The sequence below is a fragment of the Pauljensenia sp. OF14-1SRA genome, from assembly GCF_027694595.1.
Classification (GTDB): Bacteria; Actinomycetota; Actinomycetes; order Actinomycetales; family Actinomycetaceae; genus Pauljensenia; species Pauljensenia turicensis_B.
The window spans coordinates 1-57,671 of sequence record NZ_JAQEVQ010000005.1 but is presented as its reverse complement, the minus strand read 5'-3'; the positions used below and the strand labels follow the sequence as shown (position 1 = coordinate 57,671).

The following is a 57,671-nucleotide window of genomic DNA, read 5'->3' as shown; positions in this document are numbered from 1 at the left end:
AGAATATATCAGCGCGCATACGATCAAGGACGTCCTGCCAGAGGGTCAGAATCGCGTGGTCTTCACCTTCGGGGCTGATGCCCATTCGGTCGAAGGTTGCAAGAACGAGATCCAAATACACCTGAAGCAATTCAGGTCCCGTGTATGCGCGTCCACCAGCCGTGTTCATCTTGTAATCAAGATTCGGGTGGTGGCTAAGGTTCCATGTTTCCTGCACGGCGTCATCGAGCGCGAGGGCTTCCCACTCCAGCCCAATCCCCTGCTCGATTGCCCACAAGACCAGCGATGTTGCGCCAAGCTTCAAAAGGATTGAGACATCGAACATATTGCCGTCGCCACCGATGACGTGCAGACGCCGGTAGTGTGCCGGATTCGCGTGCGGTTCGTCGCGCGTATTAATGATCGGGCGATTAAAGGTGGTTTCCAAGCCCACTTCGTTTTCGACGAAGTCAGCTCGCTGAGAGATCTGGAACCCTGGAACTTGAGACTTCTGTCCAAGACCCACGCGTCCAGCACCGCACATGACCGGTCGAGCAACAAAAAACGGAGTCAGTCCACGAACCACATCGTCGAAGTCAACACTGCGGGTGATCTGGTAGTTCTCGTGAGTTCCGTAGGCGGCGCCCTTACCGTCCGTATTGTTCTTCACCAGGACGATAGGACCCTCTTCGCCCTTGAGCGATTCTTCAATAATCCGGCGGGCGATCACCTCGCCGGCGCGGTCATAGAGGGTGGCTTCAAGGGCACCCAACGCTTCTGGAGCGGAATACTCCGGATGAGCGTGGTCGACATACAGGCGTGCACCGTTCGTCAAAACCGCGGTGGTCTGTGCAGGCAAAGCCATTTCTTCTGGAGTTGGGCGTTCAATCTGCTCACTACCACCCGACGGCGCCAAGTGATATGGATCGTCCGTCAGCAACGAGGGGTCGGCGGCCGCACGTGACAAGCGGATACCGCGCATATCGTTGAGCGGATCCTCAGCCCGATAGTCCCAGCGAACGGGTGCAGCCCCCTGTGCCGGCGTCCCATTGCGAGAAATCTCAGCGTAGAGACGAACCGCCTGCGACGAAAGTGCAATGGGGTTCGCCCATGCATCACCCGGGCGATAGACGCCGTACTCGGTTTCGGTTCCAATCACGTGGGTCATCTCAGGCCTCCAAGGCAACGATCGATGCGATTTCTTCACGCAGACCAATGGTGCGCGCCCAGTCGTCGGGAGACGAAGAGACTGCGAGTTCAATAGACTCGCCCATTTCTTCTTTAACACCGGCAAGCAGGTGCTTCGCCGACAGGCCATATCCCCCGCCTGTTAGCGAGTCTTTGATCGCATGTTTCTTTGCGCGTTCAACGATTCCGGCGATCATGGCACCAGAGACGATATCCCCAAGGTGAATGCGTTTCGTGCGTCCAGATGCCAGCACGACGTCAAAGAGCGCAGTCGTTTCATCTTCGCGGAATAAGACGTCAAGTGCCTGGTCGACCATGTTTCCGAGTGCCTGGCCGAGCGTCATGCCGACGCCGATTTCATCATCACGAAGTGGCACGTCAGTGTTCAAGTGCTTCAAAAAGATGTCGCGGGCCCCCGCGCGATCGGGCCGATCCACGCGAATGCGCACGTCCAGTCGGCCGGGGCGAAGGACGGCAGGATCGATCATGTCAGCACGGTTCGAGGCGCCGATGATGATGACGTTATCCAGGGCCTCGACACCGTCCATTTCCGCAAGAAGCTGGGGAACGATCATCGTTTCTACGTCCGATGAGATACCGGTACCACGCGTCCTGAATAGGGCTTCCATTTCGTCAAAGAAAATGACGACCGGGATATTGCCAGCAGCAAGTGAACGGGCTCGCGCGAAGATCGCGCGAATGTGTCGCTCAGTTTCACCAACAAACTTGTTCAGAAGCTCTGGACCTTTGATTGACAAGAAGTAGGTTTTCACGCCACTTGTCCGACCCGACAGGGAATTTGCGACTGCCTTTGCAATAAGCGTCTTACCCGATCCGGGCGGACCGTAGAGCAGGATGCCCTTGGGCGGACGCAAACCGTACTCGCGGTAGAGCTCGGGATGACTAAAGGGAAGCTCAATTGCGTCGCGGACCTGACGAATCTGCGCATCCAAACCACCGATATCGTCGTACGTCGTATCGGGAGTTTCTGGGGTGAGAAGCTGCTCGACATCGGATCGCACAATCTTTTCCAACGCGATTCCGCTACGTAGATCCACCATCAATGCGTCGCCGAGACGCAGATTACCGTGACGTAGAGGGCCTGCCAACATCAGCAGATGCTCCTGGCCAGCTTCGCCTGCAACCAGCACGCGGTCATCACCCACCAGCTCAAGAATCGAGGCAATTGAACCAGACCTCGAGAATCCGTCAGCGGCAACGGCGACCATCTTGTCGTCGACGCGCACCCACTGACCATACGACAGCGAGTAAAGATCAAGGTCAGGTGCAACAGCGAGGCGCATACGACGACCGTTCACGATCGCTTCAATCTGACGCGAAGGCACATCCGCGGATACAAACACGGCCATCGTGAGTGGCGGACGATTCACTTCAAGGAGCTGAGACTGCACCTTCACCAACTGTCCGCGAACCTGGGATAGTGCCTGGGCAAGGCGCTCATTCTTGGCTTCCAGAGAGACAACAAGGCGTTGCATCTCTTCGATGCGAGTTGCGTGGAAGTCATCACTCATCTGTGCTGATCCTTCCCTCAACCCACTGGTCAGCCTGACGCGTCACATCACGACGAACCTTGCGCAACTTCTTTTCAGATGCCGTTCGAACGCCAACGTTTTGTTCATTCCACTCATCAACGTCATCCCACTGGCCACCCAGACCTTCAGACGACTTCGCGGGACGAAGCGACCTTTCTTGGGGGTTAATTCCCGGAGCAAGACGGCGCGTAACCAACAGGAAACCAGTGTGAGCAACCATGCGATGCTCGGGACGGACAGCCAAACCGTCAACGTGCCATTCACGACGCATGTCTTCCCAGGTGATCGGATCCGTAAAGTTCTCGCTTGCACGCAAGTCTTCAATAAGACGCGACAGCTGCGTAACCGTCGCGACATAGCAGACCAGCACGCCACCGGGGATCAGAGCGTGTGAAACAGCATCAAGGTTTTCCCAAGGCGCCAGCATGTCCAGGACTACGCGGTCAACACTGGCCGGGTCCATCGCTTCCAATTCGGTAGCTAAGTCGCCGACGCGCAAATCCCACGCAGGATGCGGCGCACCAAACCAGAGTTCGACATTTCCTCGTGCGATATCGGCGAACTCTTCGCGACGCTCAACTGAGATCAGACGCCCAGTCGGACCAACCGCGTTCAACAACGCCATCGACAATGCGCCGGACCCCGCACCAGCTTCAACGACAACTGAGCCGGGGAAAATATCGCCCATGTGCGTAATGACTCCGGCATCCTTGGGATACACAACCGCTGCACCTCGTGGCATCGACATCACGTAGTCGACCATCAACGGGCGCATAATCTGGAACTGGCGACCTTCTTCAGTCGTAATGACCTGCCCATCGGGTTTGCCGATGAGATCATCATGGAAAAACTCACCACGGTTCGACTGGAACTTTCCGCCGTGCGTCAAAATCACTTGGTGGAATCGCCCCTTTGGATCACGAACCTGAACGCGATCACCTTCTTCCAAGAGACCACGCCGATTCTGCTGGCCAAGCGGTGCGTAGTTATCGGTTGTATCTGGCTGTGTATTCATCCCAGAAAGTCTATCGCGGCTATCCACAGCTCCCACTGTGAGATCTGCTGGTGAACACGTTTCGCGTTACCGTTGTCCTATGACTGCCACTACCGAGTCGAACCCACGTATTTCAGGTTCTTTCGACCCCGCTCTTTCTGCTTCGCGAGCCAAGGAATACTTGAAATGCCCGTTGCAGTTCCGCCTGCATGTGGTCGATCGCATCAAAGAACCTCCCACGCGTGCAACTGCTGCCGGCACGCTGGTGCATTCGGTATTGGAGAAGCTTTTCGATGTGGCTCAAGCGGACCGAAATGAAGATACGGCAATGGGACTCTTCGACCAAGAGTGGGCTGCTACAAGAGACTCTTTAGATGATGTTGTTGCGATGTTCGACGACGAGGCCGCGCTCGATCAATGGATCAACGAGACCCGTGATGTTGTGCGCGGTTATTTCACACTCGAAAATCCGCAGCGCCTAGAACCAGTTGCGCGTGAGAAACGTGTGGATGCTTACACTCACGACGGCGTGCGCCTGCGTGGCTTCATCGATCGCATTGACCGTAACCCTGCTGGGGAGTTGCGTGTGGTCGACTATAAAACGGGTAAGGCGCCTTCGCCCCGTTTCCAAGACGAGGCCCTGTTCCAGATGCGCTTCTACGCCCTGCTGTTGAAACTCACCGATCGGATGCCGTTGCGCACCCAGTTGGTCTACATCAAAGCGGGTCAGACCCTGACATTTGATCCGACGGCCGATGACATTGAACGCTTCGAAGACGAAGTGTCAGATATTTGGGATCGGATTGAGCGTGATGCGAAGCGTGGGGAATTCGCGCCTCGACACAATCCGCTATGCAACTGGTGCGGTGTGCGCGCCCACTGTCCTCTCTTTGACGGGGTGCTTCCCGATGCGCCAGCAGACGGCATTCAGCGCCTACTGCAAACGCGGGTCCCCGCTTCAATGCAGGAACCCACGTAGACCCCCCATACTGGGCGAAAGAACTGGGCAATCAGCTACATCACCGCAGTTGACGCTGCGGTGAGTACTCCGGTCACCAGCAGAATTGCAACGACGATAGCCAAGCCAATTCGGTACCACACGAACGGCTTGTATGACTTCGTTGAAACCAGCTTGAGGAACCAGATGATGACTGCCCATGCCACAACGAACGCGATCAGTGTGGCGACGACGGTTGGGGCAACATCAACGTGATCTCCGCCAGAGAAGACCTTGTACACCTTGTACAGACCGGATGCGAAAACTGCTGGCATGGCAAGAAGGAAGGAATAGCGGGCTGCTGCCTCGCGCGTGTAGCCCAATGCGCGTCCCATCGTGATCGTTCCACCCGAGCGGCTGACGCCGGGGATCAAGGCCATTGCTTGGGCAAGGCCATAGAGGATCGCGTCGCGCCAGGACATATGGTCAAGAGTGAGTTTCTGAGGAGCATAGCGGTCAGCAATACCCAAAAGAACACCGAAAAGGGCAAGCATGACAACTGTAATCCACAGGTTACGGAAGGAAACGTCAATCCAGTCTTCCAATAGAAGACCAAGGATCCCGATCGGGAGCGAGCCAACGATGATCATCCAGCCCATGCGGACGTCGGGATCGCTTGAGCTCAGACGCTTTTCACGCGGACGAATAGGAAGCGACTTCCACCAAGAAGACACGATCCGGACAATGTCTTTCCAGAACACGATGAGGACTGCGGTTTCAGTACCGATCTGGGTGATGGCAGTAAAAGCCGCGCCCGGGTCAGCATTGCCGACAAGTTCCCCGAGAATCCTAAGGTGAGCCGAAGATGAAATCGGCAGGAACTCAGTAAGTCCCTGCACGAGGCCAAGAAAAATCGCATCGAACCAAGTCATAGTCGAAACTCTACGGGCTATTGGCACGTATTGGCGAAGCGGTGTGCCACGAAACCTGTGCAACCTGACACGGCTAGGCTAGAGGCTATGGAAATTCGTCAGTGCGGTCGCAGTGGTCTGAGGGTTTCGTCGCTTGGCTTGGGCACGCTCACGTGGGGACGCGACACCGATGGTGAAGAAGCATGGGAAATGCTTTCTCACTTTGTCGATGCGGGTGGAACGCTTGTTGAATGTTCGCCGATGAACGGCGAAGGAATGGCCACCGACGTTCTTGGGGCAGCGATGAACCGGGTCGGGCACCACCGCCTGACGATTGCGTGGAGGGGAGCAACCCGTCGCGACCAGTCAGGTCATTGGGTTTCCTCGGCTGGGCGTGGTGACATGTTGCGCAGCCTGGACGATGCTCTTGCTCGTTTAGATACCGACTATGTGGACGTGTGGATGGCGGAGCCCGACCCCAGTGTCCCGCTCGAAGAAACGCTGGGTGTGCTTGAAGCAGCGTCCCGTTCAGGGCGCGCTCACTATGTCGGTCTTTCTGGCTGGGATACTTGGACAACAGCCTGCGCCCTAACCCGCCTTGGTGAGCACGGGCTTGTTCAGCCAGCGGTAGCGCAGCTTCCCGTCAGCCTGTTAACTGCTCCGGCTACCCATAGCTTGCGTTCACATCTGGCCGGCGAAGGATTGGGTGTATTTGCTCGGTCTCCACTTGCCGGCGGGGTGTTAACTGGAAAATACCGCCATTCCACTCCCCCGGATTCGCGCGGGGCTACCGAACATATGTTGCCCACTGTTGCTCCTTTCCTGACCGACGAATATGCGGGACGTGTTGAAGCAGTTGTTCGCGCCGCGCAAGGGCTTGATCGCAATCCAGGTGACGTTGCTCTTGCATGGGTACGTGATATGCCGGGCATTGCCTCAGCAATCTGCGGTCCGCGAAATGTACGACAGCTTGACCACATCCTTGACTCAACCGAGCCTCTGCCTGCCCCGATTCGCCAAGTGCTCAACGAAGTCGCGTACTCGTAAGAACGCATACTTCTTAGATCCCAGCCCTCAGCTTTGGGCTTTCAAACGCGACGTTGACCAGACAGTGTGGCGCGATATCAAACAAGCGTCTGATATCGCGCCGCACAAGAATTCTTAGAATCACTCAGTCATCGATGTCGATGAAATCATCATCCGAATCGTCTGAATCCTCATCGTAGGATTCATCATCGTCCTCTTCCTCATCATCTTCGTCGTAATCATCGTCGAGAAGATCGAAGGGAAGCTCGACACCGAACTGTGTGAACAGTTCGTCGTCGTAGGTGAAGAACGCATCGCGCAAAGTGTTCTCTGCTTCTTCGAGCGTCGAAGAGTCATCATCGGTTGCCTGCGAACATGCAACGTAATGAGCTTCAAAGGCTGCAATCAATGCGTCAAGCGCTACGCGAGGATCATGAGTCATGAGAAGATCCTAGACCTTATGCGAGCTGGGCTCACGGAAGATTAAGTTGCGAGCGGATAACAGAAACCATCAGGTCAGCGCCTTTGATTTCTGCTGTCTGATCAGCACCGACGATGCGAGACACACCTTCAGAGTCAACCAGCTGCGATGCACCCATATTCGGCCCCAGCGGAAGGATCACCCATTCCTTCGTAGGCTCGTAGATTGCTTCGGGCTGATCGCCGGCAATTTGAGACGAAATATTTGCGATGACAACGCGTGCTTGCTGGCGAGCAGCATCAGCACGCTTTGACTCGGGAACGTCCGTCAGATCGCCAACGGCGTACGTGTGGTCATGGCCCTCGACCTGCAAGCTCTTACCAACGCGGATTGTGCCGTTCGGGCGCAACACGGGCTCGTAGTCGGTACCGGCGAGGTAGCCGGTGTTCGCGCGAGAGCCGTAGCACTGGAACCAGATATCGCCTTCAACATCTTCACCTTTGCGGGTCGACACATGGAAGTGACCGAGTTCGCCAACGTTGTGCGGAGGCAGGAAAGCAAGCTCAGAACCGGTGATCACGCGAATGCCGAGCTCAGCCAGTTGCGTGGAGATTTCTTGACGCAGGTCTTCGGAGTAGCCGGGGGCAGAAAGAATCTGATCGGCCTTCTCGACGATTGTGATGTCAAGGTCCGGGTAAGCGTATGCGAGTTCGCCGGCAAATTCGATACCGACGGTGCCACCACCGACTAGCATGACGGAGCGTGCGCCAGCAAGGTTTTCGTGCAGTTGGTTCAACCGCGCCTTTGCAACAACGGACTTCGCTGACGAGTACTTTGCTGGGAAGGGATATGTTGCGCCGGTTGCAAGAACAACGTAGTCCGCTTCGATAGGTTCGCGACCGAAAATATGGACGGTGTTACCGACAATCTGAGAAACAGTGCCGTGAACGAATTCGCCTCGTGTCAGCAAGTTCGAATAGGGCATGAAGATTGCTTCCTGCCACACGTCGTCTACGGCTGCGCGCAGTGCAGCTGCGTGGTGAACAAACTGGTCTTTTTGTTCAACGAGCGTCACATCAGCGATGGGATCGAGTCCTTTTGCAACAGTCACGCCACCGTAACCGCCACCTACAACGACAACACGAGCCACTTCATTCTCCTTCACGTCGAGCTGGTCTAATTCTTGCACGTGATAAGGGTTTTCACGCGAGATTATCGGGCGCGTCAGCCCTGATCGACACCGAGTGCTCGGGCGATGTTGGGGACAAAGAAGTTCGGTCCCTTGAGGACTTTGCCGTCTTCACGCAGTTTTACCGAACCGTCGGGCATCAGCTTCGACAGATTCGATGCCTGAACTTCAGCTAAAACCGCGTCCAAATCGATACCCGATTCGATTGCCATTCCGTAGATGACATAGACGAGGTCCGCCAGAGCATCGGCAGTTTCAATGAGATCTCGCGTGTGGTCGTCACCGTCAACGGCCTTTTCAGTTGCTTCTTCAACGAGGCTCCGTGCAACAGGTCCGTACACGGCGCCCATCAGTTCAGCGAATTCTTCGCGGATCAGTGACATGCGCATGTTGAGGCGTTCGTAGTCGATGGTTGGCAGGGCACCGGTACCAAGGCGCACGGGCATGGAGTAGGTTCGGTGGAACTGCTCAACAAGCTTTCCTGGGCGCGAAGGATCAAGGGCAGGTCCCTGTCCGGCACCGGGCCCATCCCACGGGGTCTTCGGTTCGCGAGTGTCCGTGACCAGAAGGCTTGCCTGCCAGAGGTCCGGGCCTTCAGCTCGCCTGCGGATCCCCTCGCGTTTAAAACCGTTGCGCCACGCTGGCTTCCAAGAACCCCAGTTTTCAACGTGGCAGTACCAGTCGATGCGGGTGACATCCATCTGCTCAAAGGCAAAATCAACGGCAAGACCGAGCGCTTCGGTCATGAACCCTTCACCCCAGGCATCAGTGCGGATGAAGTAGCCGACCTCAGCCGACTTGGGATCACGCTGTCCACGCCAAAACTCCAGGCGACCAAGGAACCTTTGATTCTTGGCAGAAAGAATCGCCCAGTCAGCGTTACCGTTCTTCCAAGACTCTTCAGAGCGCGAAAGGTGCTCAACCGCCATATCCCTCGTATAGGGGTGGGGAACGGTCGTCGTTTCGCTAATGCGTGCGTCTTGGAACACCTCGGTAATTGCGTCGACGAAATCAAGGTTCATCGGAACCAAGGTGACGCGCGATCCTTGAAGAGTCTGCGACACTGTTTTACTCATGCTTCTTCCTTCCCCGTGTTTGCCCACGCTGTAGCAAGAATATTGCCAAGTGCAGGAACGGTCTGATGGTCTTGAACAACGAACTTTCGATCGATCAGAGCGGTGGGCACACGGTCGATGCCCATCTGTACACCGATCTGGAAATCAGAGAAGACGTCGGATGCAGTGTGCGGATCAGTCAGCGCATCGAGGACGAACTGAGCGTCCAACCCGAGGTCCTGTGCGCAACCGATCACAACGTCGCTGTTTGAAATATCGAGGGCCATCTCAAAGTGGGCACGTCCTAAAGCTTCGGCAAGCTTCAACTGCATTGAGTCGGGACCATTAAGAGTGTCACGATCATAGTCTTCGATGCGGGCCGCATTGATCACGCGGTGTGCATATGAGGATGGAGCAACGATTAGTTTCTCGAAGTCAAAAACGACGCCTTCTGCACGTCCAAGCTTTTCAAGTCGCTCGTCCAGTGCCACTGCTTCCTCGTACGTGAGTTCGCCTTCGTTCATCAGATAGACGCGACGAGGTTCTTCACGGGCACTATCCAATTCGGGGTCGAGGAAGAAAGCGTGGAGCGCAATTTCTACCTCGTCACAATGATCGAAAGAGGACAGCGCCTGTCGCCAATGTCGAATACCCAGGTACGACCATGGGCAGGTCACATCGAACCAAAGATCAATATGCATTCGCACGCTCTTTCATCGCTTCGTTGCATTGATCCGGATTTTCTTCACGGGTGTAAGAAAAATCCGAGATAAAACGAAAGTCCGGAACTTATTCAAGCTCCGGACTTCCATCTGTGCGCGGAGGGGGACTTGAACCCCCACCCTCTAATACGAGGACTAGCACCTCAAGCTAGCGCGTCTGCCTATTCCGCCACCCGCGCAGGTGACTTGCTCTTCTTGATTACCCCAAGTCGAACGTGAAAAACTCTAACACGGTTGGTAGCCGAACTGCCAAATCGAAAGGAGAAACTCCTAGGGACCATCAGCATTTTTGTTGGAATAGCGCCGATAGTCACTGTCCACAGGAAGTGGCGACGAGGAAGGCCCCCAGCGGAGTTAATTCTTGTTCCGGGAACGCAGTCGCTCATCCAATGCCGAAAAAACCCTCACAATCTGGGATATTTCCTCATCGGTCATATCCGCAAGCAAGAATTCGCGAAGCGTCTCTTGATGAAGACGAGTTGCTTCCTTCACGATCCGCACGCCCTGTGAAGTCAGACACGCTTGATAGCTTCGCCTATCTTCCTTCGACATCACTTTCTTTACCCAACCGTCTCGTTCTAAATGAGTGACCAAATAGGTTAGGCGTGACGGAGAATAGACAACCTGGCCGGACAATTCACCCATTTTTAGACATTGACCCGGCGCTTCGGACAGGGCAAGCAGGATATTGTAATCGGGCACCGACAGGCCGAAATTCTTCTTCAAGCTGGATTCCAACAGGCCATGAAGACGCCCATTCGCTTCGAAATAAAGTCGCCAAGCACGCTGACGCAAGTGAGCTGAATCAGTATCCAGAAGCGCGGGACTCTTCATTTCGTTTTCTTTCACGTGTTGAAGAATATTCTATGAAGCTGGAAAAGCACTGATAAACCCTGGTCTATCCCATATTTTTGACTGAATGCTAAGACGGTTGCTCGCATACCGTTATGCTTGTTTGCTCCGCGCCACGAAATGCCGAGAGTTTCTCAATGTGCGCGGCCTCGTGCCACCATTAAGACGCAAGCGATGAAGGAGTAGTTGGTTGAGCGCAGAAACACAATTCACGTGCGTACTTTTCGATGTTGATGGCACTCTTGTCGATTCTGCCCCCGCAGTGATCCACTGCTTCAACGTGGTTCTTTCCAAGCGTGGCGTCACTACCCCGCCAGCGAATGCAATGCGCAAGTACGTTGGTCCCCCGCTCTGGTGGTCATTTGCTGACCTTGGCTTTGAAGGCGAGATCACGAAAGAACTCGTCGATGAATACCGGGGGCTGTACCGCACGATTTTCCTTGAGCCACCGCTCTTTCCTCGGATGGATGAAGTAGTGCGTGGCGCCCACAACGCTGGGATTCCCGTGGCAACGGCTACGTCGAAGCAAGAGCCCCTAGCTCTGGCACAAATGGAACATCTGGGAATTCTTGACGCTTTCGACGTCATTGCCGGCGCAACTCCGGGTCCCGGTTCTTCGAAAGCAACAGTTATCGCCGATGCGCTTTCGCGCCTGAGCGCCAAGGGAATGGATATCTCCCGCCCCGTTCTGATCGGTGATTCCTGCTGGGATGTTGAAGGAGGCCAGCAAGCTGGTATTGACGTCATGGGTGTGAGCTGGGGTTACGCGAAAGACGGCGACCTTGACGAATGTGTTGCTATCGCGCATACCCCCGAAGAGCTTGCGCGCCTGCTGGGGTTCACGCTCTGAGCCTTTCAGCTCATCTGAGAAGATCCACCAGGTCGGACATATCGAGCCCGGATAAGATCTCGCCACCCTCAATATTTCCTGCGCTTTCGACGACTGTTGATACGAGTTCGCGTTTGCGTTCTTGGAGTGCGACGACTTTGTTTTCGATGGTGTCAGCGCCGACCAGCCTGTACACGTTGACTTTCTTTGTTTGGCCGATTCTGTGGGCTCGGTCGACGGCTTGTGCTTCAGCTGCAGGATTCCACCAGGGGTCCATCATGTACACGTAGTCTGCTTCCGTGAGCGTCAGGCCGGTACCTCCCGCTTTCAGAGAGATGAGGAATACGGGGACTTCTCCGGATCTGAAGCGTTCGATGACTTCGTCTCGGCGTGTTGTGGATCCGTCGAGTTGGACTGTGGCGATTCCACGTCGTTCTAAGTAGTCACGAATGCGGGTAAGGAACGTTGTGAATTGGCTGAAGATCAGAGCTTGGTGTCCGCTTGGGATGATTTGTTCAAGTTGAGTGGCGAGGTACTCGGTTTTTGCCGAGCCGACGTGTCCGTATGTTGCGTCAACAAGGCCGGGATCCAATGCGAGTTGACGCAAACGTGTAAGCGCCGCGAGGATATCGATTTTTGCACTCGGATCATCGGTCAGTGAGAGTATTCTTGCGCGCTCTGCCATGAGGTGTTGATCGTAGATACGTCGGTGCTCCGTGCCGAGGTCAATGGTGATAACGGATTCGATCTTGTCGGGCAGGTCAGTGGCAACTTCTTCTTTGGTTCTACGCATCATGTTGGGACTAAGAAGAGAGTGAAGATGGTTCAATGCCGTGACGTCGTGATCGTTTTCGATGGGTCGACGAATTTTGTCGTTAAAAAGGGACCATTTGGGAAGTAGTCCGGGCATTGCGAGGGCCATGATCGACCAGAGGTCGCCAAGAGAGTTTTCTACCGGGGTTCCGCTGACCGCAAAAGTCCAGTTTCTTTCTATTCCTTGCAGCACACGGTGAATGGCGGTCCTGGGATTCTTCACATTTTGCGCTTCATCGAGAATAAGGCCGTTAAAAGGAATCTGTTTCCATTCTTCGTCGTCGATGCGCACGATTGTGTATGAGGTGATAACAATGTCTGCGCCTTCGATTTCGCTGGCGAGGCTCCTTTCGCGCCTCTTCCCCGTTGTATTGATCGTGCGCACATTGAGATCGGGGAAGAATCGTTGAGCTTCTTTTTCCCAGGTACTTAAAACCGATGTTGGCGCGACGACAAGCGTAGGCAGATCGCATTTGAGAGATGATGCGACGTCAGATTCTTCGTTTTCTTCGCATGCTGACGCCTCTTTGAGGGAGGCAAGAGCAGTTAAAAGCTGAAGGGTTTTACCGAGCCCCATATCGTCTGCCAAAATGCCACCTGTTTGGCTACAGGCTCGAGCGATCAGCCAGCGCGCTCCGTCAACCTGGTACGGGCGCAAGGTGGCACCCACGGGGTTCTGGAGTGGAATATCTGCGCCGGCGTGACGCAGGTGTTCAAGACGGGCTTCCCACTGCTGGGAGTCGACAGTCGTATCCGTAAGGCAGTCGAGGTCTTCCCAGAGGCCAAGATGTGTGGGTACGAGGCGTGGCTCATCATCAAAAGAAAGGGTTCGCGCTTCTTCGAGAAGTGCTGCGATGGATTCAATTGTTTCTTTGTCGATGCTGACCCAGTGCCCGCCAACGTAGAGATAGCGTTCCGAGTGGGCGACTGCTTCAAGAACATCACTGAATGGAACCGGATACCCACCGACGTCGAGTCTAACGTCCAGATCGAACCAGTCATTGTGCGCCTCGCTTGGCGTGACGCAGATCGATGAATGGAGCGGGACTTCATCAATCATGAACGTCAGTACTGCGTCGCTGATCTCCCATGCAAGACGCGAGTCATTCAGCTGATCGATCACATCTTTCCGAAATTGCGGGATAGTCCACGCGGGGAGTCGGAGGTTTTTGAATTCTCCGTCCCACAAAGAAGCGGGCACGTGCTGTCGCGCAAGAGTTTTCAGGGAAGCGAGCATCGATCGAACGTCTTCTAAATCCATGACCTGCTGAAGTCGGACTCGCGAGGGGGAACCTGAATAGTCGTATTCCGCCCACCAGGTGAGGGTGAATTCTTTTCCTTCGACAAGGTCGCATTGTCCAATAATGCGCACTGTTGCTTCTTCGCCAAGATTGACTGACGAATCAATTGAAGAAACTTCAAAACGACGTTTGAGATGCGGGATATACGCGGTCGTCAGTTCAGCGATCTGGTCGGCGGGCACACAGATCGGCCCTCGTTCAAACAGGGTCATGAGTTCTTGCCCACCAACACGGGCTACCCGTGTGCCACCGTCCAAGATGAGCAGGCGAGTTGCGGTATCAATTCGAGGTTTGAGGATACGTTTATCCCCATCAAAGGCCATCATCTGCAGGAGTAGTTCATCCCCTTGCAGGCTGAGGTCGCAACCCAGATCCCACGATGATCGATCAAAATGTATGGGTGTCAGTGGGTCAAGGCTAGAGTAGAGTTCGATTCCTTGGTTGATCAGTCTGAGTAGCCACGGTGCAGCATCCACTCCGAGCATCTGAAGACTAATTTCATTTCGTGCCGCGCGACCATCATCCACTTTTGCAAGACGATAGCCTTCTCTGATTAGCCCGAGGTGAGAACGCGATAATCCATCTGAAACTGAAGCCCACTGCGTCGACACCAGATCCGGCCAAGTTGCTCGCTTCTTTGTCCATTGGATGCGATTGCCGGGGCGTAGTGGGTGCATCCAATACGGGCGCTCTGGGTCCAGAGTGTCAATCAATAGTGCGATTGGCTCTCCGCTTGAATCCCCAGCATGAGTGAAGGAGCGGAGACGCGTTTTCCACTCTGGTTCGTCTTCCGTTGTGAGTTCGTTGATTTGGCGTCGTAGTTCAAGGAACAGAGCAACCGAATGCTGACAGTTTTTCCCTTCAATACATGCGCAGGTCAGAACAGGTTGCCCTCCGTTGAGTCCAACCCAGGTTTTGAGACGAAGCCCCGTTGAAGCCACACGTCCGCTAAAAACTCCGTCGTCACCGATCTCAACATCGGTGACTTTGTTTCCTTCACACAGTGCACTCGCGCGCGCCCAAGCAGCATAGCCGACTTGATTGCGAATGATTGCTTCATCGAACTCAGCGACGCGACGAAGGTCTTCGGGTGAAATGCGCATTCTGTCAGTTTATCTTTCACCGTCAGATTCTGCTGAGAAAGCCTCTTCTATCCACCGTTGTTTGTCTGTATAAATCAGAAGGAGATCGCTTCCTTGATCGGTGATGACGCGAAGGTATGCTCGCGCGGGCGATGAATCATCCCGCCAGTTGCCACGGATTATCCAAGGACCGTGCGAGATACGAATGCTTTGCGGAGCTGATGGGTCGCAAACCGTATCGAAGCGGATACAACGCCATACGAGATGCGGTTGACGCAGATGAGGCGAAACCCGCTTGCCACTAGGCAAAACGAGCCGTGGTGTTGACCGTCGAGCCACATATTTGGACAGTGCGGCTTCGATATCTGGTGCGATCGGGAGGTGGAGCCGGACGACGTGAACCACACAACGGGTGTGGCTGACAGTGGAGCGCCAAAAGGTAGTGCCGGTTACGACTTGCTATTAGCCCTGATCAGAGCGTGTATGTACGTGACGCAAAGACAGGAGCCACCACCATGCACTACCCCGAACTCGCAACAGTACAAGTTCGCCTGACCTACCGGCTGACCAGCTTCCTCCTCGAAAACCTCGACCTGCCGCAACGCTGGAGTTCCGTGATGCGCGCAGGCGAACTCGCAGCTACAGGGCGTTGCTGACCGGGCTGGCGAAGGCTTTCAGGTCTTCCCACGAGTCGGCGCGGGCGGTGTCTTGCTCGTAGGCGATCAGATAGCCCCAGTGCTGACCGGCGTAGGTATCCTCAGCAACCAATCGGCGCACCAACGCCTCGGCAGCCTGACGCTTGGCCTGCACCCTGGTGTCATCGCGGCCGCGCTCGTCTTTGCCCTCGATGATCCAATGCACCCCGTTGGTGTCCAAGGCCACGAAGTCGGGGAAGTAGCGGTCTTTCGCGTTGTAGTACACGAACGCCTGGTCTTGCGGATGCAACCGGTGCCACCACACGATCCCCGGCGACGTGTTGAGCAGGCGAGCAAGCTGGTATTCGCCGGTGAAGGAGTCGAAGGATTCCTCTGCGAATAGCGACTTGAACCAGCCGCCGTAGACCCGGCCTCGCACGAACTGGTCACGACTCTCGATCTGGTCATGCACCTTCTCACCCAACGGGAGCGTGTAGCCGGTGCCTGGCATTGACTTGGGGTGTATGGTCGGCACCTCGCGGGTGGCTCGCAGTGTCTCGGTTGTGTAGTTCTTGATCAGAGCTAGGAGTTCGGCGCGGGCGGAGTCGAGGGATTTGATGGTCCAGCCGGTGAACGTCACTGCTTGCATGAACTTCGGCACTAGGAACCTAGCGACGTAGCGGGCGGTCTGTTCGGTTTTGGGCACCAGCGACATGTTGATCACTAGTTTGACCAGCGCCTCCTCGGCGTCGGCGTCGGCGATGTGGACGGAGTCGACTTCGGCGCTTTCTCGATCCTCTGCCCGGAGTTTCTTGCCTAGGGCGGCGATGATCTCTTTGCGCAGCAGCACGTCCCCGGCAGAGGTGACCCGACGCGCTGCTTGCTCAATCTCGGTGTCACTGATTTCGGACAGGTCAATGGGTGGCTGCTGCACAGTCATCGTGGTTACCGGGAACTGGTAGGCCACATCGGCGAAGTTGGGGTTCCGTCCGATCGAGACCAATTCCCAGGTGGGCTGATCCTCCGGGGCGGTGATGGTGCGAACTCCGACACCGGGCAAACCCAGACCTTCGTCACCGCCGTTGCCGGGAACGGTGCTCGGCTGCGGTTCTACGCCACCGGTGCCAGCACCGGTCCCCGGCATAGTCGTAGTCGATGGTTGACCACCGGTCGTGTCTGTGCTTGTATCCGTGTTGGACTCTTCGGCGGCTTTACGGATCACCTCTTCTACCTTGGCTTTGTCGGGTTCGGGGACGGCTTCGTCCAATCCGAACTGCTGTAGCACGTTCTCGGCGTTCAACAATTCGGTGAAGGATTGGTGAGCGATGATGTCGAGCTGGTCAATCTGCCACACGCCGGTGTATCTGCCGAACGGCAGTCTGAGGCCCCTTCCCATGGTCTGCTGGGTAAGCACTTCGGAGGCCATCGCCCGTAGTGTCACGACGACCGCGATATTTTTGACATCCCAACCTTCCTTGAGTTTGTTCACGCTCACCACTGCCAGCACAGGCGATTCGGGCCGGTCCAATTCGTCGAGGCGACGCTGGGTCAACTCATCCTCGTGCTTAGAGTCCACCTGCAGCACAGCCGATTCCCAGCCGAAGTACTCCGGGGTACGCAGCAGCTCAGCAACCTGAGTGGCATGCTCCACATCGGAGCAGACCACGAACGCAACCGCATTCACATGATCGCGGTTCTGGGAAGCCGCATACGAGTCGTAGTACGCCTGCTTGAGCGCACGCAGCTGCAGAGCATCCCGCAACTGCTGCTCCTCAGAGGCTTCGTCGCTACCATATCCCGTCTTGCGGAATGCCAACACCGGGGCCTTCACATACTTGTCCTGGATGGCGCGGTAGAGCGGGTACTCGAAGATCACATGATCGATCTTCTTGTCCACCGACGCGGTCAAACCAATCGCCGCTGCTGGGTCGAGTTCCTTCAACGCTGCATTGAACGCCACCGCGCTCGACCCGTACAAGTGAGACTCGTCGGCGATCACCACAAGATCATCGAGACCCTTCAGGTAGTCGAAAAGCACACCAGCGTTCTCATCGAACCGGCGGGGCTTACGGCGCATCGCATCCTGCGTAGCGCCGTGGGTGTCACCCTCGACCTCCTTCGGCGCGATCAACTGCTGAATGTTGAAGATGAACGCCAACATCAAGGTTTCCCGCCCGAACGAAAGCTGGGCGGGGCCGTTCTGCCGGGCGATCCACGCCGAATAGTCCTGCGGGGTGACTACCTCGGGCGGCAGCGCCGCACCGGTGATGTAGCGGGGTGTGCCGGGAGTGAAATTCTGCACCGTCTTCGCCTGCACCGTCTTACCGGGCGTCACAATCACCACATTGCCCACACCCTGACGACGCAAATATTCCACGAACGCCGCCATCAAATACGTCTTCCCCACACCCGTAGCAAGGTTCAGCACCTGCATCACGTCCGGGTCATAGTCACCGTCGAGAGTGAAGACCAGCTGGCGCAGTGCTTCCTTATTCGGAGCACGCAGGTCGAACTCGGCACTGATCGACTCCAACATGTCCGAATCAAAACTGATATTCAGCCGCTTAGCCATCACAGCTCACCACCCTCGCTGTAACGGAACACATCATCGGGCAAAGCAACCACCCGCGACCCTTTCACCAGCTTGCGTAGATGCTGACGAACCCCGTCCATCACGGTGGTTGCTGCTAGCACGATCGTCTCTCCGGGTTGAACTTGGGAGGCCAGCCAGTCGACGATCCCGACCGTGGCGGCACCCTCCACCACTTTCAACAAGGCATTGCCACGACGGGCATCAAAAATGTAGTCATCATCCGGGTGTAACAGTGTGAACCCGAGGTTGGCGGCCACCGACTCGATCAAGGTCTCGCCGGTCGCAGCCGCCGTCAGCATCACCCGATCCAGCTCCGGGTCATAGTCGAAACACGCCGGCGACAGATGGGCAACCTGGAAACTGCCACCACCACGCCAGTTCACCACTTCCTTCGTACGCCTGGTCTTCGAAGCGGCCTTCAGTGACTTCACCTCGACGCTCTTCTTTAATTCCGGGTCGTCCTTGATCAGCTTGTTGAGCACGCTCGTGAATTTCGCGGCGTCCTCCGGCGAGACACCATCAGGCAGCCCGTCTTCCGTAGCGTCGATTCGTTCGCCCTTCGTCCGGGTTATCCCTCCCGGATCTTCATCGTTGAGCACCTTCTCCAGGCGAGGGCGCGTGAACGTCGTGAACGTCGACTCCAACAACTCACACGTCACCCAACGACGACCCATCTTCTGCGCCACCGCCGCCGTCGTCCCCGACCCAGCAAACACATCCAACACAATGTCGCCAGGATTCGAACCAATGTGAATGATGCGCTCCAGCAACTCTTCTGGTTTTGGGGTGTCGAATGGGCTCCTACCAGGGAACATGGACTGCAAATGCTTATCGGCCGCATTGTTGTACACGAAATCAGCGATCTCATCGGTCAACCACAGCGTGGGCCAGGTAAGGCCAGCCCTAGTTTCGGACAGGTATGCCTTCTTAACAGGTCCGCTATGACCAGTGCGGCCGAAAATTATACGTCCATCCCTTATTCCGCGTTCCATGTCTTCCTGGGAATACGCCCAGTTGCGTCCAGCAGCAGGAGTGTATGCGACTCCCGTCTGGGGATTAATAATCGAATAGCGCAGATGCTCAACATTTCTGCCACCCTTCGCGTTAGCGTCAACCGGGTGCGTAGCCCAGGGGCCACGAGGATCACCATCGGTATTGATATAACCTCCGTGCCCGGTAGGACGTGGGCGCAAGTTGAAGGCGCACTCTGAACCGTAGACCAGAATTTTGTCGTCATTAGCTGCCATAGGGCGATCATTTGGCAAGTTCCCGCGCTTCTTCCACGTGACTTCACCAATAAATGAGCCAGAAGAAAACACCTCATCCAGAAGAAGCCGCATGCGATGGTTCTCAGAAAAGTCCAGGTGGATCCATATTGACCCATCGTCGGCGAGTAGCTTCTTCATGTGCATGAGCCGGTCGCGCATCATGGTCAGCCAGATGGAGTGTTCCAGGTTGTCTTCGTAATAGTTAAACGCCTTCTCGGTGTTAAACGGCGGATCAATGTAGATCAGTTTCACCTTGCCGACGTACTTCTCGGCAAGCTCGGGCACGCGGGTGAGGGCTTCGAGGACATCGCCCGATTCACCTAAGATCAGCAGGTTGTCATCCTGGGGCTCCAGGTCAGCGCGCTCGGAGTAGGCGAACTCGTCAGACTTCGGTGTCTGGCTACCTTGCACATAGTCGTCCAGCACGAGGGTATGGGTCTCGCAGTAACGCGGATCAGAGGGGTCAACCCACGTGTACCCGTACTTCCCAGTCTCAGTGGGGATGAGAGCCTTGTCCTTGTTGTACCAGGTGAGCTGTAGACGCTGATTGGCCATCTAGTCGGTCTCTCCCTTCGGTGTTGCTGGGATTGCTTCGCAGATGTCGGCTATGTCGCAGTCAAGGAATTGGCAGATCCTGAGCAAGGTGTCGGTTTGAATGTTGGCTCCTTTGCCGAGTTTGGCGATTACTCCGGAATGACGAACTCGAAGTCGCCGCTGGTCATCAGCCTCCCGACGCTGATCTCCGCGGCCTCTAGCCTTCTTGTTTCTCCTGCCACCAAGTGGCCCTTCATCGATTATGTCTTGCACTTGGGTTGAACCACTGACCCCGCTTTTGAACTACTCACGCCGCCAGCGCGACTGTGCCGCCATTTTATATCCAAGTCGGGTTAAAAGCTTCAACAATGCCACAATAATCCATGCGCGACTGAGCACCTCGCTTGTTTTTCGGAACAAATATCCAAGCTGGTTCTTCACTCAGTTTCCCGCATTGAGCAACATGTATAGGTGAGGAAGAAGAGTCGTTCAGATGCACCGGGAGCCGAACGGATAGTAGGGGCTGAGGGCTCATATCGATTGTCCCGTCCCACTCCCCTGCCCCAGGTGTTAAAAAGCTGGGAGTATTCCAGGGAATAAAAGCAATGCGTTCACGCGGATCTCAACCACCTTGACGGTGAATACTGAAGTGACGCTTCGGTCCGGCTACGCAGATTCCATGGGCGGGACGAAAACATCGTGCCCTTCGCTGAGTTTCCAGTAGATATCAGCATTGCTTCCAAAACGGGCATATATCTGGCCCTTACCTAAATCTTTGAGCTGCCCACAGGTGTGCACCCCCAAAGTGGCAAGCAATTCAATGTCTTGAGCTGCCTGCTCTTTCTCTTTACCGTCAAGAAGTTCCAGAATGTAACGAACGGGAATTGAGGCAAGAAATGAGGGCATTTCTTGATCGGTCACGATTCTTTGGGTTCGCGCCGCATATGTTGCAGCAAATACTCCCTGCGCGACCCCGACGAAGGTTTCGACACCAACCTGTTGTGCAACAGCATCAACGATGGCAGTTGCGGCTGCTTCTTCGCTTCCGTGCCAACGCGTAGCGGGAGTAGCCCACACCCAACTTAAGCCCGGACGCATACACATCACTTTGGCCATAACTGACTCGAAGGCTTTAATAACAGCGTCAAAACTTCTACCTTCACGCTCTTGATCCCGAGGCACGATGATGAGCTCTGGGCACAGATACCGTGCCGTTTCAATACGCATGCCGTGGCGCACACCGTGTTTGCGCGCACTAAAAGAAACGACATCAATTTTTCCGCGATGCCCCACTGCTCCTGGAGCACCCGGAGGAAGATCGATGACCAGCGAGTTCACAGGCCAGTCAGGAATCCATAAAGCAATGAACCTCATGAGGCCCTCCTTTTTTTGACCTTGCACCCCCTATTGACGCCGAATGGATCAGCCCCGTTTGTTCCTCGGCTTGACGCAAAACTGCGCGCACCAATTTCAGAGGATCCACATCGACTTCCATGTTCCCACCCCTCTATTTAGAACGTCTGTTCTACACAGTAGGTGCGACCATGTACAAATCAGATTGCAATAGTCCATGTTCTTCCGGCTACCCGTCGCACCAACAATGGTGGCAAGATAAACGAGTGCTTCACATCATCTTCTTCGAACCCGAAATTCCTGGAAATTCAGGCGCAGCAATCCGCCTCTCTGCATGCACCGGATCAATGCTCCATCTGGTCGAACCGCTGGGATTCGATATGTCCGACACAAAACTCAAGCGCGCAGGCTTGGATTACCACGATCTCGCGCACGTGAAAGTACACCCAAACCTTGATGATGCACTTGCGGAAGTTCCCGGACGCATCTGGGCATTCACAGGACGAGCCTCAACAATGTACGCCGACGTTTCCTATCAGGACGGCGATGGACTCCTCTTCGGCCGAGAATCCGTCGGCCTTTCCGAAGAAGCAATGAATCACCCCCGCGTCGAAGATCGCGTCCGCATTCACATGCAACCGGGACTCCGCTCTCTCAACCTCGCCAATTCAGCATCGATCGTTCTGTACGAAGCGTGGCGCCAACTCGGTTTCCCAGGTGGAATCTAAACCGACCCCACACTATATTCCGCTTCACAAAGCACAATCGGCCTCGTCCCCCGCACATTGGGGCGAGGCCGAAATTTTCACCACCGCCATTTTTACGAACGAGGCCGCTCAAGGCGCTCAGCTAACTCCACAATCCGGCGCGGATTCGACCTCCACATCCACCCCACACCAATCATGGAAATAATGAGTGGCAGATAGTAAAAGTCCGCACCCCACCGGCTCCACGCCGAACGAGCCACAATCAGATCGGGCACATCAAAGCCTGCAATACCGATAATGATCGGCGCCGCAATGCTGATACCGATGCTGTAGCCGGCAATAATGCGCATTCTCCTGCCATTGTGCGTCAAGCCCGCCGCACCAACGAAATAGACGATTCCCGCAATCAACGCGACAATTTGAGGACCCCACGGGAGGGTGTTCTGATGATGGAACAAATCAACGATCGCTGTCACTAACGCCCAAGCCCCAAGCACCCAGAACATAGCCATGACAAGACGACCAAGGCCAAGCGCTCGCGGGCGCCTATCTTTCACACTCTTGTCATTGCCGGAAACGTCGGCGCCCTCCAAAAGCTGCGGGGATTCATTCATAGGTTGATCATACGTTGCGCCCACCATCATCCTCACTTCGCACGAATGTTCGGTGTGGTCGGTTCCACCTCGTCTCATCCGTCTGCGTGAGGACATCATTGCCCACAAGTGGGACAATAGGCCTAGACGGTTCACAAGACTGTGAACAGAAAACAAGACGTAAGGAGTCTCAGACGTGAGCGAACCAGAATACGACATCGTCGTACTGGGCGCCGGATCCGGTGGATACGCCACCGCTTTACGCGCTTCCCAGCTGGGAATGAAAGTTGCCTTGATCGATGGAGACAAGGTTGGTGGCACCTGCCTCCATCGCGGTTGCATCCCCACGAAGGCTTATCTGCACGCAGCTGAAACCGCTGACGCTGTCCGCGAATCCGAAGCATTCGGCATTCGTTCCGTCTTCGAAGGCATCGACATGGCGAAAGTCGGCGCCTACCGCGATTCAGTCATCACCAAGCTTTACAAGGGTCTTCAAGGTCTGCTGTCCTCGCGCAACGTCGAGGTCATCAAGGGCTGGGGTCGCCTGACTGACGCCAACACCGTCACCGTTGACGGACGCGACATCACCGGCCGCAACATTGTCCTTGCGACCGGCTCCTACTCGCGTTCCCTCCCCGGACTCGATATTGCAGGTCGCATCATCACCTCCGATCAGGCATTGCAGATGGACTGGGTTCCTACTTCTGCGCTGATCCTTGGCGGTGGCGTCATTGGCCTCGAATTCGCTTCCGTGTGGAAGAGCTTCGGCGCTGACGTCACCATCATCGAGGCCCTGCCCCACCTAGCAAACAATGAAGACGAGTCAGTTTCCAAGCAGCTTGAGCGCGCCTACCGTAAGCGTGGCATCACGTTCCACACGAACACGCGTTTCGCTTCGGCCGCCCAGGACGCATCAGGCGTCCACGTTGCGACCGAAGACGGAAAGAACCTCGACGCAGATGTCCTGCTCGTCGCAGTTGGTCGAGGCCCGGTTACCCAGGGGCTTGGATACGAAGAAGCCGGCATCACAATAGATCGGGGCTTTGTTATCACCAATGATCGCCTGCACACCGGCGTCGCCAATATCTATGCAGTTGGCGACATTGTGCCGGGCCTTCAGCTTGCTCACCGCGGCTTCCTTCAGGGTATTTTCGTCGCTGAAGAAATCGCTGGAATGACACCTGCACCCATCAATGAGTCCGGAATTCCGCGCGTTACCTTCTGCGAGCCCGAAATCGCTTCGGTTGGTTTGACCGAAAAGCAGGCGCGTGAGAAGTACGGTGATTCGGTGAGAACCGTCGAATACAACCTTGCGGGCAACGGAAAGTCTAATATCCTGAATACTCAGGGCTTCATCAAGCTCGTGAGCGTTGAAGATGGACCGATCGTCGGTTTCCACGGAATCGGTGCGCGCATTGGTGAGCAGATTGGTGAAGGAGAATTAATGGTCAACTGGGAGGCCTACCCGGCCGACGTTGCATCGTTGATTCACGCCCACCCAAGTCAGAATGAGTCCATTGGCGAAGCAGCGATGGCTCTCGCCGGCAAACCCCTGCACGCCCACAACTAGCACACCCGTCTTTCAAGGAGAACATCCATGGCAACCGCAGTAACAATGCCCGCCTTGGGCGAGTCCGTCACTGAAGGCACCGTCACCACCTGGCTGAAGAACGTCGGTGACACTGTCGCAGCTGACGAACCCATCGTCGAGGTCTCGACCGACAAGGTCGACTCCGAAGTTCCGTCCCCTGTGGCGGGCGTGCTGCTCGAGATCCTCGTTCCCGAGGACGAGACCGTCGAGGTCGGCACTACAATCGCAATGATCGGTGACGCATCCGAGGCCACTTCCGCTCCGGCACCTGTAGCCGAAGCTCCCACAGCGCCGGCACCCGTTGCCGAGGCGCCGGTGTCTCCTGCGCCTGCAGCACCTATCGCTTCTGCTCCCGCTTCCGGCATCGAGGTCCTCATGCCCGCCCTTGGCGAGTCCGTGACCGAAGGTACCGTCACCACGTGGCTGAAGTCCGTTGGCGACGCTGTTGAAGCTGACGAGCCTCTGCTCGAGGTTTCCACCGACAAGGTCGATTCCGAAGTTCCCTCCCCCGCAGCCGGTTTCCTCGCTGAAATCCGCGTCGAGGAAGACAAGACCGTTTCGGTTGGCACCGTTGTCGCCATCATTTCGTCTGAGGCTCCTAGCGCAGCTCCTGCTACTCCGGCTCCCACAGCTACTCCAGCTCCGGTCACACCGGCTGCTCCTGCCACTCCGGCTCCCACAGCCGCTCCAGTTCCGGTCGCGCCAACAGCGCCTGCTGCTCGTACAGCCCCGGCTCCGGTCCCAGCAACCCTCGATCAGCTGAGCAATGCTGTTGAAACCGCCGCCCCGACCGGCACTCCGGTCGCATCGCAGACTCCGGCAGCAGTAGCAAACACCGGCTACGTGACCCCGATCGTTCGCAAGCTTGCTCGCGAGGCCGACATTGATCTGGCAACGATCACCGGCACCGGCGTTGGTGGCCGTATCCGTCGCGAAGACATCGAGAACGCTGTTGCAGCCCGCGAAGCCGCCACGGCTCCTGCTACCCCGGCACCCGTTGCTTCGACTCCGACTGCTTCTACTCCGGTTTCGCAGAAGCGTGAACCGTCACCGCTACGTGGCACGACCGAGAAGATGTCGCGTCTGCGTCAGACGATTGCTCGTCGCATGATGGAGTCCCTGCAGAACTCTGCTCAGCTGACGACCGTGGTCGAAGTTGACGTCACCAAGGTCGTGGCTCTGCGTGCACGCTCGAAGAATGCCTTCATCGCCAAGCACAACACTAAGCTGACCTTCCTGCCCTTCTTCGTGAAGGCCGCAACCGAGGCTCTTCAGTTCCACCCGAAGATCAACGCAACCATTGATGACAACAAGGTCACCTACTTCGACCATGAGCACATCGGTATTGCAGTTGATACCCCGCGTGGCCTGCTGGTTCCAGTGATCAAGGATGCGGGCACCAAGGACATCCCGGGTATCGCAGCTTCGATCAACGATCTTGCCGCTCGCACCCGCGATGCAAAGGTTGGTCCGGAAGAGCTCAGCGGCTCCACCTTCACCATCACGAACACCGGTTCCGGTGGAGCACTGTTCGATACTCCGGTTCTAAACTCGCCCGAGACTGCAATCATGGGTGTTGGCACGATCGTGAAGCGTCCGATGGTTGTCAAGACAGCCGACGGTTCCGAGTCCGTTGCAATCCGCTCGATGGTGTACTTGTCGCTGTCGTACGATCACCGTCTGGTTGACGGTGGCGATGCGGCTCGTTACCTCATGGAGGTCAAGAAGCGCCTTGAAGAAGCAAACTTCGACGCTGACCTTGCTCTCTGAGTAGAGCCAATCTGGCAAGGTAATTTGCCGATCTGACGTTCAGGCACCCCCAGTTCGTGCCGGGAAACCGGTGGGAACTGGGGGTTTGTCATATCCGCTTAAGGTGCTTGCTGAGCGGTTCGTGAAACTCGTCCCGTCAGACGCATAAAAGTCATCACTATGTCTTGCGAGGTACTAGCAGGAAGAGTCACACACCTTGCCCCGTCGCAGCGTTGGTATTCACTTTGTGTCACCGTTGCTTCAATTGTGAGCTCCGTGTCCGAACAGCTTGGTTGGTTGACCACGTGCGATTCGGATTGCAGATGTTTAACGAACGCATCAAAGCGACGAAGGGTTGCAATCTTTTCAGCTTCAGCTCGAAGAGCATCCCCTTCCATAAAATTGTCCAGGTCAGCGATATTACGGCCCATCACTGCTTGATCTCGCACATGCATAAAAGTGGAGACAATGTCGTTCGCCTGGCTGATGTCGGGGCAACCATCGATTGCGAAGTCGTCGATCGAAGCAACCTGATCGCGACCAAATGGTTGGATTCCTTGTCCCAGGTCCATTCCCTTCATCGGATCTGCCGGCTCAGTTTCTTCTTGAGTCTCTCCCGATTGCCTATTTTCACTCAGTGGCGCAGATTGCGCGGCATCTGGATGTCGAGATCGTTCAATACCCCCACTCGAGGGCACCGACTGCGCCCTAATTCCGCCCGTTGACACGGGCGCGTTTGATAGTGTGGGCGGCCTCGTCATTCCATAGATGACGCTAAGGAGAACGATGATGATTCCCGCCAGCGCACCACGTCGCCGAGCCTGAGTCGCTGGCAATCCCCGTGGACGTTCATCGGCAAGGCGTTCCTTTCGCCACGTGACTGCATCATTCATCTGAGGCAGATTCTCACAGCGTGAATCAGCTGTTAGTTGTAGCGGGCGTTGCTCGACGCGCGTGGGATTAAGTCCGTGTGGATCAATATTCAATGCGCATGCGATGGCTTCAACTGCGGCATCGTCACTGCGCTGATCCTTTGTTGCAGACAGGGAAAAACCGGGGGTTCCTTCACCGGCTTGCGCGGGAATGGCAATATCAATCAGCGTCGCGTGAAAATCAGCGCTGACAACAATGTTTGATGGCGCAATATCGGTATGAATAATTCCCTTATCATGTAGCGCACAAACGCCAGCACGCACATCGGCGACGATACGTCGGCGCTGGTTGTCGTTCAGTTGCTGACCGCTATCGAGTAGCGCCTGCAAGGTTCGCCCGGCGTAGCGACGCTGAGAAAGACTCACGCGACCATCCGGCTGGCATGATACTTCTACCAGCTCTGCCACATTCGGGTGCACGAGGCCGCGCCATGCAATCCAACGCTGCATCTGGTCACGCGCGATATCAGAGCTATACACGCTGATCAGCACTGCTTTATTGTCACGAGTCGCCTCCCACAGCGGACCGTTGGAGGTCATAAACGCAATCGTTCCAAGGCGATGTGAATGCATATTCATAGCCGCATTGTGCGGTCCAGATTTCTTGAAAGCGACCGACTCTGCCTAAGCTTGTGGATAACTGCGATCCCATGCATTGGAATATCGCCACTACAGGTAGAATAGGTTCGCTATGAGTGAGAACACTGCCCCCAAGAAGCGTCGCTGGTACCACAACCTTGCGGACGCATACCGTATTACAAAGCGCTCCTATCCGTGGATCGGATGGGCAATTGCCGGAGCATGGATCCTAACGATCTGTCTTGCACTAGTGATCGCCGCCCTGATGCACGCGAACTACATTGTCTGGGCAATTCTGGGCGTTTTGGTGGGTGGCACAGTCGCGATGTCACTGCTCTCGTTCTTGGTGCGTCGCGCTCTGTACGATCAGATCGATGGCACTGTCGGCTCTGTCTACGCTGTTTTGTCGCAGATCAAGTCCGGTTGGATCATTCCCGAGCAGCCGATTAACGTCACGCGCGAGCAGGATGTTATCTGGCGAATTATCGGTCGTGCCGGTGTTGTTCTTATTTCCGAAGGTCCTTCCAGCCACGTTCAGCCACTTCTTTTAGCTGAGCGTAAGAAGGTTCAACGCGTTGTGAAGAACGTTCCTGTTCACATTATCCAGACTGGCCACGATGAAGGCCAGGTGGAACTTGCGAAGCTGCAGGGTAAGTTGCGTGGTTTCAAGAAGATTCTGACGAAGGAAGAGGTTCCTGCCGTTTCGAATCGTTTGAATGCGTTGCAGTCCAATGCTCTGCCGATTCCCAAGGGAATTGATCCGATGAAGGCTCGCCCGAACCGCAGGGCGATGCGCGGTCGTTGAGAGCTTCGACTCAAATGCTGAGACACCCCTATGCATAATATGCATAGGGGTGCATACTTATATGCGTAGAGAGAAAAGCTCCGAAAGGTACTCCCATGCGCAAGCTTCCCGCAGCACTCCTCCTGACTGCCACCGCATCGATGGCACTCGCCGCATGCTCCGACCCGTCAACCTCTTCGACTTCTCAGTCCGGTGAGGGAGCAACATCGACCACCGCGGTTGAATCATTCGACACCTCGTCAATCGAAACCGTCGATGAAATCGCCGATCTGGTCCCCACCGCAGTCAAGGAACGAAATGTCCTGCGTAACGGCGCATCCACCGACTACGCCCCCGGCGAGTTCCGCGCCGAAGACGGCCAGACCCCCGTTGGCTACGACGTTGATATCGTCAAGGCTCTGGCAAAGGTGATGGGTCTTGAAGAAGGCACCACGACTCACGCAGAGTTCCCAACCATCATCCCGGGCCTCGGTTCCAAGTTTGATATCGGCGTTTCTTCCTTCACCATCACCAAAGAGCGTCTTGCTGAGACCAACATGATCTCCTACGTCGAGGTCGGCTCCGCATACGCTGTCGCTCAAGGCAACCCGAAGAATTTCGATCCCACCAACGCTTGTGGCACCACAATCGGCGTCCAGAACGGCACCTACCAGCAGGAATACGCTGAGCACCTGTCCGAAGAATGCGTTGCTGGGGGCAACGAAGCAATCAAGGTTATGCCCCTCGACCTTCAGACCGACATTGCAACCAAGGTCATCGGTGGTCAGTACGACGCCACTCTGGCTGACTCCACCGTAATCGGCTACACGGTTGAACTCTCCGGCGGCAAGCTCGAGCAGGTTGGTGACGTCATCGAATCCGAGCCTCAGGGTATTGTTGTCGCCAAGGACGACACTGAACTGGCCAACGCAATCCAAAAGGCCATGCAGTACCTGATCGATAACGGCTACCTGACCAAGATTCTCGCAGCCTACGGCGCCGAGAATGCAGGTCTGACCAAGGCCGAATTGAACCCCGACCTCTGATTTGAACTCAGCGTATGGGGCTAGCACCGCATGGCGCTAGCCCCATACTGAGCAAGGTAAACATATGGCACACGTTAAAGACGGCATCACCCTCATTGATGCAAAACCGGTACCTCGGCCCGGACGGTGGATCAGCGCAGTGATCGTTGCGATCTTTGCTCTGCTCCTCGCCAAGGGTTTCATTACCAATGACAACTACCAGTGGGATGTCGTTGGCAAATGGCTTTTCTCGAAGACGATTGTTTCAGGCGTTGTATACACGTTGATTCTGACTGTCATCGCGATGATAATTGGCACGATTCTCGCCATCACGTTTGCGATTATGCGTCAGTCGGTTAACCCGGTTCTGCGTTGGGTTGCCACAGCCTATATTTGGTTCTTCCGTGGTACCCCGATCTACACGCAGTTGATCTTCTGGTCACTGTTACCCACGCTGTACCCGCAGATTGAGCTTGGTATTCCGTTTGCTCCGCCGTTCGTTTCCTTCGACACGGCAACGTACTTCACACCGTTCTGGATGGCGTTCGTTGGTCTGGGACTCAACGAAGGTGCTTACCTTGCTGAGATTATTCGCGCCGGCTTGCTGTCTGTTGATAAGGGTCAGTGGGAGGCGGCCACCGCTCTTGGTATGCCTCGTTCGATGATTTTCCGTCGCATTATTTTGCCCCAGGCGATGCGCGTGATTGTCCCGCCGATCGGTAATGAAACGATTTCCATGCTGAAGACGACATCGCTTGTTTCGGCGATTCCGTTCACGTTGGAACTGACGTTCGTCGCATCGACAAAGGGCCAGTCCCTGTTCCAGCCGGTTCCGCTGTTGATTGCGGCCGCTCTTTGGTACCTGTTCATCACGAGCATTTTGATGTGGATCCAGGCACACATTGAGCGTTACTTCGGTAAGGGCTTTGATCGTCGCGATAACGCGACCGCTTCAACCTCGACTCAATTCTTGGATGTGACACCGTGAAATCTTCAACTCCTATGGTAAGCGTCAAGGGCGTCCACAAGTTCTTTGGTGACCTTCACGTGCTCAAGGGTATTGATCTTGAGATCGCGTCCGGCGAGGTGTGCGTAATTCTGGGTCCATCGGGTTCGGGTAAGTCGACGTTGCTACGTTGTCTGAATCAGCTCGAAGAGATTAGTGCTGGTGAAGTGAGCGTTGATGGCGAGCTTCTCGGATACCGCAGGGACGAGGCTGGCCAGTTGCACGAGCTGCCTGACAAGGTCATCGCCGCCCAGCGTTCGCACATCGGCATGGTATTCCAGCGTTTCAACCTATTCCCGCATAAGACCGCGTTGGAAAACGTCATGGAAGCACCGATCCATGTCGCGAAGGTAGATAAGGCAACGGCGAAACAGCGTGCGCTTAAACTGCTTGAACGCGTTGGATTATCCGATCGCGCGGATCACTACCCCTCGGAGCTTTCCGGTGGTCAGCAGCAACGTGTGGCGATTGCTCGCGCTCTGGCGATGGATCCGGAGATCATGCTTTTCGACGAACCGACATCGGCGCTCGACCCCGAGCTGGTGGGCGAAGTTCTGCAGGTCATGAAGGATCTGGCAAAGTCAGGCATGACGATGGCTGTGGTTACGCACGAAATTGGCTTCGCCAGTGAGGTCGCTGACACGGTTGTCTTCATGGATGAGGGAGTTATCGTCGAGGCTGGTAGCCCCGCTGACGTGATCGACAATCCGCAGGAAGAGCGTACAAAGGAGTTCTTCTCGAAGGTGCTCTAACGTGGTACGAGGCTCCTGCTTCAACACGATTCTGACCTGGGTGTGGGCCCAGCGATTTCGCTGGGCCCACACCCATATGTGCTACGCAGGGCAGTCAGCCAGTGCGTAGCACTGTCAGATCAGGTGAGGGTGACGAGATCAAGGTAAGAGTCGTCCCAGAGGTCCTCGTCCCCATCCGGGAGTAACAGAACACGATCAGGATTCAACGCGGTGACAGCGCCCGGGTCGTGTGTCACCAGAACGACCGCACCTTCATACGTATCGAGCGCATTCAAGACTTCTTCGCGAGACGCAGGGTCGAGGTTATTCGTCGGCTCGTCAAGAAGAAGGACATTCGCGCCGGAAACAACGAGTGTTGCCAGAGCGAGACGGGTCTTCTCACCACCGGATAAGACGGACGTCGGCTTGTCTGCATCATCACCCGAGAAGAGGAACTGACCAAGGACATTGCGGACGTGAGTATCGTCGAGGTTCGGCGCAGCATCAACCATGTTCTGGAAAACAGTCTTGGAATTATCCAAGGTTTCATGTTCCTGCGCGTAGTAGCCAAGTTTCAACCCGTGACCCGGAACAACCGTGCCACAATCAGGTTCACTGATGCCACCGAGGATTCGTAGCAGGGTGGTCTTACCGGCACCGTTTAAACCGAGGACAACAACCTTTGTTCCCTTATCGATTGCAAGATCAACACCGGTAAACACTTCCAACGATCCAAAGGACTTCGACAGGCCTTCGCCAGTCAGCGGGACTCGACCACATGGAAGAGGCTCCGGAAAACGTAGACGCGCCACCTTTTCCTGAACTTCCTCGCTACCCGCCTGAGCAAAAAGCTCTTCAGCGCGTCGTAGCATCTGTTGAGCTGCCACTGCCTTTGTGGCCTTCGCACGCATTTTTTCGCCCTGGGCTTTCAGCTGTTCAGCCTTCTTCAAAGCGGTTGCGCGTTCCTTGCGACGACGGCGTTCGTCTTCTTCGCGTTGCTTCAGGTAGGCATCCCAGCCTAGGTGATAGATATCGACCTTGGCACGGTTCGCGTCCAAGTAGAAGACCTGATTGACGGTCTCCCCCAGCAACTTCACGTCGTGGGAGATCATCATGACGCCACCGGGGAATGTCTTGATCCAGTCGCGCAACCACATGATCGAATCGTGATCCAAGTGGTTTGTCGGCTCGTCAAGGAGAAGCACGTCAGCTCCGGAGAACAGGACGCGTGCGAGTTCAACACGTCGGCGCTGACCACCAGATAGAGTGTCGAGGCGCTGTTCAAGGACACGATCTTCGAGGCCCAGTGAGTGGGCAATCTGTGCCGCTTCAGCGTTCGCGGCCCAGCCACCCTCGTTCGTGAATGCCTGATCGAGTCGCACGTAGCGCTCCATTGCTTTCACTTGGCGATTGCCCTCAGTCGTTGACATCTCGTGTTCGGCTTTACGGATCTTTGCGATGATCTGGTCGATTCCACGCACCGAGATAATGCGTTCGCGAGCAGTGAGGGACTGATCACCGATGTGAGTGTCCTGAGCGAGGTACCCAATCTTTCCGTTGTTCGTAATCGTGCCGGAGTACTCAGCGGCACCATGATCTGATTCGCCGGCAAGAAGACGCATAGTTGTCGTCTTTCCCGCACCATTGCGACCGACAAGGCCGATACGCATTCCCTTATCAATCCTGAAGGACGCGTTCTTCACAAGGTCTCTTGGCCCGATGTTAAGGGAGAAGTCTTGTACGTTGATCACCCGACAATTTTAGTGGTTGTGGGCAGGTACACCCTACTCAAATAGGGTGATACGCCCTACGGACAGGCACAATTGAAGACGTACATCTGAAACAGAGGTAGGGGTATTTCAATGACTTCGCCAGAAGAATCGGCACGCACGCCAAAGATCTTCGACATTATTGCCGTGATGTTCGTGGCTTTCCTACTTATTTCGAATATTGCGGGAACCAAGGTCACGGCGCTTGATGCGGGACCGATCCATCTTGTCTTCGACGGTGGAGCAATCCTTTTCCCGATGACCTACGTTCTGGGCGATGTCTTGTCCGAGGTCTACGGTTTTCGTCGTGCTCGTCGCGTCATCGTCCTCGGATTCGTCGCATCAGTACTGGCCTCACTCACCTTCCTCATTGTTCAGGTCGCACCGGTTGGCCCCGGCTACGTTAATCAGGCTGCGTTCGAAGCGGTCCTTGGATTCGTGCCTCGTATCGTGGCTGCCTCGATCATCGGCTACCTAGCAGGCCAGCTGGTCAACGCACTGGTCCTCGTGAAAATTCGCGAACGCTGGGGTGCTGATCACCTGTGGGCACGCCTCGTCGGTTCCACCGTCGTCGGCGAGCTTTTCGACACCGTCCTCTTCTGCACGATCGCCTTCATCGGTGTCATTCCAGGGGCCGAATTCGCGAATTACATCATCACCGGATACGTCTATAAGGTGGGCGTTGAAATCATCCTCCTGCCCATCACTTACCGTGTCATTGCCTTCGTCCGCAAGCGCGAAGGTCTAACGTCGAACGAGGTTCTTGCCGCATGAGTGAACAATGGCTTGCTGCTCCCCCATCCAATGAACGCCCTCTGGGTGCTCAACCCGGTTCACCGGACCGTGGCTTCAATGTGGGATCGCGTCTGGAAAGTGGACGTGGCCTCGGGCGTACTGGAATCCTGCACACCGCCCACGGCGATATTCGTACCCCCGCTTTCATTCCCGTTGGGACGAAAGCGAACGTGAAAGCGCTCGTCCCCGAGATGGTCGCGGACTTGGGTGCCCAGGCAGTACTCGCGAACGCCTACCACCTGTATTTACAGCCCGGCTCTGACCTCGTTGACGAGGCCGGCGGACTCGGCGAATTCATGAACTGGCCGGGACCAACCTACACGGACTCCGGAGGTTTCCAGGTTCTTTCGCTGGGTGCTGGTTTCAAAAAGGTGCTCTCCCAAGAGTTTTCCGGTGCAGCCGACCCGAACGACCCGAAGCTCCACATGCAGGCCGTGAAAGCATCCACTGCAGTCGTGGACGATGACGGTGTCGTGTTCAGCTCGCACATCGACGGTACGAAGCACCGCTTCACCGCTGAAGTATCGATGAACATTCAGCATCAGTTGGGCTCAGACATCATGTTTGCTTTCGATGAGCTGACCAGCCTGCTCCACCCGCGTTCCTACCAGGAAATGTCGCTGGAGCGCACGCACAAGTGGGCGAGGCGCTGTCTGCGCGAACACGCACGCCTGACCGAAGTGCGTGCAGACAAGCCGTACCAGCAGCTCTGGGGCGTCATTCAGGGCGCTCAGTACGAGGATCTGCGTAGACTCGCAGCCCGCACGATGAACGATATGGATGAAGACGGCACGCGTTTCGATGGTTTCGGAATCGGTGGTGCCCTAGAGAAGGAAAACCTCGGCACGATTGTGTCGTGGGTCAGCGAAGAACTCGACGAGGATCGTCCGCGTCACCTGCTGGGTATTTCCGAACCTGACGATTTCTTCCGAGGTGTTGAGGCGGGCGCCGATACGTTTGACTGCGTGAATCCATCGCGCGTTGCCCGTAACGCTGCCATCTACTCCCCCAATGGGCGTTTCAACATTACGAATGCTCGATTCAAGAGGGATTTCAACCCGATGGTCGAAGGTTGTGGCTGCTACACGTGCACGCACTACAGTGCTGCCTACATTCATCACCTGTTCAAGGCACACGAAATCCTTGCCTCTACCTTGGCCACGATCCACAACGAGTGGTTCACCGTTCGACTGGTTGATGCGATTCGTAATTCCATCGACAACGGTGATTTTGAAGCCTTCCGCGCAGATATGTTGGGCAAATACGCAGGGGGATCAACCAGGGCGCGGCACTCATGAGTCTCAACGAACAAGCACGGTCAGATTCCGGTTCTCTCAGGTCCCGTGGTGTGCATCGAGCGCCGGTATCGGTGGCGGATCCATTGGTTTGGTGGTCGCAGTCTTCCTGATCTCACAATTCACCGGCATTGATCTGACCTCGTTGTTGGGAAGCTCGGACCAGAGGGGTCGAGCAGGGCGGACAACCATCTGCAAGAGCAGTACCGGGGTCATTCCAACGCTGACACGTGGACTCACGGTTTGTCCGAGCAATGTCAAAAGTGGTTGACGCGTGGGCTCGAAAACGGTTCGATCGCCACGTGCAACACACGGGGAGCAAAGACCGTATGATCCCCTTCCGTATTGCACCAAAGCCGCTACTCACACGTGAGTGCCGACTTCATGCTTCCTCAACTAGACGTTCCTCGTGAAGAACTCTTCAAGGGAGCTCCCTTCGGCGCGTATCGTTGCTGGGCTTTCGGCGCCGACAATCCGACCGCGGTCAAGAAGCACGATCTGATCTGCGCCATCGATCAGTTCAAGGCGATGCGTTACTTCGATGATCGTCATATCCAAGTTGTCAAGGTTGTGACGAATCTGGGCTTCCAACTCAGAGTTCAGCTGTGCGGTTGCTTCATCGAGGATCAGAATCTTCGGGTTCATCACCAGTGCACGTGCAAGACTCAGACGCTGAACTTGGCCACCGGACAGAGCGCTACCTCCCTGGGCGACACGCGTACAAAGCCCCTGTGGCATCGCTCGTACTTCATCAGCAACGCATGCGAGTTCAAGAGCACGCCAAACCTGTTCATCACTGGCGTTCGGCGCACCTAAAGTGACATTGTCGCGAATAGTCGTGTTGAGCAATTGGTTCTTCTGCGAAACAGCGACCGCGCTGTGTCTCAAACTATCCAGAGTGAACGTTGAAATATCGACGCCGTCGATCAGAACGCGCCCCGAATCGGGGTTGTCGTAGCGTAACACCATTGTCATTGCCGTTGATTTTCCAGACCCTGATGGTCCAGCCAGTACAACATGTCCGCCGCCTTTGACCGAAATAGTGACATCTTTCAGGGCAGGGTTGCTCGCTGACGGGTATGTGTAAGTAACGTTCTCGAAAGTTAGCGTCGGAGCGTGGTCAAGGGTGAGTTCGTCATCGCCGTCATCCACATTTGCGGGCGCGTGGCACATTTCCCAGAGGCGGCGCGCAGCAGAAAGTGAATGGTCCAGATATCCGGTCGCATTTTCAACGCCACGAGGCCCTTCAAAAAGGCGTAGCGTTCCAGCGGTCGCCATCGCGACGATGACGGGAGAATAGCCGGCATTCATTGCTGACCAGGCGATTGCGAGAGCACTGACAAGTGTGAGTGCAGCATTCAACGCGCGACGCAACGCATTACCGCGTTTGGCAACGCTCGCAGACGATGAGATCCGAGAACCGATAACGTCCATCTCTTCAAGGCGTTCATTCACATGCCCATAGCCCAGTACCTCTTCAGCGCCAAAGACAGAGTCCGTGACATGCTGAGCCAGGTGCCGGCGAAGTTCAAGTGTTTGTTTGGTTGCCTCGAGTGAGCGCCTCGCCCCTAGGAACGGGACAACCGCAAGAGCAATCAGGATGCACAGTGCCGGAACAGCGACGATCTGCCATCCCCACACAATGCCAGCACCGATAAGAAATGCGGGTGGAACGATAACAGCTGAAACGAGTGGCGCAAACGTGTGAGCATACACGACTTCAATCCGGTCAACGTCGCGCGTCAGTGACGCTAGGACATCGCCACTCTTCGAACGCAACACAATCCCGGGGGCCTTTGGCCACAGTTGCGAAAACACCATCGTGCGCAGTAGTTCCAGCGCCTTGAAAGCAACGTAATGACCGGTGAATTGCTCGCAGTAGTAGGCGCTAGCTTTAATCAGAGCAACAACGACTAGCCAGAACAGGATCGTGGCACATTTTCCATTTCCCGTGACCACTGCGACGACTCCTGCTGCCCCCAGGGCAAAGAGCACAATATCCATCGACAAATTGACGAGGCGGAAAAGGGTGCTGACATAGAGGGGCTTGTGGACGTCTCGCGTATGCGAAGTCAGCCATTTCACCAGCTGAAGAACGCTCGGCTGTGATTCCATCAGAGAACCTCCTGGCCAATTGTTTGTTCGTTTGCGTTCACGCGGTGCAGTTCCCCTTGGTGCATCTCATACACTAAGTCAGCAAGTGCAAGCAGAGCCTTACGGTGCGTCACCAGCACAATCGTCCACTCGCGTCCAAGTTCAGAAATCGCTCGAATAATCTTCTTCTCGGATTCAATATCAACCTGAGACGTGGGCTCATCGAGAAGCAGAATCGTGCGCCCGGATAAAAGAGCCCGAGCAATCGAGATTCGTTGCGCTTGCCCACCGGAGATCAGCCCGCCCTGCTCTCCAATCTGGGTATGAAGGCCTTCGGGCATCCGCTCAATCTCATCAGCGACCTGCGCTTGTTTCAAGGCCTGCCACATCTCTTCTTCGCTGGCATCGGAGCGTGCAAAACGTAAGTTGTCAGCGATCGAGCCGGTGAAAAGCCAGGTTGATTGCGCAACCGAGGCGCTTAAAGCGTGTGCCTGATTGATCGACAGAGATGTCAAAGAGTTGCCCGAAACAGCAACGGAGCCGGACTGCGGTCTCACGTCACCGCGTAGCAGGCGAAGAAGAGTAGTCTTGCCTCCACCCGAACGACCGATGATTGCCACGCGATGACCAGCTGGGACTTTCAAAGTGACCTCGTGCAACACTTCACCGCGACCATAGTCGTAGGAAACACCATCAACACTGATCGATCCGTTGTTCGCGATCGAAGCGTGGCTTAGGGCATGGGAGGCGCGATCATGGGTCGCTTTGTAACGCCCGATTGCTTTCTGCGATGCAATACCGCCCATTCCGATGTAGAAGAAGCCGGCGACCTGCACCAACGGTTCGACGAGCAGTGCGGTCAGAAGCATCGTCGCGATCGCTTGTCCGAGGTCGACAGCACCCGCATTAAATCGTGCGATTGTCAATGCAGCCGTGGCACAGATCAGGATCAGCGAGAACAACCCGTCTAGAACAATGATGACGATCTGGTTTCCTGCCAGCAATTTCATGATTGCGCTTCGGTTTTTCTCGCCTTGAACGCGCAGATCCTCTTCAATTCGTGGCCCAGCCCCGAACAGACGAATAGTGATGAGATTTCGGATCGCATCAAGATAACGGCCAGCCAGTTGGCCTCGTTGCTTTCGCGAATCTGATGAACGCTTACGGAAAAGCTTCTGGAAGCCACCAAGCAGCAAAGGAATCAGCGGGCAAAGCACCATGATTCCCAACCCCAGAACCCAGTCAAAAGCAACGGCGACAAATCCGAGAGTGAGGAACGGTGCCACAATCGTCGCGATTGTCGGGCCCAAGTAGACCTGGCGGAATTCAGTGACACGTTCCGTATTGTCGGTTGCCAGCTGAACAACATGCGCTTGATCAGATGCTTCTTCACTGGTTGAGTTGAACACACGCATCAGAAGATCGCGACGAATACGTTTTTCTTCTCCGCGGGCGGCCTTGCCACCGTATGCGATTTCAACGCCGGCGAAGGTCGCGACGAAAAGGCAGGCGATGATCGGGATAAGAAGCGAAATCGTACGACCGCCAGTCGCGTAGTTCCCAATTTGGATTCCAAGCCACACAAGGACGACTCCGAACGCAATCAGATATCCCAATCGCAAAGCGGCGACAATAATCGAATCACGGCGTCCACGGTCGGTGATGACCGAGTTTTTTATCTGTTTCATTTCATCAATCCGATATGAGGCTCAGGAAATAACGACTGAACGGCTGTTATTCTTCGACGACGACCATGACCGAGTGCGGGGCAAGAGCAACGTGTCCCGTGCACCTGTTACCACTGACTACATCGGATCCATGAACGTTGGAGAGTTCTGCCATCGTGCTACCGTGATTCACAATGAACGTCATGTGAGCGCGTTGGACAACTTCGATACCGCGTGGGAATTCTAGGTTCGTTGGCCGGACACGCGCATGAACGCTAATGAGTCTGAGCAGTGTTGCTCGGGTGAATGCATCAAGATCAGCGCCGACAAGCCACACATTTCCGCCTGTTTCCCCGTGTGCGTTTGCGACGGCGCGTTTGGTGATGATCGGGCGACCATCAAGCTCACTGAGTGGATCATCAACGCTCGCTAACGTGGTGGTCGAGTCGCCCGGGGTGAAGATACGTGCCCAGTTTGCTGCGCGCAATGCTGGCCGAGGCTCATTCATCAGTTGACGTGTTCGTTCAAGGCTCGGATCAGTCGCGGTAAGTTTCAGGGGCGCAGTCGAAGTCTTCAGATGAGTTCCGGCATCCTTGAGTGATGGCTGAGTGAGGCGACCGACGAGGTGCCACGTTGCATCATTGGCCTCGTCGAGCCTTTGAAGGTGAGACTCTCCCTCGAACTGAACTCCGGCGATCTTCGCGAAAGTGGAATCTGAAGGTTGCTTGGTCGAAGGAGCAATAAGGAGGACCTGTTTGCCACTTTCTGCTAGGTGCTCGATCGTGCTGTGAGGCAAGTTATTCGCCTGATTCGCGTCGATGATGATAAAAGATTCGAAGATCGCCTGGTCGATATCTGTGAGCTGGCGAACACCGTACCCTTGCTCCCATGCGCTTCTTAGCCACGTAGAAAAATTCGTGAAGGCTGGGCGCCTGTCGTATGAGTGAGAGCCAACCAGAATCGCGATTTGAGTTGTGGGCGGGACATCATCGACTCCGGACAGGTAGTCAACCAGGTGTGACAGGGGTTCTTCCTCGATGTCGATGCTGGAACGAACATCTGAAGAAGTCGCTCCCGATGCGAACATCTGAACAATGTCACATGTGTGGGCGACTAACGTGTCATTGGCTCGCATTCGTCGCCTCCCCTGTTGATTCATACAGTCAAGGATTGATCGGCTTAACTATATTGACCGATCACGATATTTCCTTAGGTCATCCTACGTGGTTGCGAATAACAAGGGTGCCTTGAACCACTCCATGACCGTCCTATCCAACTGTGTGTTCGGCCCCGGTGTAAACACGAGTGTGCCCCTCGTGCGCGAACAATTTTCACACGAGGGGCACATCCAGCGTCATCTGGCCTTCGGAATGGCCAGACATACTAGACGGTCACTGAATGGTGCTCCGCTTGCGTAGCCTGAGCGCCAAGCCTCCGGCAAGAAGCAGAAGCGAACCTGTCATGATTCCCCGCAATCCCTTGATCGGCGTGTCCTCAACCGTGCCGGCGTCGAGAGTCCACCACTGATCACGCTCAGACGTTGAAACCAATTGCGCGGAGCTGCTCACGACCATCCGGAGTAATACGATCCGGCCCCCATGGTGGCATCCACACCCAAGAAATCGTCACTTCAGGCGTCAACGCGGAAAGAACGGACTGTGCCTGACGCTCGATGACATCCGTCAGCGGGCAGGCAGCAGAGGTCAGTGTCATATCGAGAACAACTGTGTCGTTCTCAGCAATGTTCACGCCGTAGACCAGTCCAAGGTCAACGATGTTAATGCCAAGTTCAGGATCGATGACGTCTTTGAGTGCTTCGAGGACATCTTCGCCCTTCAAAGAACCGTTTTCAACGATGTCTGTGCCGTCAATCTGGCGAACGTTCTCAGGCTGTTCTTGTGCCGGTGGTGCGCCGAAACGCTGCTCCACAGGCTCCGGAGCTGCCATGGGGTTACTCATTTATTACCTCCTGCGATGTCGGTTCCGAGCTGTGCAAGCGCGTCACGCAAGGCGTACCAGCCGAGCAGTGCACACTTCACGCGATTGGCAAACTGAGAGGTGGATTCAAGAGCCGCTGCATCACCCAGAGCATCGAGGACTTCGTCGGGCACTCCCCTGTTCCTCGAATGCATCATCGATTCCATGGACGCATATGCTACGCGCGCTTCCTCAATCGAGTGGTTCGCGACCAGGTCGTTCAGCATGGACAGGGATGCTTGGGAAATCGAGCAACCATCGCCATCCCACACAAGCTTTTCAATCGAGCCGTCGCCAGCGAGAGTAACGCCAAGGGTTACTTCGTCGCCACACGTCGGGTTCACTTGGTGCGACGAGGCCGCGATCTCTTCCACATCGCCTCGGCCGTGTTTGGCGCGGGCATGATCCAAGATGACCTGCTGATAGAGCTGATCCAAGCTTGACATCAGAATCCTCCGAAAAACTCTCTCACACGTCCAAGGGATGCGACCAGACGATCGATTTCTTCTTCATTCGTCGACACTGCAACGGATGCTCGCGCGGACGATCGAACAGAGAAGAACGTATGAAGTGGGATCGCGCAATGATGCCCGACACGAATCGCGACATCATCAGCATCCAAAATCTGACCGACATCATGCGGATGGACACCATCGACTGCGAATGCCACGACGCCCACACGATCCTCATCGGTTGTTGGGCCAAGGACTTTCACACCGTCGAGTGAGGCAACCCCATCAAGCAGACGCTGTGTTAGGGCTTTCTCATGGGCGTGTACGCGATCCATACCAATAGCGCTCAGGTATTCAAGCGCAGCCGTCCAACCTGCGATTTGAGCTACGGGCTGAGATCCCGCTTCAAACCGTTCGGGAGCGGGCATGTACGTGGATTCCTCCATCGTCACGTATTCGATCATTGATCCGCCGGTCAAAACCGGAGGCATCATGTCGAGGAGTTCCCGCCTGCCCCACAACGCACCGACGCCGGTAGGACCAAGCATCTTGTGCGACGACATGACCGCAAAATCCACGTCCATGGCACGAACATCAATCGCCATATGCGCGCTCGACTGACAGGTATCAGCCAAAACAAGAGCTCCAACACTGCGCGCCTTTGCGACAATCGCATCGACGGGAGAGATCGCGCCCGTCACATTCGACACGTGAGTGAAAGCAACCAGCTTAGTGTTGGGCGTAATGACGTCAAGTGTCTCAAGGTCAATGCGACCGTCGGGCGTCAAATCCAACCATTTGAGTTCCCCGCCGATTCGTGCGCACAATTCCTGCCACGGAACGAGGTTCGCATGATGTTCTGCGCGAGTGATGACGATCGCGTCTCCTGGCCCAATTCTCAGTGGAGTCGAAGCCGTGCCACCACGGCCGGCAGACGCATGCCCGATAGACAGAGCAACCAGGTTGATGGCTTCGGTCGCGTTCTTGGTCCACACGATCTCATCGCTGCGCCCACCGATAAACGAGGCGAGCGCGTCGCGCCCGTCTTCGAATACTCTGGTCGCTTCGTCCCCCAAAATATGGGTTCCGCGGTGAACAGCAGCATTCGAACGACGGTAGAAATTCGCTTCCGCATCAATGACACTGGCAGGCTTCTGAGACGTTGCAGAGGCATCAAGGTACGCGATCGGCTTCCCTCCGCGCCCCAGTCGAGCGAGAATCGGGAAGTCCGAACGGATAGCTTCGAGCTCTACAACGCTAAAGTCTGCTCCGAGAAGCGAATTCATGGTGATCAGAGACCCAGGTACTTGTCGTAGCCTTCTTCTTCAAGCTGGTCAGCAAGCTCGGGGCCACCTTCGGCGGCAACGTGGCCGTTCACAAACACGTGAACGTGGCTCGGCTTGATGTAGCGAAGAATGCGCGTGTAGTGAGTAATCAGCATGACGCCACAGCCGGTGGTGTCATGGACACGGTTCACACCCTCAGACACGATGCGCAGAGCATCGACGTCCAGACCTGAGTCGGTTTCATCTAGGACTGCGAAGGTCGGCTGCAGGAGTTCCATCTGGAGGATCTCAAGACGCTTCTTCTCACCACCGGAGAAGCCGACGTTAACGTCACGCTCAGCGAAGTCTTCGTCCATACGCAGGTGCTCCATAGAGGACTTCACGTCCTTGACCCACTGACGGATCTGCGGCGCTTCACCGTTGATAGCGGTCTTAGCGGTACGCAGGAAGTTGGAAACGGAAACGCCCGCAACCTCAACCGGGTACTGCATGGCCAGGAACAGACCGGCCTTGGCGCGCTCGTCAACGCTCATCTCAGTAATGAGCTTGTCGTCGAGCCATGCTTCGCCCTGGGTGATGGTGTATTCGGGGTGGCCGGCGAGTGCATAGGCAAGAGTGGATTTGCCCGAACCGTTCGGACCCATAATGGCGTGGATTTCACCGGACTTGATGGTCAGGTTCACGCCCTTCAAGATCTCCTTGGGGCCGTCAGCGGTTTCAACCGTGACATGCAGATCTTTGATCGTCAAAGTCGACATTGTTTCTCCTTGTCGGCGCGAGGCCGCAATAGTGATGCGCCACATGGCGCGCAGGGTCAGTTCGTTCGGGACTTGGCGAGTTCGGCCTCGACGGCCTCCATGAGGTGGTCAACCACCTCGGGCACACCAATCTGATTAATGAGCTCGGCGAAGAAACCACGGACAACAAGACGACGCGCCTCGTGTTCGCTGATTCCTCGGCTCATCAGGTAGAAGAGCTGTTCGTCATCGAAACGGCCTGTTGCGGACGCGTGTCCGGCTCCGCGGATTTCACCGTTTTCAATTTCGAGGTTCGGAACAGAGTCGGCCTTGGCGCCTTCGGTGAGGACCAGGTTGCGGTTCAGTTCGTAGGTGTCGGTGTCGTCGGCTGCTTCCTGGATCAGGCAGTCGCCGATCCACACCGAGTGCGCGTCCTTGCCCTGCAGAGCGCCCTTATAGGTGACTCGCGAGTAGCAGTTCGGCTGGGAGTGGTCAACGAACACGCGGTGCTCGAGGTGCTGACCGCTGTCAACGAAGTACAGGCCCAACATGTTGAGTTCACCACCGGGGCCTCGGAAATCAGTATCGGAAGAGATACGGACCAGGTCGCCACCGAAAGTAACGACGATGTGCGTCAGGGAAGCATCCTTGCCCAGTGCCAGTCGGTGGTTTGAGGCGTGCAGTGTGGTGTCATCCCATTCTTGGATTGAAACGAAGGTGACCTTCGAGCCATCGCCTGCATTCACTTCGATGGTCTGATTGACTGCTGCATCTTCAGAGCCACGGTGGTTCAGGATGATCGTCGCTTCGGCGAGTTCGCCGACCTCAACGAAGATGTGCTGGGCGCGAGTGCCTTCAACAGCGTCAACGTTCAGACGAATCGGTTCGCTGACCTGCATCTGGGCAGGAACAGAAACAATTGTCGACTCAGCACACTGGTTCCATGCGACAACCGCTGTGCGATCACCGGGAGCAAGGACGCTACCCAAGCGAGAATCGGAGCGATCAACCTGTTCAACTGTCACGCCTTTAGGAGCCTCAACGGTGACTAGGGCATCGCCCTGGTCATAGTTTTCAACCTCGAAAAGACGTTCGATGCGACGCATCGGGGTGAAACGCCAGTCTTCTTCGCGACCATGCGGGGTCGGGATTGCGTCGAGATCGAAGGAAACCGGGCGGTCTGCGCGGGAGGCGTGGCCACCCTTTTCGACGCTACCGTGAGAGTGCGCTTTATTCATCACTTCTTGTGTCGTCATATCAGCCGACGGATCCTTCCATCTGCAGTTCGATCAGGCGGTTGAGTTCGAGCGCGTACTCCATCGGGAGCTCCTTCGCGATCGGCTCAACAAAGCCACGAACGATCATTGCCATTGCTTCGTTCTCATCAAGGCCACGGCTCATCAGGTAGAAGAGCTGGTCTGCCGACACCTTCGAAACGGTTGCTTCGTGACCCATTTCGACGTCATCGGTTCGGACGTCAACATAGGGGTAGGTGTCGGTACGTGAAACCTTGTCGACAAGAAGCGCGTCGCAAAGGACGTTGGACTTCGAGTGCCGTGCGCGGGCGTTGATCTGAACCAGACCGCGGTACGAGGTACGGCCACCGCCACGAGACACGGACTTCGACACGATCGAAGAAGAGGTGTGCGGTGCCATGTGGACCATCTTGGCGCCAGTGTCCTGGTGCTGACCGGGGCCTGCGAAACCGATAGACAATGTCTCTCCACGGGCATGCTCGCCCATGAGGAAGCAGGCGGGGTACTTCATGGTGATCGCGGCACCCATGTTGCCATCGACCCATTCCATAGTTCCGCCTTCTTCGACAATGGCACGCTGGGTCACGAGGTTCAGAACGTTGGTCGACCAGTTCTGGATCGTCGTGTAGCGAACGCGCGCACCCTTCTTGACGAAGATCTCGATAACACCTGAGTGCAGTGAGTTCTCGTCGTAAATCGGCGCGGTGCACCCTTCGACGTAGTGAACGTAGGAGCCCTCATCGGCGATGATCAGCGTACGTTCGAACTGGCCAAGAGCCTCAGTGTTAATGCGGAAGTAGGCCTGAAGCGGGATGTCAACGTGGACGCCTGGTGGCACGTAGACGAAGGAACCACCCGACCAAGCGGCGGTGTTCAGTGCGGAGAACTTATTGTCTCCGGAGGGAACAGCTTTGCCGAAGTACTCCTGGAAGATTTCCGGATACTCACGGAGACCCGTGTCGGTATCGAGGAAGATGACCCCCTGGCGTTCAAGATCTTCCTGAATCTGCTGGTAGACAACCTCAGACTCGTACTGGGCGGCGACGCCGGAGACCAGGCGATTCTTTTCAGCCTCCGGAATACCCAGACGATCGTAGGTGTGACGAATTTCCTCGGGAAGGTCTTCCCACGAATTCACCTGACGGTCGGTGGGGCTGACGTAGTACTTGAACGTATCGAAGTCGATATCTGAAAGATCCGGGCCCCATGTGGGCATCGGCTTGCGATCGAAGATTTCAAGTGCCTTCAGACGACGTTCACGCATCCACTCCGGCTCATTCTTATGATCCGAGATCGAACGAACAACGTCCGCATTAATGCCGTATTCAGCATTCTTTGAGTACTCGTCGCTATCGCGCCATCCGTACTCATACGCGCCAATTGAGTCGATGATTTCATCATCACTCATTTGACGGTCATCGAGGTCAGTGACCTGCGGTGACTGGGTCATAGTGGTCTCAACCTTCCATTCTTAATTTCAAGCACGCTCTACTTACGCAGAGTGGCTCGTGAAGCCGAACGAAGCACGGGTGCGCCCACGGGAATGTGAGTCGTACAGACGTGACCACCGCCGGCAAGAGTTGCAAGTCTCTGAATGTGAACATCAAGAAGTCGACTAAACGCTTGGGTTTCTGCTTCGCAGAGCTGCGGGTAGTCACCGGCAACTTCCTGAATAGGACAGTGCCCTTGGCATAGCTGAATAGCGAAATTGCCATTACCGATGTCTCGAACCGTCGCCGCATAACCGTCTTGAGTCAGTGCATCGGCAAGAGCCTGAGCACGGACCTTCGGGTCTGAGCCAGCTTCGCGAATGATAGGCGCATAGCGACGCTCAATTTCACGCGAACGAGAGGCCGCGAAAGAATCAATCGCTTCCCCACCACCAACTTGTCCAAGGTATCCGAGGGCTTTGACAGCTAGCTCGGAATATCCGTCAGGCAACTTCGTGTGCGCGTTCGGTGTTGCGACATAGTGACGAGCCGGGCGTCCACGACCACGCTTTTTCAACTGCGCCGGTTCCATCTCCATGATTTCTTTCGAATCCAACAAGATGGTGATATGCCTGCGCACGGCTGCGGTAGTCAGCTTAAGAATTCGAGCGATGACGGTTGCAGTCACGGGTCCCTTTTCGACGATCAAATCGAGAACCTGCTCGCGAGTTCGCGCATCGAGCTGTTCGCCCACAAGGCCTCCGATCATCTGTTCACGTGGGAATCTATGTCAGAGTCTACGTCCTTTTACGCACAATATGCTTATCGAAATTCAGACGTGTCAAAAACGCCACACGTTTCCTTAGCGCATCCAGGGTGAATCCGCAGGTCTCAGGCCCTTCCAACCACGTGCTCGCGCATTCCAGGTTGCAAGAATTCCAGTTACTGCAGACGGGTTGTGCAACTTGCCAGAAAATATCATGTCCACAGCGTCATCAAGCTTCACCCAGGAACTCACCATGAGTGCCTCTTCGTCCAGACGTTCGAACTCCTGATCAAGCTCGACCAGATCACGCGCGAGGAAGATACGAAGCGATTCAACCGATCCTCCCGGCGACGTGAAGTAGTCGACCAGAACATCCCATTGATTTGCTTGAAGATCAACTTCTTCAGCCAGTTCTCGCTGGGCTGCAAGAACATAGTCTTCCCCTTCAATATCGAGCAATCCCGCGGGAATTTCCCATAGGTTTGCTCGCACCGGATGACGATACTGACGTTCAAGAAGTACCTCTTCGTTGCCAGCTTCGCCCCGCAGCGCCACGACAGCGACCGCACCTGGGTGCGTGGTGTACTGGCGAAGAACAGGTTCAGCGTCTTCAATCAGACGAACTTCGTCCTCTTCAAGCCCGATGACCCGCCCATCCCAGAGATGACGGTGTTCAATGACCTCGAATTGAGCTGGAGTATCGCCTTCGGCCTTCGCCTGAGAGGCCGCAACCTCACGCAAAGTCATTTCGCTGATTCCTCAACGGCATGAGTGCCTTGATACGACGAGTAGCGTCCCTTGTGGCGTTCCAGGGCAGCGTGGACGAGGCCCACGAACAGCGGATGCGGGTTCGTCGGACGCGACTTGAACTCCGGGTGAGCTTGGGTCGACACGTAGTACGGGTGCAAGGAACGATCAAGCTCAACGAACTCAACCAGATCACCCGAGGGTGAAGTACCGGAAATATGCAGACCCGCCGCTTCAAGGCGATCGCGATAGGCGTTGTTGACCTCGTAGCGATGACGGTGACGTTCAGTCACCTCGGTCGTTCCGTACGCCTGAGCAACAATCGAACCTTCGACGAGTTTTGCAGGGTAAGAGCCAAGGCGCATCGTGCCACCAAGATCACCTTCGCCGGAAACGATGTCCATCTGATCAGCCATCGTGGCAACAACCGGATCGGAAGTCTCGGGATCCATCTCCGTCGAAGAAGCGCCAGCCAGACCCAGCATGTTACGCGATGCTTCAATCACCATGCACTGCAAGCCAAGGCAAAGGCCCAGAGTAGGAACGCCGTGTTCACGTGCCCAGCGCAGGGCACCAAGCTTGCCTTCGATGCCTCGTACACCGAAACCGCCGGGGACACAGATCGCATCTACACCGGCAAGTTCACGACTGGCACCTTCGGGCGTCTCGCAACCATCGGACGCGACCCAGCGGATATCAACGCGAGCATTGTTTGCAAAGCCACCGTGCTTGATGGCTTCCTGAACCGACAGATACGCATCGTGCAGATCAATGTACTTGCCAACCAGGGCGACCTCAACGCGGTACTTCGGGGAATGAACCCGCTCGAGCAAGCCATTCCACTCCGTCCAATCAACATCGCGGAACTGCAATCCAAGACGTTGAACCAAGTAGGCATCGAGTCCCTCACGGTGAAGCGTCGGCGGAACCTCGTAAATCGACGACACATCCTTGCACTCGATGACGGCATCGCGGTCAACGTCGCACATCAGCGCGACCTTGCCCTTAATCCCCTCAGGAAGCGGACGATCCGTGCGCAGCACAAGAGCATCGGGAGCAATACCGATCGAACGAAGAGCAGCAACAGAGTGCTGCGTCGGCTTCGTCTTCAGTTCGCCGGCAGCCGGCAGGAACGGAATCAGCGAAACGTGAACAAAGGCAACGTTCTCGCGACCAAGATCGGCGCGCACTTGACGTGCAGCTTCGAGGAACGGCTGAGATTCAATATCACCGACGGTGCCACCAATTTCCGTGATGATCACGTCAGGAGTGTTGCCTTCGGCGTCGGGATGAGCCTGGGAACGCATCACGCGTTTAATTTCATCAGTAATATGCGGGATAACCTGGACGGTATCACCAAGGTATTCACCACGACGCTCCTTCGCGATCACCGTCGAGTAGACCTGACCGGTTGTCGCGTTTGCGTCACCCGAAAGAGCAACATCAAGGAAACGCTCGTAGTGACCAATATCGAGGTCGGTCTCAGCACCATCTTCCGTCACGAAAACTTCACCGTGCTGGAAGGGGTTCATTGTGCCCGGATCGACGTTAATGTACGGATCAAGCTTCTGCATAACAACAGAAAGACCACGAGAGCGAAGAAGACGACCAAGACTTGAAGCGGTCAAGCCTTTACCCAGTGAACTGACGACACCGCCAGTAACAAAAATCTGCTTGGTCACCATTTGATCTGCGCCCATAGCGCGCGTTGAAGACATCACCATGGGACTCCAGCATAACAAAACGGTGCATATCACCTCGACTCAGAAGGCCAAGATGATACGCACCGCACAGTTGGAAACGTCACGTGGCAGAAGCGCTAGTGGCTCGCTGTCACGAACGTTGAGGCGAAGCGATAGCTCCTATCACGGAAGCTCGGGTATAACCGCAGTGGCGCCATTTTGAACGCCGTATGCGCGAGCAGTTGCGGACGCATCCTTCAGGGAGATGACGGCTGAGATTGCCGACAGCGTCGTGCCAGGCGAATCGATTGACGTAACCTGGGCGCCCTGAGTGCGCAGAACCTGTCCCATGGACGAATCCGTCGAAGCATCAGCGACGATAACCGCAGACTTCGGAACAGAAGTGACCGCCTGAGCAAGACCCATCCACGCCTGAGGAGCACGTTCCACAACGCCAGACTGGGAAGCATCTGCAGAGTTCTGAGCTAAAGCAGTTGCCGAAGCACGCGGGCCGACGACAACGATGGCTTCCGTTGCTCCGGCCGGATCCGTGGCGATCGACATGATCGGAGTGGAATCGTCAGTCAAAATCTCCTTCACGAGGTCCGTTTCAGAACCCGTAGTCGTCAAGACTGCAACGATGCCGAAGCTGATGATTGCTTCGCCCGATGCAGATGAGGGCAGATTAGACATATGGCTCGAAAGCGGGCTTGAAAGGGTCTCACGGTACTGAGACATTCCAGCGTTATCGAAGTTGTCCGTCAGCGAGACATGGCCGATTACCTCGGCGCCAGCGGCGGACAGCTGATCGCTGATCGTCGTAATGTCTTCAGCCGTAGCTCCGGGCAAACCAATTGTTGTTACCTTCATGCCTGACAGAGTGCCGTCAAGCTTGTTCGATGCAATCGCATCAAGACCTGCTGCTTCAGCGCTTGCCAGAGCTTGAGCCTGAGCAAGAGCCTGGGCATCGGCAACGGAAGATGTTGCATTCTTATCTGCAAGAGCCCCAGAGATTCGGGACTGCAACGGACCAGAACCGAGGATGACACCGATCGAAAGCGCCACGAACACTGCGATCAGCGATACCAGGTGGTAACGGAAATTCATCATTTTGTATCTCCTCAGTTGAGGTTCGTCAAAGAGTCAGGGGACATTGGGGTGGACGGGCTCGCAAGCGAAATAATCGATGAGAACAGATCATTGCCCCACGGCGTCGCCCAGAGAGCAACACCGATTCCACCAATCATCACCAACGCCAGTAGCACGATCCAGAAACCTGAGAGTCGTGGGCGGTGGGTGGCGGCAACTGCTCGAGCCTGAACGAGTTCATCCCCGGCAACGAGTCGAGTAAAGAATGACGGCGACATCGTGGAGCGGCCACGGTCAATGAAATCGTCAAGATCGTGGTGGTCACCGACGAGAACGATCGACGAGGCGCCCGAATGCTTAGCTACCAGCAGGGCAACGTCTTCGGACGAACCCGACATTTCGACGACGTCGGCGTGCAGACCCATGCGGTTGAGTCGTTCGCTTCCTTGAGCGATACCGTCGTGACCGCGTCGAAGAATCCTACGGCCTGCGCCACGAAGAACCTTGTCGCCGATCTGATCCATGTCGCCGACAACGATCTGAGGTTTAAACCCGGCAGAACGCGCCAGATCACTACCTCCGTCAACGCCGATGATGATCGGAGAAGCATCGCCGATCCAACGCTTCAGGTTCTTCAGCTGTTGTTTGGTCTGGGAGTCGTCAAGGACGACGACAACGGGCTTTCCTTCGAGGTCCTTCTTAAAGGTCGGAACACCAACACCTCGTAGGACGTCTCCATCACGATCAAGGAATTCTTCGATCGAGGCTGCGAACGAACCGATCTGCGTTGAAATGAGCTGCCGGCTTTCGACTTCGTCGTTTTCCAAATCGCGCAGGGAAAGCAGACGACCTGTCGATACGACTTCGCCGTCGCGAAGAACACGACCACCGTTGATTGTGATGGTGTCACCTTCACGCAGGGACATCACGTCGGGGCCAAGATCATCGATGACGATGATTCCTGCTTCGAGAAGGACACGAGGACCGCGCACCTGTTGGCGACCTGACGAAGAAGGCGCGGCATTAAGGACGGCCTTCGGTTCGCGCGACACGAGAGCGTGCGCGCTTTGACGATCAAGGTCAACCTGATCGATTACTGCAATGTCACCGGGTTCCAGGCGAGCAGTAATGTTTCGAACACGACTGTCAACGCGTGCGATACCCGTGATTTGTGTCGCGCCTGAAGCGGACTGGATTTTTTCGCTACTCATCCCTGTGATTGTGGCACGGCTGAAGTCAGGACTTCGATAGCGTGCCGGCGTGCCGCCGGAGAGTGAGCATCTCCACCCATCATCCGCGTTAATTCAGCCTCTCTGGCTTCACCTTCCACCACGTGCACGTCGGTGAGACCGTCATTCTTCGTCACCACTAGGTGGTGCGAGGCGAAGACAGCGACCTGCGGGAGGTGAGTGACGACAATAACCTGCCGGTTTTGTGCCAGGCGTTTCAAGCGGGCACCCACTTCAGTCGCCGTTTGCCCGCCAATTCCCGCATCAACTTCGTCGAAAATGAAGGTCTTCGTAGTGCTCTTTTCACCCAAGACGACTTCGAGTCCCAGCATGATGCGGGACAGCTCGCCACCAGAGGCTCCCTGCCCAAGTGGGCGTGGTGTGGCCGATGAGTGCGGTTGAAGCAGGATAGTGACGTCGTCGAGGCCATGCGACGTAGGTTTTGTCTTTTCAACGGTACTAATAAGCTTCGCGTCTGCCATGGCAAGCGCGTGCAACTCCCCCGTTACTTTTTCCGCCAGCTCACGACCGCATCGGACGCGGGAATCGTGGAGGCGTGAACCGACTTCGAGGACGCGCGCTTGAGCTTCCTTCAGTTTTTTTTCGGCGGCCTCAGGATTATTTCCACTGGTCACAAGCTCTTCAAGACGCTTACGTGCGCGTTGCGCCCATTCAATGAGGCCACTCGCATCATCGGCCCGGCCTTCAAGAAGTTTCTTCAGATCAGCGCGTCGCGAATGAACCCATGCAAGACGAGCGGGGTCAGCGTCGAGGCTACGAGCGTAGGCTCCTAGGTCATCCCCCAAAGTCTCAACATCGATTGCGATCGATTCTGCCTGTCGTTCAAGAGACGCGAGCGACTCGTCGAGGCTGCGCGCGGAAGAAATTTGATCGCGACTTTGTCGAAGAAGGCTCGAGGCTCCATCTGTATCGTCAGTTCCTCGGATGACAGCCGTTGCAGTATCAATAAACCGACGGAGGTCTTCCACGCTCATCAGGCGACGCGCTTCGAGTCGTAGCTCTTCGTCCTCACCTTCATGAGGGTCGAAAGCATCAATCGCTTCAAGAGCTGCGCTCAGCGATTCTGTTTCTTCGATACGCTCATCTGCGTTCTTCGTAATGTCATCGAAAGAACGCTTGGCGTTCACCGCTTCTTTCCAGGCTTTCCCGTATTCGGCCAGCAAATCTTGGTGCGCTTGGTCGCCGTAGGAATCTACGAGGTCACGTTGGGCATTCGGGTTTTTTAAACGCATCTGTTCGGCCTGCCCGTGCACTGTGATCAGGGGGGCAACTGTCTGGGCAAGCATCGATGCTGGAACCATTCGCCCACCGACGTGTGCGCGCGAGCGCCCCTGGGCAAGAACGGTACGCGAAACGATCAGCTCCGAATCTTCAACGTCAATTCCCTCTTCAACCAGAGGAGCTATTTGTTGCTCATCCAGAGTGAAGACACCATCGACTTGCGCGCGAGATCTTCCTTCGCGCACTAAGGCTGGCTCTGCCCGCGAGCCCATTAGAAGGTTTACCGATGTGAGCACCATCGTCTTACCGGCACCCGTCTCGCCGGTAAGAACCGTGAGACCCTCACCGAAGTCAAGAGTGGCGCGGTCAATCACACCGATCCCGGAGATTTCAATCGTTGAAATCATTTCGCGACCGACCTGTTACGTCCGTTCCTCCAACCGCGGGTCGGAAGATTAAATTTCTGAACCAGACGAGTCGAGAATGGGGTGTCATCAAGACGGACAAGCCTCACCGGCCACTGACCAACCGTGGTAGTCACACTGGAGCCCGGAGGCAAACTGGTCCGTCGTTTTCCATCGCACCATAGTTCTGGCGAGGTCCAGTTTTCACTGAGCACGCCCACTTCAAGCTTGGAAGACGGACCCACGACAAGCGGCCTCGTAAACAATCCATGAGCCGCCAACGGCGCCATCACGATCGCCTCGGTATCGGGCCATACAACTGGTCCTCCAGCGGAGAAACTATATGCGGTTGAGCCCGTTGGCGTCGCCAAAACAATGCCATCAGCGCCGTACGTTGAAACGTCCTGTCCGTCGACTGCCAGCGCAAGATGCACCGGATGGGCAACATCCGTGTGGATAACGACCGCTTCGTTCAACGCCCAGTCAGTAATGACCGTCCCATCGGGTTGGCGAACAACAACGTCCAACGTTATGCGGGTTTCCAGATGGAAATCTTCGTTTGCGATGCGTTGTGCCAGTTCGTCGAGGCCCTGATCGGTAGCCTCGGCAAGAAAGCCCATGTGGCCGAGATTCACGCCGAGAAGGGGCACATCGCAACGGCGAGCATATTCAGCTGCCGCAAGGATCGTTCCATCACCACCGAGGGCAAGAACAAGATCGGCAGAATTTGGGCGCGCGTCTTCGACGACCTCGACGCCAAGAGAGTCGAGCTCGCTCATCATGACCGATGCTGCTGTCTGCGCGTCAGGACGATGCTTATGCCAGACAAGCATGACGCGACGAATCATTGAAGTCCCTTCGAATCTGCGGGGCCAGCAATCACTGCCTCTTTGATACGTGAGCGTAACTCATCAGCATCAATTCCGCCTGAGCCAGATGCGGACATATGAATAAAGTACTCAACGTTCCCAGAAGGCCCCGGAAGAGGCGATGCTGCGACTGCACGGATTGTTAGACCGTTGTCGATGGCGCAGAGCGCAACATTTTCGACGGTTTCCACGTGATGGTTCGGGTTGCGAACAACGCCACCGTGGCCGAGACGTTCTTTGCCGATCTCAAACTGCGGCTTCACCATCAGCAGGAAATCAGCGTCATCGGTTGCAACTTCAACGAGAGCCGGGATAACAAGCGTCAGCGAAATAAAGGACATATCGCCAACAACGATCTGTGGCTTCGGATCCAGATCACCGTCTTTCATCGTGCGTACGTTGGTACGATCCATCACGACGACACGAGGATCTGACTGGAGCTTCCAAGCAAGCTGACCGTAACCAACGTCAACGGCAAACACCTGGCGCGCTCCCGCGCGTAACAACACCTCAGTGAATCCACCGGTTGAAGCGCCTGCGTCCATACACACTGCGTCCGAGATCGTGGGAGCAGTATCGCCCAGAATATCTAGGGCACCGGCCAGCTTATGCGCGCCACGAGACACGTATTCAATCTCTGGTGCCTCGCTAATCACGATCGCCTGTGCAGGATCCATTTGACGTGCGGGCTTCAGAACGATTTCTCCGTCGAGCTTCACACGCTGGTCAGCGATCATTTCTTGGGCATGGGTACGAGATCGAGCCAATCCCCTGCGCACAAGCTCCGAATCAATTCGACGCAGTTTCACAAGAACTCCGGACCGGATAGACGCGTGCGTAGAACAACGTCGCGTTCTTTCAAACGAACGATTTCGCGTTCAAGCTCTTCGATGCTCACTGTTTCAGACTGGGCATTCTGCCCTGAATTCGTAGCCTGGCGAGCATCATCATTGCCGAGGCTCCGGTTCTGGGGCGGCATCACGCTCGCCCCAGAACCGTAATTGAAATCAGTCATCACTCGCCTTGAGTTTCGCCCGCTTCATCATCGTCTTCAGTTTCGGCAAGAAGACGTTCGAGTTCTTCTTCGCCGGGAAGGAACGCAGGAGTTTCCAACGCTTCATCAAGCTCATCTGCTTGAACTGCAAGTAATTCGTCAGAGGAGGTGAAGCCCTCGTCGCTTTCTGTGTCTTCTAAGATTTCAATCGGCGCAACAACGATTCCGGACTCATCATCATTCGGAACGACTGTGAGCCTCGGGCAACGCGGGGTCTCTCCGGCGTTTTCGTCAGAGTAATCCCAGCCTGCTGCCGCCATTGCACGGTAGGTGTCGAGCGTAATCGTGTAGGTCTCATCCTCGGCCAGTTCAACATCGTCGACGAAGATTCCGCCGCGACGTGCGATGCGGACAACCTGAGAGACGCCACAGGTCCAGGAGTTATCCAGGTGGTGCTTAGCGCGCGGATGAGTTTCCTGAAGGCCTCGGATATCGAGGGCGAGGAAGCTGGGGCGTTGGCCACGGGGAGCCGTCACAATGGCTTGTGCGTCATGAACGCCGGTAAGGACGTGCATTGCCGGCATGCCTGCGCGAACAGCGCCCAGAATGTCGGTTTCAAGGCGGTCGCCAACAGCGATCGGCTTCTCACCGCCAACCAGTGCAGCGCCACGCTGGTAAATACCCGGTTCCGGCTTGCCTGCTGCAAAAGCACGCTTGCCCGTTGCATGTTCAATGGCGACGACAAGAGAGCCGTTGCCAAGAGCAAAGCCACGTTCCTGTGGAAGAGTTGCGTCAAGGTTCGTTGCGAAGAAATGCGCACCCCGTTGAATGGCAAATGCGCCTTCCGACATGAGTGCCCAGTTCACGTCCGTGTCGAGGCCCTGAACAACGGCAACCGGCTCATCATCAGCGGAATCGACGAGCTCATATCCCGCTTCAGTCAGTGCAATGCGAAGACCGTCGCCACCGATAGCAAAGACCTTCGAACCGTCTTCGATGCGTTCCTTCATCAAAGCAATAACATCCATGGCGGAGGTCATCACCATCGACGGATCTGCTTCAAAGTCCATCGTGTTCAGCTTGTCGGCAACCTGGCGAGGGCTACGCATCGCGTTATTCGTAACGAAGACGGTCTTCATGCCGGCTTCGCGTGCTTCTTTCACTGCGTCAGCTGCATGTTCGATCGGTTCATCACCATTCCATGCGGTGCCATCGAGATCAAAGAGGGCAACATCGAATTCTTCGACCAGCGGTGTTGACATTGCACGAAGCTGAGTGCGCTTATTGTCAACGTCAGCATCCGCATAGAGCGAAATATCAACGATATCGGGGTCTTCGATTTCTTCAGGAAGTTGGGATTCGAGTTCGTCGGCTTCATCATCGCGTCCAAGTTCGCGCAGACGATCAATCTTGACCTCGTTCAAGCGACGCAGGAGGAAGGGATCCGTGTCTGCGGGCAGTACAGCCAGCGCATCATCGACGATGAGCAGACCAACTTCGTTCTGGCCAAGATCGGCGCGAGCGCCGGAAGAAACCAGAATCAGTTCGACTTGCTCGGACAGTTCCATGCCCTTGGTTTCAGTCTGGTCGATGATTTCGACAGCCTTTTCAGGGCGTCCTAGGCCACGTTCACAATCTGCTTCGACTGCACGAAGCGAGTTGTCACCGCGCATACGACGGACGGCGCGGACCTCACGGAGTGCCTCGTCATAGCGACCGGATGCGTATGCGGTCAAGGCAGTTGCTTCGCGGACAACGTCAACGCGACCAGCACGCGCGGATGCTGCAAAAGCATGCTTGTAGGCAAGTTCCGGATCAAGGTCGATCAGCTGTCCGGCCATCACGAGGTGGCGGGCAACGATGTCCTTATTCGGGCCGGAAAGTGTAGTAAGTGCGCGCAGTGCTGCTGCATCAAGTTCTTGGGCGGACACACCTGCGGGAATCGTAGGTTCGTTCGGGTTGGGCGAGACGTACTCGTCAGTGGAAGCGTAGTTTTGGTACTGCTCTTGGTTGTGGCTGGGAGGCATGCGATCACCGCGCTGGCGATCGCCACCGCGACGCTCATTGTTACGGTCAAAACCGCCGGAACGACGATCATTGTTGCGCTCGAAGCGAAGATCCCGGTTGTCATTACGACGACCATAACCGCCCCGACGACGATCATCACCACGACGACCATAAGCACCTTCACGGCGGTCATTATTACGGTCAAAGCTACGACCACGGCTGTCATCACGACGACCGTAACCACCTTCACGGCGGTCATTGTTACGGTCAAAGCTACGACCGCGGTTGTCATCACGACGACCGTAGCCACCTTCGCGACGGTCGTCGTTACGGTCGAAACCACGACCGCGGTTGTCATCACGACGACCGTAACCACCTTCGCGACGGTCGTTATCGCGTCGTGCGTATCCACTTTCTCGGCGATCATCGTCGCGACGACCATAACCGCCCTGACGACGATCATCACCACGGCCACGGTAACCGCCTTCGCGACGGTCATTGTTTCCGCGAAATTGATTGCGGTCGCTCCACTGTGAGCGACGCTGGAATCCACCACGACCCTTATCAAAACGTGATCCTTGTTCTTCTGCCATGGCTTCTTCCTCTATTCCTGCGCGGTTGCGCTTTTCAAACGTGGGCGTTCTAGCCCTGATAGCTACGTCCCTATTTTAAGAAAGCATAGCCGGGTCACGGCGATAATCCGCCAGAAAGTGCCACATTGTGCGTGAGTCCACTCGTCTGCCGCTGCGTGTTGCCGAGCTTTGACTGAAGAGCAGTTTGGAAAAGGTGAGAGGTTCTCGTGGGTGAGCATGTTGAATTAGAGTGGGCCGTGCGAACCGTTTTCGTGTTTTGTGTGTAGTAGTAAACCCCTTGGAGTGGTGCTCCAAGGGGTTTACTTGAGTTAAATTGCGGCGGTGTCCTACTCTCCCACACTCTGTCGGGTGCAGTACCA

Annotated in this window: 52 protein-coding genes and 1 tRNA gene (1 of these 53 running past the window's edge); 15 read left to right on the top strand and 38 right to left on the bottom strand. The window is 55.8% G+C overall.

Going from position 1 to position 57,671, the window contains the following annotated elements; genetic code table 11:
• The 3 genes in view from dop to PG731_RS04375 are tightly spaced (at most 1 nt apart) and all read right to left on the bottom strand, a layout consistent with a single transcriptional unit that may run on beyond the window.
• Positions 1-1,147, bottom strand: the 5' portion of a protein-coding gene (gene dop / locus PG731_RS04385; RefSeq protein WP_270772392.1) for a depupylase/deamidase Dop. It extends 377 nt beyond the left edge of the window; 1,147 of the gene's 1,524 nt are visible here — the first part of the coding sequence; its start codon is at positions 1,145-1,147; the stop codon falls past the left edge of the window.
• Position 1,148: 1 nt separating this feature from the next.
• Complete coding sequence (gene arc, locus PG731_RS04380) at positions 1,149-2,699, bottom strand: proteasome ATPase (RefSeq protein ID WP_270772390.1); 1,551 nt, start codon at positions 2,697-2,699, stop codon at positions 1,149-1,151.
• The gene (locus PG731_RS04375; RefSeq protein WP_270772388.1) at positions 2,692-3,735 is read right to left on the bottom strand and encodes a tRNA (adenine-N1)-methyltransferase; all 1,044 of its coding nucleotides are present in this window, start codon (positions 3,733-3,735) and stop codon (positions 2,692-2,694) included. The genes arc and PG731_RS04375 overlap by 8 nt, the downstream gene beginning before the upstream one ends.
• A 79-nt stretch (positions 3,736-3,814) precedes the next feature.
• On the opposite strand from PG731_RS04375, the gene PG731_RS04370 reads away from it, so the two are divergent.
• A complete protein-coding gene (locus PG731_RS04370; RefSeq protein ID WP_270772386.1) occupies positions 3,815-4,693 on the top strand; it encodes a RecB family exonuclease in 879 nt (292 codons plus the stop codon).
• A 35-nt stretch (positions 4,694-4,728) separates the two neighbouring features.
• Here PG731_RS04370 and PG731_RS04365 read toward each other — a convergent pair whose 3' ends face one another.
• Positions 4,729-5,583, bottom strand: coding sequence for an undecaprenyl-diphosphate phosphatase (locus tag PG731_RS04365; RefSeq protein ID WP_270772385.1), 855 nt, complete (start codon positions 5,581-5,583; stop codon positions 4,729-4,731).
• An 87-nt stretch (positions 5,584-5,670) separates the two neighbouring features.
• Here PG731_RS04365 and PG731_RS04360 point away from each other — a divergent pair, with 87 nt between their 5' ends.
• The gene (locus tag PG731_RS04360) at positions 5,671-6,609 is read left to right on the top strand and encodes an aldo/keto reductase (RefSeq protein ID WP_270772384.1); all 939 of its coding nucleotides are present in this window, start codon (positions 5,671-5,673) and stop codon (positions 6,607-6,609) included.
• A 124-nt stretch (positions 6,610-6,733) separates the two neighbouring features.
• Here the strand turns inward: PG731_RS04360 and PG731_RS04355 are convergent, their stop codons facing one another.
• The 6 genes from PG731_RS04355 to PG731_RS04330 all read right to left on the bottom strand — a co-directional run bounded on the left by PG731_RS04355 (position 6,734) and on the right by PG731_RS04330 (position 10,824).
• Complete coding sequence (locus PG731_RS04355) at positions 6,734-7,030, bottom strand: DNA primase (RefSeq protein ID WP_270772382.1); 297 nt, start codon at positions 7,028-7,030, stop codon at positions 6,734-6,736.
• A 31-nt stretch (positions 7,031-7,061) separates the two neighbouring features.
• Entirely contained in the window at positions 7,062-8,159 is a 1,098-nt protein-coding gene (locus PG731_RS04350; protein WP_270772454.1) for an FAD-dependent oxidoreductase, read from the bottom strand.
• 74 nt (positions 8,160-8,233) lie between these two features.
• On the bottom strand, positions 8,234-9,274 hold the full coding sequence (locus PG731_RS04345) for a GNAT family N-acetyltransferase (protein ID WP_101628199.1): 1,041 nt from the start codon (positions 9,272-9,274) through the stop codon (positions 8,234-8,236).
• Positions 9,271-9,954 carry a DsbA family oxidoreductase gene (locus PG731_RS04340; protein WP_270772379.1) on the bottom strand — a complete coding sequence of 228 codons (684 nt, stop codon included), beginning with the start codon at positions 9,952-9,954 and terminating at the stop codon, positions 9,271-9,273. The genes PG731_RS04345 and PG731_RS04340 overlap by 4 nt, the downstream gene beginning before the upstream one ends.
• Before the next feature lie 114 nt (positions 9,955-10,068).
• Positions 10,069-10,154 (bottom strand) — tRNA-Leu (locus PG731_RS04335).
• 175 nt (positions 10,155-10,329) lie between these two features.
• Complete coding sequence (locus PG731_RS04330; protein ID WP_411197371.1) at positions 10,330-10,824, bottom strand: MarR family winged helix-turn-helix transcriptional regulator; 495 nt, start codon at positions 10,822-10,824, stop codon at positions 10,330-10,332.
• Between the two features lie 193 nt (positions 10,825-11,017).
• On the opposite strand from PG731_RS04330, the gene PG731_RS04325 reads away from it, so the two are divergent.
• On the top strand, positions 11,018-11,677 hold the full coding sequence (locus tag PG731_RS04325; RefSeq protein ID WP_270772377.1) for an HAD family hydrolase: 660 nt from the start codon (positions 11,018-11,020) through the stop codon (positions 11,675-11,677).
• Between the two features lie 10 nt (positions 11,678-11,687).
• Here PG731_RS04325 and PG731_RS04320 read toward each other — a convergent pair whose 3' ends face one another.
• Positions 11,688-14,873: a DEAD/DEAH box helicase gene (locus tag PG731_RS04320; RefSeq protein ID WP_270772374.1), complete on the bottom strand. Its 3,186-nt coding sequence runs from the start codon at positions 14,871-14,873 to the stop codon at positions 11,688-11,690.
• 494 nt (positions 14,874-15,367) lie between these two features.
• On the opposite strand from PG731_RS04320, the gene PG731_RS04315 reads away from it, so the two are divergent.
• Positions 15,368-15,508, top strand: a complete 141-nt coding sequence (locus tag PG731_RS04315; protein WP_270772372.1) for a hypothetical protein — start codon at positions 15,368-15,370, stop codon at positions 15,506-15,508.
• Here the strand turns inward: PG731_RS04315 and PG731_RS04310 are convergent.
• From PG731_RS04310 to PG731_RS04300, 3 genes are read right to left on the bottom strand one after another with little or no spacing between them, the layout of a single operon-like run.
• Positions 15,492-18,059, bottom strand: a complete 2,568-nt coding sequence (locus PG731_RS04310) for a DEAD/DEAH box helicase (protein WP_270772371.1) — start codon at positions 18,057-18,059, stop codon at positions 15,492-15,494. The genes PG731_RS04315 and PG731_RS04310 overlap by 17 nt on opposite strands.
• Positions 18,059-19,903 (bottom strand): site-specific DNA-methyltransferase, encoded by a 1,845-nt coding sequence (locus PG731_RS04305; protein WP_270772369.1) that lies wholly within the window; start codon positions 19,901-19,903, stop codon positions 18,059-18,061. Before PG731_RS04305 ends, PG731_RS04310 begins: the two co-directional genes overlap by 1 nt.
• Entirely contained in the window at positions 19,904-19,990 is an 87-nt protein-coding gene (locus PG731_RS04300) for a helix-turn-helix transcriptional regulator (protein ID WP_243381234.1), read from the bottom strand.
• Between PG731_RS04300 and PG731_RS04295 the strand changes: the two genes are divergently transcribed.
• A complete protein-coding gene (locus PG731_RS04295) occupies positions 19,973-20,164 on the top strand; it encodes a hypothetical protein (protein WP_270772457.1) in 192 nt (63 codons plus the stop codon). The genes PG731_RS04300 and PG731_RS04295 overlap by 18 nt on opposite strands.
• Before the next feature lie 384 nt (positions 20,165-20,548).
• On the opposite strand, the gene PG731_RS04290 is transcribed toward PG731_RS04295, so the two are convergent.
• Positions 20,549-21,256, bottom strand: a complete 708-nt coding sequence (locus PG731_RS04290; protein WP_270772368.1) for a Y-family DNA polymerase — start codon at positions 21,254-21,256, stop codon at positions 20,549-20,551.
• Between the two features lie 245 nt (positions 21,257-21,501).
• Between PG731_RS04290 and PG731_RS04285 the strand changes: the two genes are divergently transcribed.
• Entirely contained in the window at positions 21,502-21,963 is a 462-nt protein-coding gene (locus PG731_RS04285; protein WP_101628207.1) for a tRNA (cytidine(34)-2'-O)-methyltransferase, read from the top strand.
• 92 nt (positions 21,964-22,055) lie between these two features.
• Here PG731_RS04285 and PG731_RS04280 read toward each other — a convergent pair whose 3' ends face one another.
• On the bottom strand, positions 22,056-22,556 hold the full coding sequence (locus PG731_RS04280; RefSeq protein ID WP_270772366.1) for a hypothetical protein: 501 nt from the start codon (positions 22,554-22,556) through the stop codon (positions 22,056-22,058).
• A gap of 175 nt (positions 22,557-22,731) precedes the next feature.
• Here PG731_RS04280 and lpdA point away from each other — a divergent pair, with 175 nt between their 5' ends.
• Both lpdA and sucB read left to right on the top strand, forming a co-directional pair.
• Complete coding sequence (gene lpdA / locus PG731_RS04275; protein WP_270772364.1) at positions 22,732-24,105, top strand: dihydrolipoyl dehydrogenase; 1,374 nt, start codon at positions 22,732-22,734, stop codon at positions 24,103-24,105.
• Positions 24,106-24,132: 27 nt separating this feature from the next.
• Entirely contained in the window at positions 24,133-25,896 is a 1,764-nt protein-coding gene (gene sucB, locus PG731_RS04270; RefSeq protein WP_270772363.1) for a 2-oxoglutarate dehydrogenase, E2 component, dihydrolipoamide succinyltransferase, read from the top strand.
• Positions 25,897-25,994: 98 nt separating this feature from the next.
• On the opposite strand, the gene PG731_RS04265 is transcribed toward sucB, so the two are convergent.
• Positions 25,995-27,386: a protein kinase domain-containing protein gene (locus tag PG731_RS04265; protein ID WP_270772362.1), complete on the bottom strand. Its 1,392-nt coding sequence runs from the start codon at positions 27,384-27,386 to the stop codon at positions 25,995-25,997.
• A gap of 112 nt (positions 27,387-27,498) precedes the next feature.
• Between PG731_RS04265 and PG731_RS04260 the strand changes: the two genes are divergently transcribed.
• The 4 genes from PG731_RS04260 to PG731_RS04245 all read left to right on the top strand — a co-directional run bounded on the left by PG731_RS04260 (position 27,499) and on the right by PG731_RS04245 (position 30,953).
• On the top strand, positions 27,499-28,191 hold the full coding sequence (locus tag PG731_RS04260) for a DUF4191 domain-containing protein (RefSeq protein ID WP_101628211.1): 693 nt from the start codon (positions 27,499-27,501) through the stop codon (positions 28,189-28,191).
• 95 nt (positions 28,192-28,286) lie between these two features.
• The gene (locus tag PG731_RS04255) at positions 28,287-29,216 is read left to right on the top strand and encodes an ABC transporter substrate-binding protein (protein ID WP_270772360.1); all 930 of its coding nucleotides are present in this window, start codon (positions 28,287-28,289) and stop codon (positions 29,214-29,216) included.
• 64 nt (positions 29,217-29,280) lie between these two features.
• Positions 29,281-30,183 (top strand): amino acid ABC transporter permease, encoded by a 903-nt coding sequence (locus PG731_RS04250; RefSeq protein WP_270772358.1) that lies wholly within the window; start codon positions 29,281-29,283, stop codon positions 30,181-30,183.
• 14 nt (positions 30,184-30,197) lie between these two features.
• Entirely contained in the window at positions 30,198-30,953 is a 756-nt protein-coding gene (locus PG731_RS04245; RefSeq protein ID WP_270772356.1) for an amino acid ABC transporter ATP-binding protein, read from the top strand.
• Between the two features lie 119 nt (positions 30,954-31,072).
• Here the strand turns inward: PG731_RS04245 and PG731_RS04240 are convergent, their stop codons facing one another.
• The gene (locus PG731_RS04240; protein WP_270772355.1) at positions 31,073-32,683 is read right to left on the bottom strand and encodes an ABC-F family ATP-binding cassette domain-containing protein; all 1,611 of its coding nucleotides are present in this window, start codon (positions 32,681-32,683) and stop codon (positions 31,073-31,075) included.
• 111 nt (positions 32,684-32,794) lie between these two features.
• On the opposite strand from PG731_RS04240, the gene PG731_RS04235 reads away from it, so the two are divergent.
• The 3 genes from PG731_RS04235 to PG731_RS09205 all read left to right on the top strand — a co-directional run bounded on the left by PG731_RS04235 (position 32,795) and on the right by PG731_RS09205 (position 35,124).
• Positions 32,795-33,475: a queuosine precursor transporter gene (locus tag PG731_RS04235; protein ID WP_101628216.1), complete on the top strand. Its 681-nt coding sequence runs from the start codon at positions 32,795-32,797 to the stop codon at positions 33,473-33,475.
• Entirely contained in the window at positions 33,472-34,794 is a 1,323-nt protein-coding gene (gene tgt, locus PG731_RS04230; protein ID WP_270772353.1) for a tRNA guanosine(34) transglycosylase Tgt, read from the top strand. Before PG731_RS04235 ends, tgt begins: the two co-directional genes overlap by 4 nt.
• Positions 34,795-34,983: 189 nt before the next feature.
• Positions 34,984-35,124, top strand: coding sequence for a neutral zinc metallopeptidase (locus tag PG731_RS09205; RefSeq protein ID WP_368387917.1), 141 nt, complete (start codon positions 34,984-34,986; stop codon positions 35,122-35,124).
• Between the two features lie 63 nt (positions 35,125-35,187).
• Here PG731_RS09205 and PG731_RS04225 read toward each other — a convergent pair whose 3' ends face one another.
• The 20 genes from PG731_RS04225 to PG731_RS04130 form a co-directional block, all read right to left on the bottom strand.
• A complete protein-coding gene (locus PG731_RS04225; RefSeq protein ID WP_270772352.1) occupies positions 35,188-36,906 on the bottom strand; it encodes an amino acid ABC transporter ATP-binding/permease protein in 1,719 nt (572 codons plus the stop codon).
• A complete protein-coding gene (locus PG731_RS04220; protein WP_270772351.1) occupies positions 36,906-38,573 on the bottom strand; it encodes an ABC transporter ATP-binding protein/permease in 1,668 nt (555 codons plus the stop codon). The genes PG731_RS04225 and PG731_RS04220 overlap by 1 nt, the downstream gene beginning before the upstream one ends.
• Positions 38,574-38,619: 46 nt before the next feature.
• On the bottom strand, positions 38,620-39,687 hold the full coding sequence (locus PG731_RS04215; protein WP_270772349.1) for a hypothetical protein: 1,068 nt from the start codon (positions 39,685-39,687) through the stop codon (positions 38,620-38,622).
• Positions 39,688-39,943: 256 nt separating this feature from the next.
• Positions 39,944-40,102, bottom strand: a complete 159-nt coding sequence (locus PG731_RS04210; protein WP_270772347.1) for a hypothetical protein — start codon at positions 40,100-40,102, stop codon at positions 39,944-39,946.
• The gene (locus PG731_RS04205) at positions 40,086-40,511 is read right to left on the bottom strand and encodes a metal-sulfur cluster assembly factor (protein WP_101628221.1); all 426 of its coding nucleotides are present in this window, start codon (positions 40,509-40,511) and stop codon (positions 40,086-40,088) included. The genes PG731_RS04210 and PG731_RS04205 overlap by 17 nt, the downstream gene beginning before the upstream one ends.
• Positions 40,508-40,975, bottom strand: a complete 468-nt coding sequence (gene sufU, locus PG731_RS04200; RefSeq protein ID WP_101628222.1) for a Fe-S cluster assembly sulfur transfer protein SufU — start codon at positions 40,973-40,975, stop codon at positions 40,508-40,510. The genes PG731_RS04205 and sufU overlap by 4 nt, the downstream gene beginning before the upstream one ends.
• Positions 40,975-42,267: a SufS family cysteine desulfurase gene (locus PG731_RS04195; protein ID WP_270772341.1), complete on the bottom strand. Its 1,293-nt coding sequence runs from the start codon at positions 42,265-42,267 to the stop codon at positions 40,975-40,977. Before PG731_RS04195 ends, sufU begins: the two co-directional genes overlap by 1 nt.
• 5 nt (positions 42,268-42,272) lie before the next feature.
• Positions 42,273-43,025, bottom strand: coding sequence for a Fe-S cluster assembly ATPase SufC (sufC, locus tag PG731_RS04190; protein ID WP_006680947.1), 753 nt, complete (start codon positions 43,023-43,025; stop codon positions 42,273-42,275).
• A 56-nt stretch (positions 43,026-43,081) separates the two neighbouring features.
• Positions 43,082-44,260: a Fe-S cluster assembly protein SufD gene (gene sufD / locus PG731_RS04185; RefSeq protein ID WP_101628224.1), complete on the bottom strand. Its 1,179-nt coding sequence runs from the start codon at positions 44,258-44,260 to the stop codon at positions 43,082-43,084.
• A gap of 1 nt (position 44,261) precedes the next feature.
• A complete protein-coding gene (gene sufB, locus PG731_RS04180; protein WP_101628225.1) occupies positions 44,262-45,710 on the bottom strand; it encodes a Fe-S cluster assembly protein SufB in 1,449 nt (482 codons plus the stop codon).
• A 38-nt stretch (positions 45,711-45,748) separates the two neighbouring features.
• Entirely contained in the window at positions 45,749-46,459 is a 711-nt protein-coding gene (locus PG731_RS04175; protein ID WP_243381227.1) for a helix-turn-helix transcriptional regulator, read from the bottom strand.
• 93 nt (positions 46,460-46,552) lie between these two features.
• Complete coding sequence (locus PG731_RS04170) at positions 46,553-47,203, bottom strand: NUDIX domain-containing protein (RefSeq protein WP_101628226.1); 651 nt, start codon at positions 47,201-47,203, stop codon at positions 46,553-46,555.
• Complete coding sequence (locus PG731_RS04165) at positions 47,200-48,921, bottom strand: CTP synthase (protein ID WP_270772338.1); 1,722 nt, start codon at positions 48,919-48,921, stop codon at positions 47,200-47,202. The genes PG731_RS04170 and PG731_RS04165 overlap by 4 nt, the downstream gene beginning before the upstream one ends.
• A gap of 147 nt (positions 48,922-49,068) precedes the next feature.
• Positions 49,069-49,995: a copper transporter gene (locus tag PG731_RS04160; RefSeq protein WP_270772337.1), complete on the bottom strand. Its 927-nt coding sequence runs from the start codon at positions 49,993-49,995 to the stop codon at positions 49,069-49,071.
• Between the two features lie 11 nt (positions 49,996-50,006).
• Positions 50,007-51,185, bottom strand: coding sequence for a putative cytokinetic ring protein SteA (gene steA, locus PG731_RS04155; protein ID WP_270772335.1), 1,179 nt, complete (start codon positions 51,183-51,185; stop codon positions 50,007-50,009).
• The gene (gene recN, locus PG731_RS04150) at positions 51,182-52,852 is read right to left on the bottom strand and encodes a DNA repair protein RecN (RefSeq protein ID WP_270772334.1); all 1,671 of its coding nucleotides are present in this window, start codon (positions 52,850-52,852) and stop codon (positions 51,182-51,184) included. Before recN ends, steA begins: the two co-directional genes overlap by 4 nt.
• On the bottom strand, positions 52,849-53,697 hold the full coding sequence (locus tag PG731_RS04145) for an NAD kinase (protein ID WP_270772332.1): 849 nt from the start codon (positions 53,695-53,697) through the stop codon (positions 52,849-52,851). The genes recN and PG731_RS04145 overlap by 4 nt, the downstream gene beginning before the upstream one ends.
• Positions 53,694-54,527 (bottom strand): TlyA family RNA methyltransferase, encoded by an 834-nt coding sequence (locus tag PG731_RS04140; RefSeq protein WP_270772330.1) that lies wholly within the window; start codon positions 54,525-54,527, stop codon positions 53,694-53,696. The genes PG731_RS04145 and PG731_RS04140 overlap by 4 nt, the downstream gene beginning before the upstream one ends.
• Complete coding sequence (locus PG731_RS04135; RefSeq protein WP_270772329.1) at positions 54,524-54,733, bottom strand: hypothetical protein; 210 nt, start codon at positions 54,731-54,733, stop codon at positions 54,524-54,526. Before PG731_RS04135 ends, PG731_RS04140 begins: the two co-directional genes overlap by 4 nt.
• The gene (locus PG731_RS04130; protein WP_270772328.1) at positions 54,733-57,312 is read right to left on the bottom strand and encodes an HAD-IIA family hydrolase; all 2,580 of its coding nucleotides are present in this window, start codon (positions 57,310-57,312) and stop codon (positions 54,733-54,735) included. Before PG731_RS04130 ends, PG731_RS04135 begins: the two co-directional genes overlap by 1 nt.
• Between the last annotated feature and the right edge of the window lie 359 nt (positions 57,313-57,671).

Coding starts and splice junctions, on each gene's coding strand:
- arc (WP_270772390.1), bottom strand. CDS start 2,699: ATGAGTGATGACTTCCACGCAACTCGCATCGAAGAGATGCAACGCCTT.
- PG731_RS04375 (WP_270772388.1), bottom strand. CDS start 3,735: ATGAATACACAGCCAGATACAACCGATAACTACGCACCGCTTGGCCAG.
- PG731_RS04370 (WP_270772386.1), top strand. CDS start 3,815: ATGACTGCCACTACCGAGTCGAACCCACGTATTTCAGGTTCTTTCGAC.
- PG731_RS04365 (WP_270772385.1), bottom strand. CDS start 5,583: ATGACTTGGTTCGATGCGATTTTTCTTGGCCTCGTGCAGGGACTTACT.
- PG731_RS04360 (WP_270772384.1), top strand. CDS start 5,671: ATGGAAATTCGTCAGTGCGGTCGCAGTGGTCTGAGGGTTTCGTCGCTT.
- PG731_RS04355 (WP_270772382.1), bottom strand. CDS start 7,030: ATGACTCATGATCCTCGCGTAGCGCTTGACGCATTGATTGCAGCCTTT.
- PG731_RS04345 (WP_101628199.1), bottom strand. CDS start 9,274: ATGAGTAAAACAGTGTCGCAGACTCTTCAAGGATCGCGCGTCACCTTG.
- PG731_RS04340 (WP_270772379.1), bottom strand. CDS start 9,954: ATGCATATTGATCTTTGGTTCGATGTGACCTGCCCATGGTCGTACCTG.
- PG731_RS04320 (WP_270772374.1), bottom strand. CDS start 14,873: ATGCGCATTTCACCCGAAGACCTTCGTCGCGTCGCTGAGTTCGATGAA.
- PG731_RS04315 (WP_270772372.1), top strand. CDS start 15,368: ATGCACTACCCCGAACTCGCAACAGTACAAGTTCGCCTGACCTACCGG.
- PG731_RS04310 (WP_270772371.1), bottom strand. CDS start 18,059: ATGGCTAAGCGGCTGAATATCAGTTTTGATTCGGACATGTTGGAGTCG.
- PG731_RS04305 (WP_270772369.1), bottom strand. CDS start 19,903: ATGGCCAATCAGCGTCTACAGCTCACCTGGTACAACAAGGACAAGGCT.
- PG731_RS04290 (WP_270772368.1), bottom strand. CDS start 21,256: ATGAGGTTCATTGCTTTATGGATTCCTGACTGGCCTGTGAACTCGCTG.
- PG731_RS04280 (WP_270772366.1), bottom strand. CDS start 22,556: ATGAATGAATCCCCGCAGCTTTTGGAGGGCGCCGACGTTTCCGGCAAT.
- sucB (WP_270772363.1), top strand. CDS start 24,133: ATGGCAACCGCAGTAACAATGCCCGCCTTGGGCGAGTCCGTCACTGAA.
- PG731_RS04265 (WP_270772362.1), bottom strand. CDS start 27,386: ATGAATATGCATTCACATCGCCTTGGAACGATTGCGTTTATGACCTCC.
- PG731_RS04260 (WP_101628211.1), top strand. CDS start 27,499: ATGAGTGAGAACACTGCCCCCAAGAAGCGTCGCTGGTACCACAACCTT.
- PG731_RS04255 (WP_270772360.1), top strand. CDS start 28,287: ATGCGCAAGCTTCCCGCAGCACTCCTCCTGACTGCCACCGCATCGATG.
- PG731_RS04250 (WP_270772358.1), top strand. CDS start 29,281: ATGGCACACGTTAAAGACGGCATCACCCTCATTGATGCAAAACCGGTA.
- PG731_RS04245 (WP_270772356.1), top strand. CDS start 30,198: ATGGTAAGCGTCAAGGGCGTCCACAAGTTCTTTGGTGACCTTCACGTG.
- PG731_RS04235 (WP_101628216.1), top strand. CDS start 32,795: ATGACTTCGCCAGAAGAATCGGCACGCACGCCAAAGATCTTCGACATT.
- tgt (WP_270772353.1), top strand. CDS start 33,472: ATGAGTGAACAATGGCTTGCTGCTCCCCCATCCAATGAACGCCCTCTG.
- PG731_RS04225 (WP_270772352.1), bottom strand. CDS start 36,906: ATGGAATCACAGCCGAGCGTTCTTCAGCTGGTGAAATGGCTGACTTCG.
- PG731_RS04220 (WP_270772351.1), bottom strand. CDS start 38,573: ATGAAACAGATAAAAAACTCGGTCATCACCGACCGTGGACGCCGTGAT.
- PG731_RS04215 (WP_270772349.1), bottom strand. CDS start 39,687: ATGCGAGCCAATGACACGTTAGTCGCCCACACATGTGACATTGTTCAG.
- PG731_RS04205 (WP_101628221.1), bottom strand. CDS start 40,511: ATGAGTAACCCCATGGCAGCTCCGGAGCCTGTGGAGCAGCGTTTCGGC.
- sufU (WP_101628222.1), bottom strand. CDS start 40,975: ATGTCAAGCTTGGATCAGCTCTATCAGCAGGTCATCTTGGATCATGCC.
- PG731_RS04195 (WP_270772341.1), bottom strand. CDS start 42,267: ATGAATTCGCTTCTCGGAGCAGACTTTAGCGTTGTAGAGCTCGAAGCT.
- sufC (WP_006680947.1), bottom strand. CDS start 43,025: ATGTCGACTTTGACGATCAAAGATCTGCATGTCACGGTTGAAACCGCT.
- sufD (WP_101628224.1), bottom strand. CDS start 44,260: ATGACGACACAAGAAGTGATGAATAAAGCGCACTCTCACGGTAGCGTC.
- sufB (WP_101628225.1), bottom strand. CDS start 45,710: ATGACCCAGTCACCGCAGGTCACTGACCTCGATGACCGTCAAATGAGT.
- PG731_RS04175 (WP_243381227.1), bottom strand. CDS start 46,459: ATGATCGGAGGCCTTGTGGGCGAACAGCTCGATGCGCGAACTCGCGAG.
- PG731_RS04170 (WP_101628226.1), bottom strand. CDS start 47,203: ATGACTTTGCGTGAGGTTGCGGCCTCTCAGGCGAAGGCCGAAGGCGAT.
- PG731_RS04165 (WP_270772338.1), bottom strand. CDS start 48,921: ATGTCTTCAACGCGCGCTATGGGCGCAGATCAAATGGTGACCAAGCAG.
- PG731_RS04160 (WP_270772337.1), bottom strand. CDS start 49,995: ATGATGAATTTCCGTTACCACCTGGTATCGCTGATCGCAGTGTTCGTG.
- steA (WP_270772335.1), bottom strand. CDS start 51,185: ATGAGTAGCGAAAAAATCCAGTCCGCTTCAGGCGCGACACAAATCACG.
- recN (WP_270772334.1), bottom strand. CDS start 52,852: ATGATTTCAACGATTGAAATCTCCGGGATCGGTGTGATTGACCGCGCC.
- PG731_RS04145 (WP_270772332.1), bottom strand. CDS start 53,697: ATGATTCGTCGCGTCATGCTTGTCTGGCATAAGCATCGTCCTGACGCG.
- PG731_RS04135 (WP_270772329.1), bottom strand. CDS start 54,733: ATGACTGATTTCAATTACGGTTCTGGGGCGAGCGTGATGCCGCCCCAG.
- PG731_RS04130 (WP_270772328.1), bottom strand. CDS start 57,312: ATGGCAGAAGAACAAGGATCACGTTTTGATAAGGGTCGTGGTGGATTC.